The sequence below is a fragment of the Bradyrhizobium sp. STM 3561 genome (assembly GCF_045571455.1).
GTDB lineage: Bacteria > Pseudomonadota > Alphaproteobacteria > Rhizobiales > Xanthobacteraceae > Bradyrhizobium > Bradyrhizobium vignae.
In genome coordinates, this window is record NZ_CP120695.1 from 5,789,202 (window position 1) to 5,843,361 (window position 54,160).

Annotated in this window: 59 protein-coding genes (2 of these 59 only partly in view); 37 read left to right on the top strand and 22 right to left on the bottom strand. The window is 64.7% G+C overall.

The window, feature by feature from the left end; all coding sequences use genetic code 11:
• Nucleotides 1–20, top strand: partial view of a pyrroline-5-carboxylate reductase gene (gene proC, locus P6U28_RS27435; protein WP_129142561.1) — the end only. 805 nt of this gene lie to the left of the window's left edge; 20 of the gene's 825 nt are visible here — the last part of the coding sequence; its start codon lies off the left edge, out of view; the stop codon is at nt 18–20.
• Between the two features lie 90 nt (nt 21–110).
• On the opposite strand, the gene P6U28_RS27440 is transcribed toward proC, so the two are convergent.
• The 4 genes from P6U28_RS27440 to P6U28_RS27455 all read right to left on the bottom strand — a co-directional run bounded on the left by P6U28_RS27440 (nt 111) and on the right by P6U28_RS27455 (nt 3,815).
• Nucleotides 111–515: a thioesterase family protein gene (locus P6U28_RS27440; RefSeq protein ID WP_129142562.1), complete on the bottom strand. Its 405-nt coding sequence runs from the start codon at nt 513–515 to the stop codon at nt 111–113.
• Between the two features lie 198 nt (nt 516–713).
• Nucleotides 714–962, bottom strand: coding sequence for a tautomerase family protein (locus tag P6U28_RS27445; protein ID WP_122401001.1), 249 nt, complete (start codon nt 960–962; stop codon nt 714–716).
• A gap of 55 nt (nt 963–1,017) precedes the next feature.
• Complete coding sequence (hisS, locus tag P6U28_RS27450) at nt 1,018–2,532, bottom strand: histidine--tRNA ligase (protein ID WP_129142563.1); 1,515 nt, start codon at nt 2,530–2,532, stop codon at nt 1,018–1,020.
• A 200-nt stretch (nt 2,533–2,732) separates the two neighbouring features.
• The gene (locus P6U28_RS27455) at nt 2,733–3,815 is read right to left on the bottom strand and encodes a branched-chain amino acid aminotransferase (protein WP_129142564.1); all 1,083 of its coding nucleotides are present in this window, start codon (nt 3,813–3,815) and stop codon (nt 2,733–2,735) included.
• A 339-nt stretch (nt 3,816–4,154) separates the two neighbouring features.
• On the opposite strand from P6U28_RS27455, the gene P6U28_RS27460 reads away from it, so the two are divergent.
• From P6U28_RS27460 to P6U28_RS27470, 3 genes are read left to right on the top strand one after another with little or no spacing between them, the layout of a single operon-like run.
• Nucleotides 4,155–4,697: a MarR family winged helix-turn-helix transcriptional regulator gene (locus tag P6U28_RS27460; protein ID WP_129142565.1), complete on the top strand. Its 543-nt coding sequence runs from the start codon at nt 4,155–4,157 to the stop codon at nt 4,695–4,697.
• Nucleotides 4,694–5,422, top strand: coding sequence for a response regulator (locus P6U28_RS27465; RefSeq protein ID WP_122400997.1), 729 nt, complete (start codon nt 4,694–4,696; stop codon nt 5,420–5,422). The genes P6U28_RS27460 and P6U28_RS27465 overlap by 4 nt, the downstream gene beginning before the upstream one ends.
• Before the next feature lie 18 nt (nt 5,423–5,440).
• Complete coding sequence (locus tag P6U28_RS27470) at nt 5,441–6,829, top strand: ATP-binding protein (protein ID WP_407120268.1); 1,389 nt, start codon at nt 5,441–5,443, stop codon at nt 6,827–6,829.
• A gap of 30 nt (nt 6,830–6,859) precedes the next feature.
• Here P6U28_RS27470 and P6U28_RS27475 read toward each other — a convergent pair whose 3' ends face one another.
• Complete coding sequence (locus P6U28_RS27475) at nt 6,860–7,390, bottom strand: DUF3617 family protein (protein WP_129142567.1); 531 nt, start codon at nt 7,388–7,390, stop codon at nt 6,860–6,862.
• A 44-nt stretch (nt 7,391–7,434) separates the two neighbouring features.
• Nucleotides 7,435–7,728, bottom strand: coding sequence for a hypothetical protein (locus P6U28_RS27480; RefSeq protein WP_122400994.1), 294 nt, complete (start codon nt 7,726–7,728; stop codon nt 7,435–7,437).
• A 184-nt stretch (nt 7,729–7,912) separates the two neighbouring features.
• Between P6U28_RS27480 and P6U28_RS27485 the strand changes: the two genes are divergently transcribed.
• The 4 genes from P6U28_RS27485 to P6U28_RS27500 all read left to right on the top strand — a co-directional run bounded on the left by P6U28_RS27485 (nt 7,913) and on the right by P6U28_RS27500 (nt 10,703).
• Nucleotides 7,913–8,374 carry a hypothetical protein gene (locus P6U28_RS27485; protein WP_162500122.1) on the top strand — a complete coding sequence of 154 codons (462 nt, stop codon included), beginning with the start codon at nt 7,913–7,915 and terminating at the stop codon, nt 8,372–8,374.
• Nucleotides 8,375–8,493: 119 nt separating this feature from the next.
• Nucleotides 8,494–9,186, top strand: coding sequence for a ribonuclease T2 family protein (locus tag P6U28_RS27490; RefSeq protein ID WP_129142568.1), 693 nt, complete (start codon nt 8,494–8,496; stop codon nt 9,184–9,186).
• 188 nt (nt 9,187–9,374) lie between these two features.
• Nucleotides 9,375–10,235: a 23S rRNA (adenine(2030)-N(6))-methyltransferase RlmJ gene (locus P6U28_RS27495; RefSeq protein WP_129142569.1), complete on the top strand. Its 861-nt coding sequence runs from the start codon at nt 9,375–9,377 to the stop codon at nt 10,233–10,235.
• Nucleotides 10,236–10,487: 252 nt separating this feature from the next.
• A complete protein-coding gene (locus tag P6U28_RS27500) occupies nt 10,488–10,703 on the top strand; it encodes a cold-shock protein (RefSeq protein ID WP_008544396.1) in 216 nt (71 codons plus the stop codon).
• 171 nt (nt 10,704–10,874) lie between these two features.
• Here the strand turns inward: P6U28_RS27500 and P6U28_RS27505 are convergent, their stop codons facing one another.
• On the bottom strand, nt 10,875–11,498 hold the full coding sequence (locus P6U28_RS27505; RefSeq protein WP_164936754.1) for an outer membrane protein: 624 nt from the start codon (nt 11,496–11,498) through the stop codon (nt 10,875–10,877).
• A 249-nt stretch (nt 11,499–11,747) separates the two neighbouring features.
• Here P6U28_RS27505 and uvrC point away from each other — a divergent pair, with 249 nt between their 5' ends.
• The 9 genes from uvrC to P6U28_RS27550 all read left to right on the top strand — a co-directional run bounded on the left by uvrC (nt 11,748) and on the right by P6U28_RS27550 (nt 20,816).
• Entirely contained in the window at nt 11,748–13,820 is a 2,073-nt protein-coding gene (gene uvrC / locus P6U28_RS27510; protein ID WP_129142571.1) for an excinuclease ABC subunit UvrC, read from the top strand.
• Between the two features lie 97 nt (nt 13,821–13,917).
• The gene (gene pgsA, locus P6U28_RS27515; RefSeq protein ID WP_122400988.1) at nt 13,918–14,535 is read left to right on the top strand and encodes a CDP-diacylglycerol--glycerol-3-phosphate 3-phosphatidyltransferase; all 618 of its coding nucleotides are present in this window, start codon (nt 13,918–13,920) and stop codon (nt 14,533–14,535) included.
• Nucleotides 14,532–14,783, top strand: coding sequence for a molybdopterin converting factor subunit 1 (gene moaD, locus P6U28_RS27520; protein ID WP_122400987.1), 252 nt, complete (start codon nt 14,532–14,534; stop codon nt 14,781–14,783). Before pgsA ends, moaD begins: the two co-directional genes overlap by 4 nt.
• Nucleotides 14,784–14,981: 198 nt before the next feature.
• Complete coding sequence (locus tag P6U28_RS27525; RefSeq protein ID WP_129142572.1) at nt 14,982–15,449, top strand: molybdenum cofactor biosynthesis protein MoaE; 468 nt, start codon at nt 14,982–14,984, stop codon at nt 15,447–15,449.
• Nucleotides 15,449–16,408: a 50S ribosomal protein L3 N(5)-glutamine methyltransferase gene (gene prmB, locus P6U28_RS27530; protein WP_407120269.1), complete on the top strand. Its 960-nt coding sequence runs from the start codon at nt 15,449–15,451 to the stop codon at nt 16,406–16,408. The genes P6U28_RS27525 and prmB overlap by 1 nt, the downstream gene beginning before the upstream one ends.
• 87 nt (nt 16,409–16,495) lie before the next feature.
• Entirely contained in the window at nt 16,496–17,098 is a 603-nt protein-coding gene (locus P6U28_RS27535) for a phage holin family protein (protein ID WP_122400984.1), read from the top strand.
• The gene (locus tag P6U28_RS27540; protein ID WP_122400983.1) at nt 17,098–18,228 is read left to right on the top strand and encodes a YihY/virulence factor BrkB family protein; all 1,131 of its coding nucleotides are present in this window, start codon (nt 17,098–17,100) and stop codon (nt 18,226–18,228) included. Before P6U28_RS27535 ends, P6U28_RS27540 begins: the two co-directional genes overlap by 1 nt.
• A gap of 248 nt (nt 18,229–18,476) precedes the next feature.
• Nucleotides 18,477–19,946, top strand: coding sequence for an EAL domain-containing protein (locus P6U28_RS27545; RefSeq protein WP_129142574.1), 1,470 nt, complete (start codon nt 18,477–18,479; stop codon nt 19,944–19,946).
• A gap of 15 nt (nt 19,947–19,961) precedes the next feature.
• A complete protein-coding gene (locus tag P6U28_RS27550; protein WP_122400981.1) occupies nt 19,962–20,816 on the top strand; it encodes a TIGR01459 family HAD-type hydrolase in 855 nt (284 codons plus the stop codon).
• Between the two features lie 118 nt (nt 20,817–20,934).
• On the opposite strand, the gene P6U28_RS27555 is transcribed toward P6U28_RS27550, so the two are convergent.
• Nucleotides 20,935–21,330, bottom strand: coding sequence for a response regulator (locus tag P6U28_RS27555; RefSeq protein WP_122400980.1), 396 nt, complete (start codon nt 21,328–21,330; stop codon nt 20,935–20,937).
• 229 nt (nt 21,331–21,559) lie between these two features.
• Here P6U28_RS27555 and P6U28_RS27560 point away from each other — a divergent pair, with 229 nt between their 5' ends.
• From P6U28_RS27560 to arfB, 7 genes are all read left to right on the top strand, one after another.
• On the top strand, nt 21,560–22,531 hold the full coding sequence (locus P6U28_RS27560) for a bifunctional riboflavin kinase/FAD synthetase (protein ID WP_122400979.1): 972 nt from the start codon (nt 21,560–21,562) through the stop codon (nt 22,529–22,531).
• 207 nt (nt 22,532–22,738) lie between these two features.
• Complete coding sequence (gene ileS / locus P6U28_RS27565) at nt 22,739–25,783, top strand: isoleucine--tRNA ligase (RefSeq protein ID WP_129142575.1); 3,045 nt, start codon at nt 22,739–22,741, stop codon at nt 25,781–25,783.
• Nucleotides 25,784–25,793: 10 nt separating this feature from the next.
• Nucleotides 25,794–26,288 (top strand): signal peptidase II, encoded by a 495-nt coding sequence (gene lspA, locus P6U28_RS27570; protein ID WP_122400977.1) that lies wholly within the window; start codon nt 25,794–25,796, stop codon nt 26,286–26,288.
• Nucleotides 26,289–26,384: 96 nt separating this feature from the next.
• Nucleotides 26,385–27,107, top strand: a complete 723-nt coding sequence (locus tag P6U28_RS27575) for a hypothetical protein (RefSeq protein ID WP_162500545.1) — start codon at nt 26,385–26,387, stop codon at nt 27,105–27,107.
• A 203-nt stretch (nt 27,108–27,310) separates the two neighbouring features.
• Nucleotides 27,311–28,705 (top strand): M16 family metallopeptidase, encoded by a 1,395-nt coding sequence (locus tag P6U28_RS27580; RefSeq protein ID WP_407120270.1) that lies wholly within the window; start codon nt 27,311–27,313, stop codon nt 28,703–28,705.
• Nucleotides 28,624–30,090 (top strand): pitrilysin family protein, encoded by a 1,467-nt coding sequence (locus tag P6U28_RS27585; RefSeq protein WP_129142577.1) that lies wholly within the window; start codon nt 28,624–28,626, stop codon nt 30,088–30,090. Before P6U28_RS27580 ends, P6U28_RS27585 begins: the two co-directional genes overlap by 82 nt.
• A 119-nt stretch (nt 30,091–30,209) precedes the next feature.
• Nucleotides 30,210–30,626 carry an alternative ribosome rescue aminoacyl-tRNA hydrolase ArfB gene (gene arfB / locus P6U28_RS27590; protein WP_129142578.1) on the top strand — a complete coding sequence of 139 codons (417 nt, stop codon included), beginning with the start codon at nt 30,210–30,212 and terminating at the stop codon, nt 30,624–30,626.
• A 163-nt stretch (nt 30,627–30,789) separates the two neighbouring features.
• Here the strand turns inward: arfB and P6U28_RS27595 are convergent, their stop codons facing one another.
• On the bottom strand, nt 30,790–31,095 hold the full coding sequence (locus P6U28_RS27595) for a hypothetical protein (protein WP_122400972.1): 306 nt from the start codon (nt 31,093–31,095) through the stop codon (nt 30,790–30,792).
• Between the two features lie 304 nt (nt 31,096–31,399).
• Between P6U28_RS27595 and P6U28_RS27600 the strand changes: the two genes are divergently transcribed.
• The 4 genes from P6U28_RS27600 to P6U28_RS27615 are packed head-to-tail and all read left to right on the top strand — an operon-like array spanning nt 31,400 to nt 34,371.
• Complete coding sequence (locus P6U28_RS27600) at nt 31,400–31,786, top strand: cytochrome c family protein (RefSeq protein ID WP_164936755.1); 387 nt, start codon at nt 31,400–31,402, stop codon at nt 31,784–31,786.
• Complete coding sequence (locus tag P6U28_RS27605) at nt 31,787–32,182, top strand: VOC family protein (protein WP_122400971.1); 396 nt, start codon at nt 31,787–31,789, stop codon at nt 32,180–32,182. It abuts the gene before it with no gap.
• Nucleotides 32,183–32,226: 44 nt separating this feature from the next.
• On the top strand, nt 32,227–32,775 hold the full coding sequence (locus P6U28_RS27610; RefSeq protein ID WP_122400970.1) for a gluconate 2-dehydrogenase subunit 3 family protein: 549 nt from the start codon (nt 32,227–32,229) through the stop codon (nt 32,773–32,775).
• A gap of 27 nt (nt 32,776–32,802) precedes the next feature.
• On the top strand, nt 32,803–34,371 hold the full coding sequence (locus P6U28_RS27615) for a GMC family oxidoreductase (protein WP_209295927.1): 1,569 nt from the start codon (nt 32,803–32,805) through the stop codon (nt 34,369–34,371).
• Between the two features lie 216 nt (nt 34,372–34,587).
• On the opposite strand, the gene P6U28_RS27620 is transcribed toward P6U28_RS27615, so the two are convergent.
• Nucleotides 34,588–34,905, bottom strand: a complete 318-nt coding sequence (locus P6U28_RS27620; RefSeq protein WP_129142580.1) for a ribbon-helix-helix domain-containing protein — start codon at nt 34,903–34,905, stop codon at nt 34,588–34,590.
• Between the two features lie 306 nt (nt 34,906–35,211).
• Between P6U28_RS27620 and mutL the strand changes: the two genes are divergently transcribed.
• Nucleotides 35,212–37,023 (top strand): DNA mismatch repair endonuclease MutL, encoded by a 1,812-nt coding sequence (mutL, locus tag P6U28_RS27625; protein WP_407120271.1) that lies wholly within the window; start codon nt 35,212–35,214, stop codon nt 37,021–37,023.
• A gap of 1 nt (nt 37,024) precedes the next feature.
• Here mutL and rsmD read toward each other — a convergent pair whose 3' ends face one another.
• On the bottom strand, nt 37,025–37,582 hold the full coding sequence (rsmD, locus tag P6U28_RS27630; RefSeq protein ID WP_122400966.1) for a 16S rRNA (guanine(966)-N(2))-methyltransferase RsmD: 558 nt from the start codon (nt 37,580–37,582) through the stop codon (nt 37,025–37,027).
• Nucleotide 37,583: 1 nt separating this feature from the next.
• Nucleotides 37,584–39,539, bottom strand: a complete 1,956-nt coding sequence (locus P6U28_RS27635; protein WP_209295926.1) for a pseudouridine synthase — start codon at nt 39,537–39,539, stop codon at nt 37,584–37,586.
• Nucleotides 39,540–39,659: 120 nt separating this feature from the next.
• On the opposite strand from P6U28_RS27635, the gene P6U28_RS27640 reads away from it, so the two are divergent.
• Complete coding sequence (locus P6U28_RS27640; RefSeq protein ID WP_129142583.1) at nt 39,660–40,118, top strand: nucleoside deaminase; 459 nt, start codon at nt 39,660–39,662, stop codon at nt 40,116–40,118.
• 143 nt (nt 40,119–40,261) lie between these two features.
• On the opposite strand, the gene P6U28_RS27645 is transcribed toward P6U28_RS27640, so the two are convergent.
• Both P6U28_RS27645 and purD read right to left on the bottom strand, forming a co-directional pair.
• Nucleotides 40,262–41,164, bottom strand: coding sequence for an alpha/beta fold hydrolase (locus P6U28_RS27645; protein ID WP_129142584.1), 903 nt, complete (start codon nt 41,162–41,164; stop codon nt 40,262–40,264).
• A gap of 224 nt (nt 41,165–41,388) precedes the next feature.
• Nucleotides 41,389–42,672 carry a phosphoribosylamine--glycine ligase gene (gene purD, locus P6U28_RS27650; protein ID WP_129142585.1) on the bottom strand — a complete coding sequence of 428 codons (1,284 nt, stop codon included), beginning with the start codon at nt 42,670–42,672 and terminating at the stop codon, nt 41,389–41,391.
• 569 nt (nt 42,673–43,241) lie between these two features.
• Here purD and P6U28_RS27655 point away from each other — a divergent pair.
• The gene (locus tag P6U28_RS27655) at nt 43,242–43,757 is read left to right on the top strand and encodes a hypothetical protein (RefSeq protein WP_129142586.1); all 516 of its coding nucleotides are present in this window, start codon (nt 43,242–43,244) and stop codon (nt 43,755–43,757) included.
• 323 nt (nt 43,758–44,080) lie between these two features.
• Here the strand turns inward: P6U28_RS27655 and P6U28_RS27660 are convergent, their stop codons facing one another.
• The gene (locus tag P6U28_RS27660) at nt 44,081–44,380 is read right to left on the bottom strand and encodes a transcriptional regulator (RefSeq protein ID WP_209295941.1); all 300 of its coding nucleotides are present in this window, start codon (nt 44,378–44,380) and stop codon (nt 44,081–44,083) included.
• 414 nt (nt 44,381–44,794) lie between these two features.
• Here P6U28_RS27660 and P6U28_RS27665 point away from each other — a divergent pair, with 414 nt between their 5' ends.
• Nucleotides 44,795–45,370: a hypothetical protein gene (locus P6U28_RS27665; protein WP_129142587.1), complete on the top strand. Its 576-nt coding sequence runs from the start codon at nt 44,795–44,797 to the stop codon at nt 45,368–45,370.
• Nucleotides 45,371–45,654: 284 nt separating this feature from the next.
• Here the strand turns inward: P6U28_RS27665 and P6U28_RS27670 are convergent, their stop codons facing one another.
• From P6U28_RS27670 to P6U28_RS27685, 4 genes are read right to left on the bottom strand one after another with little or no spacing between them, the layout of a single operon-like run.
• The gene (locus P6U28_RS27670) at nt 45,655–45,954 is read right to left on the bottom strand and encodes a transcriptional regulator (RefSeq protein WP_129142588.1); all 300 of its coding nucleotides are present in this window, start codon (nt 45,952–45,954) and stop codon (nt 45,655–45,657) included.
• Between the two features lie 2 nt (nt 45,955–45,956).
• A complete protein-coding gene (locus P6U28_RS27675; protein WP_129142589.1) occupies nt 45,957–46,508 on the bottom strand; it encodes a hypothetical protein in 552 nt (183 codons plus the stop codon).
• The gene (locus tag P6U28_RS27680; RefSeq protein ID WP_129142590.1) at nt 46,505–47,026 is read right to left on the bottom strand and encodes a DUF2306 domain-containing protein; all 522 of its coding nucleotides are present in this window, start codon (nt 47,024–47,026) and stop codon (nt 46,505–46,507) included. The genes P6U28_RS27675 and P6U28_RS27680 overlap by 4 nt, the downstream gene beginning before the upstream one ends.
• Before the next feature lie 2 nt (nt 47,027–47,028).
• Nucleotides 47,029–48,039: an alpha/beta hydrolase gene (locus P6U28_RS27685; protein ID WP_164936757.1), complete on the bottom strand. Its 1,011-nt coding sequence runs from the start codon at nt 48,037–48,039 to the stop codon at nt 47,029–47,031.
• 137 nt (nt 48,040–48,176) lie between these two features.
• Between P6U28_RS27685 and xseA the strand changes: the two genes are divergently transcribed.
• The gene (xseA, locus tag P6U28_RS27690) at nt 48,177–49,799 is read left to right on the top strand and encodes an exodeoxyribonuclease VII large subunit (RefSeq protein WP_407120272.1); all 1,623 of its coding nucleotides are present in this window, start codon (nt 48,177–48,179) and stop codon (nt 49,797–49,799) included.
• Nucleotides 49,800–50,001: 202 nt separating this feature from the next.
• Here the strand turns inward: xseA and P6U28_RS27695 are convergent, their stop codons facing one another.
• The gene (locus P6U28_RS27695; RefSeq protein WP_122400957.1) at nt 50,002–50,151 is read right to left on the bottom strand and encodes a hypothetical protein; all 150 of its coding nucleotides are present in this window, start codon (nt 50,149–50,151) and stop codon (nt 50,002–50,004) included.
• A gap of 188 nt (nt 50,152–50,339) precedes the next feature.
• A complete protein-coding gene (locus tag P6U28_RS27700; RefSeq protein ID WP_162500117.1) occupies nt 50,340–51,161 on the bottom strand; it encodes a dienelactone hydrolase family protein in 822 nt (273 codons plus the stop codon).
• A 194-nt stretch (nt 51,162–51,355) separates the two neighbouring features.
• Here P6U28_RS27700 and P6U28_RS27705 point away from each other — a divergent pair, with 194 nt between their 5' ends.
• Nucleotides 51,356–51,583, top strand: a complete 228-nt coding sequence (locus P6U28_RS27705; RefSeq protein WP_014491939.1) for a DUF2093 domain-containing protein — start codon at nt 51,356–51,358, stop codon at nt 51,581–51,583.
• A 16-nt stretch (nt 51,584–51,599) separates the two neighbouring features.
• Here the strand turns inward: P6U28_RS27705 and P6U28_RS27710 are convergent, their stop codons facing one another.
• The gene (locus P6U28_RS27710) at nt 51,600–51,896 is read right to left on the bottom strand and encodes a hypothetical protein (RefSeq protein WP_122400955.1); all 297 of its coding nucleotides are present in this window, start codon (nt 51,894–51,896) and stop codon (nt 51,600–51,602) included.
• A gap of 248 nt (nt 51,897–52,144) precedes the next feature.
• On the opposite strand from P6U28_RS27710, the gene P6U28_RS27715 reads away from it, so the two are divergent.
• The 3 genes from P6U28_RS27715 to P6U28_RS27725 all read left to right on the top strand — a co-directional run.
• Nucleotides 52,145–53,470, top strand: coding sequence for a pilus assembly protein TadG-related protein (locus tag P6U28_RS27715; RefSeq protein WP_283811026.1), 1,326 nt, complete (start codon nt 52,145–52,147; stop codon nt 53,468–53,470).
• Nucleotides 53,471–53,544: 74 nt separating this feature from the next.
• A complete protein-coding gene (locus tag P6U28_RS27720; RefSeq protein WP_407120273.1) occupies nt 53,545–53,985 on the top strand; it encodes a TadE/TadG family type IV pilus assembly protein in 441 nt (146 codons plus the stop codon).
• A protein-coding gene (locus P6U28_RS27725; protein ID WP_244607860.1) for a TadE/TadG family type IV pilus assembly protein crosses the window boundary here: on the top strand, nt 53,982–54,160 show its start. Its footprint extends 199 nt past the window's final position; 179 of the gene's 378 nt are visible here — the first part of the coding sequence; the start codon lies at nt 53,982–53,984; its stop codon lies off the right edge, out of view. The genes P6U28_RS27720 and P6U28_RS27725 overlap by 4 nt, the downstream gene beginning before the upstream one ends.

The window sequence follows — 54,160 nt, forward strand, 5'->3', positions numbered from 1 at the left end:
CGAAGGAATTGGCCAAATAGAATAAGACGGGCAAAGCGAAAGCGTGCCCACCATTTCGATCGAGATTCGGGAAAGATGATGGGCACGGCGCTCCGCGCCTTTTGCCCGCCCTACGATTTCGAGCCTGCGGCTAGCCGCTTGTTGAACAGCTCGACATTCACGAGCCCGCGGGCGTGGCGGCCCTCGCCAAGCTTGCGCGTGCCCTCGAAGGCCTCGACATCGAAGCGGATGACGCGGCGCTCGACGGCGACCACCTTTGCGGTGGTCCGCACCGTCGCGCCGACGAGCGCAGCGGCAAGATGGCGGATGTCGACCTCGGTGCCGACGGTGACCCAGCCCGGCTGAAGCGCTGAGCGGATCGCATCGCCGGATGTCATCTCCATCTCCAGGATCATCATCGGCGTCGCGTAAACGAAAGGCATGCCGGGCACGAAGTGCCCGACGGTGCGCTCCACTGGCACCACCAGCGTGCGCTCGGCGCTCATGCCAACCTTGATGAAGTCGCGTGCGTCCATGGTGCCTCAAACAAGGTGTCGTCCCGGACAAGCGCGCCTTGAGCGCGCGCCGATCCGGGATCCATAACCACAGAACCTCGTGATTGCAGGGACTCGGAGTTACCGCTTCACCCCACAACCGTTCCCTGGGGCTTGCGTCCCGGATCCGCGCTGACGCTTGTCCGGGACGACCAGCGGAAAATGCCGCGCCAGCCGAAACTACTTCTTTGCGGCCGCCGCGCGCTCCACGAACGTCTTGCCGCCCTTCATCTTGTGGCGGAGCGGGGCTTCGTTGATCTGGATGACGACGGCATCGGCGTCGACGCCGAGATTCTTCACCAGCGCCTGGGTGATGTCGCGCATCATGCCGGCCTTCTGTTCGTCCGTGCGGCCTTCGGCCATGCTGATGGTGATCTCAGGCATTTTTTTCTCCCTTGCGGCCGAACACCGGCCATTGACGGTCGCCATCAAACAAGACGCGGATGCCCGGGACAAGCCCGCGCATGACGCTGCCTGCGAATAGCTAGCCCCAGCTCACGTCATGGCGCGCCAGGATCTCGCGCACCTTGGCGACGATATCCGCCTCGCTGCACGAGAACTGCGCCGGCCTGCTCTCGCGCCATTCCTGATTGGAGGCGATCGCGGCCGCCGCCTTGGCGCCCTCGACCAGATCCTTGATCTGCACCTCGCCACGCGCCTTCTCGTCCGAGCCCTGGATGATGACGCAAGGTGAGTTGCGGCGGTCGCCATATTTGAGCTGGTTGCCCATGTTCTTGGGATTGCCGAGATAGAGCTCGGCGCGGATGCCGGCGGTGCGCAAGCTTGCCACCATCTTCTGGTAGTCGGCGACACGGTCGCGGTCGAACACGGTGACGACGACGGGACCGAACTCGGGCCGCGTGTCGAGCTTGCCGAGCAGCGTCAGCGCCGCCTGCAGCCGCGACACGCCGATCGAGAAACCGGTCGCCGGCACCGGCTCGCCGCGGAAGCGCGAGACGAGGCCGTCATAGCGGCCACCGCCGCCGACCGAGCCGAAGCGTACCGGGCGGCCCTTCTCGTCCTTGGTGTCGAGCAGCAGTTCGACCTCGTAGACGGGACCGGTGTAATATTCGAGACCGCGCACGACGGAGGGATCGATCTTGATGCGATCTGCCCCGTAACCCGACGCCGTCACCAGCTTGGCGATCTCTTCCAGCTCGCTGACACCGGCCTGACCGACTTCGCTCTTGGCGAGATAAGCCTCTGCCGCCGCGATGGCGTCTTTCCAATCTTCGCGCGTCTTGGTGATGGCGAGAACAACGTCAGCCTCCGCCGCGCTCAAATTGGCGCCTTTCGTGAAGTCGCCCTTGCCTTCTTCGCCGCCATCCCATCGTCCAGGACCAAGCAGCTTGCGCACTTCGTCGGCGGAAAACTTGTCCAGCTTGTCGATCGCTCGCAGCACGGTCAGTCGGCGTGCCGCATTTTCCTCACCCGCCAGACCGATGGCTTCCAGAACGCCATCGAGCACCTTGCGATTGTTCACCTTCACCACATACTGGCCACGCGCAATGCCGAGCGCTTCCATCGTGTCCGCCGCCATCATGCAGATCTCGGCATCCGCCGCCGGCGTCGCCGAGCCGACGGTGTCGGCATCGAACTGCATGAACTGGCGGAAGCGGCCGGGGCCGGGCTTCTCGTTGCGGAACACGTAGCCGGCCCGATAGCTGCGATAGGGCTTTGGCAGTGTGTCGAAATTCTCGGCGACATAGCGGGCGAGCGGCGCGGTCAGATCGTAGCGCAGGCTGATCCACTGCTCGTCGTCGTCCTGGAACGAGAACACGCCCTCGTTCGGACGATCCTGATCGGGCAGGAATTTTCCGAGCGCGTCGGTGTACTCCATCGCCGGCGTCTCCACCGGCTCGAAACCGTAGAGCTCGTAGACGGCGCGGATCTTCTCGACCATCTCGCGCGTCGCCCGGATCGCGGCGGGATCGCGATCCTCGAGCCCGCGCGGCAGGCGCGCCTTCAGTTTCTGGGGTTTTTTGGGTTTCTCGGCCATGCGCGGCGTTTACCAGCCGACGCGGGAGGCGGCAACCGTCCTACGGCTGCTCGTGCCAGATGCCAGCCGGCGCTCCCCAGCGCGCCGCCTCTTGGCGGCGTGGTGCGCTGCTGATCCGGGGTCCATTGACGCTGGGATGGGTCCCGGCTCTGCGGCGCACCGCTGAAGAAGTGCTGCGCCGCGTCGGGGACACGAGAATCCTAGAAGACTTTCCGTATCCAGTTGTGCGGATCGTTGGTGCGGCCGTACTGGATGTCGACGAGCTGCTTGCGCAGACCCATGGCGACGGGGCCGGCGGCGCCGCCCGAGATCTCGAAATCGCCGCTCACCGAGCGCACCTTGCCGATCGGCGAGATGACGGCGGCAGTGCCGCAGGCAAACGCTTCCTTCAGCTTGCCTGAGGCCGCATCCTTGCGCCACTGCTCGAGCGAATACGGCTCCTCGCGCACGGTCTTGCCGGCATCGCGTGCCAGCGTGATGATGGAGTCGCGGGTGATGCCGGGCAGGATGGTGCCGAGCGGCGGCGTCGAGAGCGAGCCGTCGTCGAACACGAAGAAGATGTTCATCCCGCCGAGCTCCTCGATATAGCGGCGCTCGACCGCATCGAGAAACACCACCTGATCGCAGCCGTGCTGGATCGCTTCCGCCTGGGCGCGCAGGCTCGCGGCATAATTGCCACCGCACTTGACCGCGCCGGTGCCGCCGATCGCGGCGCGCGTGTAGTTCTCGGAGACCCAGATCGAGACCGGCGCAGGCCCGCCCTTGAAATAGGAGCCGACGGGCGACGCGATCACCGCAAAAATATACTCCGACGACGGCTTGACGCCGAGGAAGGTCTCGCTCGCGATCATGAAGGGGCGCAAATACAGGCTGCCCTCGCCGCCCGGCATCCAGGCGCGGTCGATGCGCACGACCTGCTCGACCGCCTCGATGAAGACATCCTCAGGCAACTGAGCCATTGCCATGCGGTCCGCCGAGTCCTTGAAGCGGCGCGCATTGGCGTCGGGGCGGAACAGGTTCACCCCGCCATCGTCGCGCTTGTAGGCCTTGAGGCCTTCAAAAATTTCCTGGGCGTAGTGCAGGACCGCGCCGGCCGGATCGAGCTGGAAGTTGGCGCGCGCCTCGATCCGCGCTTCGTACCAGCCGCTCTTGGCCTGATTGTAGCGGACGATCGCCATGTGATCGGTGAAAACCCGCCCGAAGCCGGGGTCCACCAGCTTGGCGATACGGTCCTTTTCGGACGTCGGATTGGATGCGGGCTGGATGTCGAATTTCATGCTCATGTCCTTGCCTCCCGCTGCCGGTTGCGGCGCTGTTCTGGCGCCCGCCTGCCCGTTTCGGGCCCGGCTGGCTTGATTGGGATCTTGGCCGGACCGCCGCCAGCCTTGTTACGGCCGGTTTCCGTGGCCAGCATGTCGCCGAGGACATGCTTTTGCGGAAGGCGGAAGTCCAGTATGTTTTGCCGAAATGCCGCTCGACAATCGCACGGTAGATCTGATCCGGCCGTCGTCGCCTGTCCGGCCCTTTTCGCCGTCCCTGCTTCGACACCGCCCGACGCGAAAACGATCTAAAATTTCGTCCGGGTCGATCGTTTTGTAACATTGAACCCAAGATACGTCAATATGCCTGACATAAATTTCGCAGCCTCTTCTCCTGACGTCGCCGAATCTCGGCCCGCCGCGTCTGATGGAGGCAATTTGCGCTGGGATATCATCGAGCTCTTGTTCTTCGCCTATCGCGACTTCGTCGGCGATCCCGACCAGGAGCTGGAGGCGTTCGGCTTCGGCCGCGCCCACCACCGCGTCATGCATTTCGTCTATCGCTATCCCGGCCTCAAGGTCGCCGACCTCCTCGACGTCCTGCGCATCACAAAGCAGTCGCTCGGCCGGGTGCTCAAGCAGCTCCTGGACGAGGGCTACATCGTGCAGAAGACCGGTGACAATGATCGCCGCCAGCGTCTGCTTTACGCGACACCGAAGGGCGAGGCGCTGGTGCAGAAGCTCGCCGGGCTCCAGACCACGCGGATCACCAGGGCGCTCGCGGAGTTGGCTCCGCAGGACGCCGAGATCGTGAAGCGCTTCCTACGCGCGATGATCGACCGCGACGATCCGGACAAGGTGCTCGAGACGATCTTCGCTTCCGTCAACCACGACGCCAAGGAGTGACCGTGCTCGCTGCCACGCTCGCCCGCCCGCCGGTGCAACCCGCCGACGATGCCCCGCATCTGCTGCTGGTCGATGACGATCGCCGCATCCGCGATCTGCTCTCGCGCTTTCTCGCCAGTGAGGGCTACCGCGTCACCACCGCGGCGAGCGCCGGCGATGCCCGCTCGAAACTGCTGGGCCTGCATTTCGATCTCCTGATCCTCGACGTCATGATGCCCGGCGAGACCGGCTTCGACCTTGCCCGCTTCATCCGGACCTCGTCCTCGGTGCCGATCGTGATGCTGACGGCGCGGCACGAGGCCGAAGCCCGTATCGAGGGCCTCCAGATCGGCGCCGACGATTACGTGGCAAAGCCTTTCGAGCCGCGCGAGCTTGCGCTGCGCATCAACAACATCCTCAAGCGCGCCGCGCCGCCGCCGCAGGCCACGACCGTCGAGAAGATCGCGTTCGGTCCCTACGTCTACCATCTCGATCGCGGCGAGTTGCGCCAGGGCGAGGAGGTCATCCACCTCACCGATCGCGAGCGCGAGATGCTGCGGATTCTCGCGGAGACGCCGGGCGAGACCGTGCCGCGCAGCGCACTGACCGGCAATGGCAGCGTCAACGAGCGCGCCGTCGACGTGCAGATCAACCGCCTCAGGCGCAAGATCGAGACCGATCCCGCCAATCCGCTGTTTTTGCAGGCGGTGCGCGGCATCGGCTACCGCCTGGTTGCCTCGCCATAAATCAGTGAAGCGCGCTAGATGAGCACGATCGATACCGGCCTGACGCTTCTGAAGAGCGCCGCCGGCCACGTTTCGGCGGCCAATGGCTGGATGGGCAATGCGTTCAAGGGCTGGATGCCGACCGGCCTCTATGCCCGCGCGCTCCTCATCATGATCGTGCCGATGGTGGTGCTGCAATCGGTCGTCGCCTTCGTGTTCATGGAGCGGCACTGGAACACGGTGACGCGCAGATTGTCCGCTGCCGTGGTGCAGGACATCGCCGCGCTGATCGACGTCTACAAGGGCTATCCGCAAGACAAGGACCGCGACCAGATCCGCCGCATCGCGCAACAGCGTCTCGGCCTCGTCGTCGACTTCCTGCCCGCCGGCGACATGCCGCCGCCAGGGCCGAAGCCGTTCTTCTCGCTGCTCGATCAGACGCTGTCGGTGCAGCTCGGCCGCCAGATCGGACGCTCGTTCTGGATCGACACGGTCGGCCGCTCCAACCTGGTCGAAATCCGCATCCAGCTCGACGACGCCGTGATGCGCGTGTTCGCGCAGCGCAGCGCCGCCTATGCCTCGAATTCGGAGATTTTCCTGTTCTGGATGGTCGGCACGTCCTCGATCCTCCTGATCGTCGCTGTGCTGTTCCTGCGCAACCAGATCAAGCCGATCCTGCGCCTTGCCGATGCCGCCGAAAGTTTTGGCAAGGGCCGCGAGGCGCCAAATTTCAGGCCGCGTGGTGCACGCGAGGTGCGGCGCGCGGCGGTCGCCTTCCTCGAGATGAAGTCGCGCATCGAGCGCACGATGGAGCAGCGCACCGCGATGCTCGCCGGCGTCAGCCACGATCTGCGCACCATCCTGACCCGCTTCAAGCTCGAGCTGGCGCTGATCGGCGACAGCCCCGAGCTCGAGGGCATGCGCAAGGATGTCGACGAGATGTCGATGATGCTCGAGGATTACCTCGCGTTTGCCCGCGGCGATTCCGGCGAGCAGTCGCAGCCGACCGACATGGCGCAAGCGCTCGAGGAGTTGCGCAGCGATGCCGAGCGCCATGGCCACACTGCAACCGTGGCCTTCCACGGGTTGCCGGTGGTGACGGTGAAGGCCGCCTCGTTCAAGCGCTGCCTCGCCAACCTCGTCACCAACGCGGCGCGCTACGGCAAGGCGATCGCCATCACAGGCCAGCGCGATCACCGTTATCTCACCGTCACGATCGACGACGACGGCCCAGGCATTCCCGCTCACTTGCGCGAAGAGGTGTTCAAGCCGTTCCTCCGGCTGGACAACGCCCGCAACCAGGACGAAGGCGGCACCGGCCTCGGCCTCGCCATCGCCCGCGACATCGCCCGCTCGCATGGCGGCGACATCACGCTGGGTGACAGCCCGATGGGCGGATTGAGGGCGAGCGTGAGGATTCCGGTGTAGCTCGGGCTACGGTCTCACGACCATCTCACCCTACTTCGGCAGCAGCGCCTTCAGCTTGTCCATGTCGCGCACGTTCATCTTGAAACCGCCTGGCATCACGATGTCGCCGGGCTTTTGCTCCGGCTTGCAGGCTCCCAGCCACTTGGCTTGCAGCGTCGTGGTGTTGTCGCGCCCCGCCGCGCCGGCGACGCCGCCTTGCGCATGCGAGGTCGTCTTCACCGTGTAGGCCGAGTTGAAATCGCCAGTGATCTCGGCATGCGAGGTCGTGCTGACGCCGGCGACGCTGCACTCGGAATCGCTGACATAGCCGGTCGCGGTCTTCCTGATCTCCTGCTTGGCGCAGATCTGCTTGGCCATCGGGGAGACGTTGTTGCTCATCTCCTTGTCGACGGTCTCGTCGGTGCAGTGCTGCATGGTCATCTCGGGCACGGGCGAGCCTGATGTGACCAGCTTCATCTCCCAAAGACCGGCCTTGCGCACCGGCAGGTCATCGGCACTGGCGCTACCTGCCGACAACGCGAGGCAAAGCGTCGAGCCGAGCAAAGCGAGTTTGCGCGTCATGTGGGAAGCTCCCGGCCAACAGATTGCGGCGTTTCGACAACGCCTCAGTAGAGCGTGCGGATCGGCCGATCGGCGGCGCCATAGGGCACCCAGCGGCAGGAGAACGAGATGTAACCGCCCTCATAGGCCTGCACGCCGAGGAATTTCGCGACCTTGCCGTAGCGTGCGCAGTGATCGACCGCGACCTGCCGCGCGTCGACCTGGGTCGCCATCGAATAGGCGATGATGCCGCCGGTGTCGTTGCCCTTGAACGGAGGCACCGGAAGGATATCGGCGCGCGCCGACTGGCTCGCCATCAACCCCAAGGCAAGAAGGCCCGCGGCCGCAATGATTCGCATTCCTGTCACTCCAATTTGTTAGCGGCAGTTTACGGTGCCGGGATGGAAGTGAAAAGAACCGAAGGCCAGTTGGCCGCGACGTCTTGGTCAACTCCTGGCGAAGTGTTGCCGCGCTGCACTTGACCTCCCCCGGCCTTCGCGGCACCGTCCGACCTTCGCAAGACCTCAGCTGTCTGGATTGATCATGCGCGCCCCCTCCTCGAAATCGCTCCGCTTCGCCGCCGTGCTCGGCCTCATGTTCGGGGCACTGTCGCTCGGCGAAGCCAAGGCCGCCAACGGACTTGAGCTGAATTTCTGGCTGAGCGGCCCGCGCTACGACGGCGCCGTTGCCGATTGCGACAAGGCGCTGCCGACGATCGCCACCCAGTTCTGGGAGAAAGAAAGCTCGTTCTGGAATTCCTCCTTGAAGATCACCGGCTTCTCGGCCGTTCGCGAGGTCGCGTTCCGCCCCTGGCAGTCCGATAACATTCCGCGCCGCTATTGCACCGCTGACGCCATGCTCAACGACGGCAAGGTGCGCAGGGTGCATTTCTCGCTCATCGAGGACGGCGGCTTTGCCGGCTACGGCAACGGCGTCGAGTGGTGCGTGGTCGGGCTCGATCGCAATTGGGCCTACAACCCGGCCTGCCGCGCCGCCAAACCCTGATCCGAAGAGCGCCTGATTCGGGCTGATCGGCCGGCGCACGAGAGCGGCTCCAAATTTTGTTCTTGAAATGTTCCAACCGCCTGCTAGGCTGCGTGCACAGTCTAGTTGAGGGCGTCGCCATGTTTCATTCCAGATTGCGTTCGTTGTCCCGTCTGATGATCTCGCTGACCCTTGCTGCCGGGTTGGCAACTCTCGCCGGCGGTGCGAAGGCCCAGGACAAGCGGCAGAACGCGCCCGGCGAATTCGACTTCTATGTGCTTTCGCTGTCATGGTCGCCATCGTTCTGCGAGGAAGCGGCAGAACGCGGCGGCCGGTCACAGATGCAATGCGGCGGACGGCCCTACGCTTTCGTGGTGCATGGGCTGTGGCCGCAATATGAGAACGGCTTTCCGGAATACTGCCAGCGGCCGGCGCCGCGGCTGAATCGCAGCATCGTCTCCTCGATGCTCGACCTGATGCCGGCGCCGGGCCTGATCTTCAACGAATGGGACAAACACGGCACCTGCTCCGGGCTCGAAGGCCGCAGCTATTTCGAGACGATCCGCAAGGCGCGCGCCGCGATCAAGATTCCGCCCGAATATCTCGATCTGTCGCAGGCCAAGACCGTGGCGCCGGCGGAGGTCGAGGAAGCCTTCATCAAGGCCAATCCCGGTCTCAGCAATGCCGCCATCTCGGTCACCTGCAACCGGACCCGGCTCTCCGAGGTCCGCATCTGCCTCAGCAAGGACCTGCAATTCCGCGCCTGCGACGAGATCGAGCGCCGCGCCTGCCGCCGCGACCAGGTGACGATGCCGCCGATCAGGGGCGGGTAGCCCCGCTCTTGTGGCCGGGATTCAGCGCACTACGCCGCGAACCGCGGCGTAGTGCGCTGCTGATCTGAGGCCCAATACGAGAAAGAGCTGGGTCCCGGCTCAGCGGCGCAGCGTTACGCGCTGCACCGCGTCCGGGACATGTGATCGTGCCTCTTTGCTGAAGCGATCACGTAGCGTAGTGCTGTTTCATGAACTACCGCCACGCCTTCCACGCCGGCAGCTTCGCCGATGTCATCAAGCACATCGTGCTGGCGCGCATCCTCACTTACTTGCAGGACAAGCCCGCGGCGTTCCGCGTCATCGACACCCATGCCGGCGCCGGGCTCTACGATCTCGACAGCGACGAGGCGCGCCGCGGCGGCGAATGGCTGACCGGCATTGCGCGGCTGCTGCAGGCGCGCCTGTCGAACGAGACCGCGGCGCTGATCAAGCCCTATCTCGACATCGTCCGCGCCTTCAATCCGAAGGGCGAGCTTAGGGCTTATCCAGGCTCGCCGCTGATTGCGCGCGGCCTGCTCAGACCGCAAGACCGCCTCGTCGCCTGCGAGCTCGAGCCGAAGGCGCGGAAAGCGCTGATCGACGTGCTGCGCCGCGACGAGCAGGCCCGCGTGGTCGATCTCGACGGCTGGGTGGCGCTGCCGGCCTTCGTGCCGCCGAAGGAGCGGCGCGGCCTCGTGCTGATCGACCCGCCGTTCGAAGCCAAGGACGAGTTCGAGCGGCTGGGCGAGGCCTTCGCGGCGGCCTTCGCAAAATGGCCGACCGGTATCTATGTTATTTGGTATCCGGCCAAGAATCGGCGGGCCACCGACACGCTGGCCCAAACGGTCGCGCGGCTCGCAGCTGCAGCAAAGCCGCCGGGGAAATGCCTGCGCCTCGAATTCAGCGTCGCGCCGCAAGCCGACGGCGCCGCCCTCACCTCCACCGGGCTCCTGATCGTCAATCCGCCCTATACGCTGCACGGCGAGCTCAAGACCATCCTGCCCGAGCTGGAAATGCCGCTCGGCCAGGGCGGGGCTGCCAGATTCCGATTGGAGGTGCCGAGACTGTAACACTCCGGCATTCTTGGGAAAAATATGCAGGACCCGTAGTCAATCTGCAAAGAACCGTATTATGCTGTTTCTGTGACTGGCTTTACGTTCCGCTTCCGCGAATGGTTGCGGCGGAGTGAAGGCCCTAAGAAAGATCCCGCCGGACCGATGAGGTCCGTCCAAGGATGGCCAGCTCCCGGGCTCCGTGAGGCCCGGTCATGTCGTGACGTGAGTCTGCGTCGCGGCGGAGGAGCAATGAGGGGGAGTTTCCCGATGGCCATGACGGGAACGGTCAAGTTCTTCAACGGCGAGCGCGGCTACGGCTTCATCAAGCCCGATGACGGCGGTCGCGATGTCTTCGTTCACATCACCGCTGTGGAGCGGGCGGGACTGAAAGACCTTGCCGAAGGACAGCGTATTACTTTCGAAGTCGAACCGGACAAGAAGGGGAAGGGACCGAAAGCGGTCAATTTGGTGATCCTCTCCTAAAGCGCAATGAGATTTGGATGAATCGTCATCGCGCTTTAGCTTGTTGTTTACGCATGATCTTTCCGGAAAACCGCTTCGCACTTTTCCGGATCATGCTTTAGCGAGCCCTGAGTAAAAAAATCCCGGCCGCGAGCGGCCGGGAGGCTGGTCCGGTATTTTCTTCTTTGGATGTCAGAAGTGATAGTTCACGCCTGCGCGGACAACGCTGGCGCTATAGCCGTTTGACACGCCCGTAATGGCGAACTGGCTCGTCGACAGATCGATGTAGAGATATTCGAGCTTGGCGCTCCAGTTCGGCGCGAGGCCGACTTCCGCGCCAGCACCGATGGTCCAGCCCGCGGTGGTGTGCGACTCCGTCCAGCCAAAGGTCTGCCCACGCAGCTCGCCGAAAACGAGACCGGCGGTGCCGTAGAACAGCACATTGCTGAACGCATAGCCGGCGCGGCCGCGCAGGGTGCCGAACCACGGATTGGAGAATTTCCACGGCGCAAAGGTATCGTCGGCACCGCTCGCCTGGATGTCGCCTTCGACACCGAACACCCACGGGCCGTTCTGGAAATTGTAGCCGGCTTGGACACCGCCGACGAAGCCCGACGGCTTCGTCGGGTTGTTGTCGACCGAGCCCCACTCATAGCCGATGTTGCCCCCGAGATAGGGACCTGCCCAGCTATAGGCATTGAGCGGCTGATTGACGGTATAGGGCGCACGCTGCCCGTAATTGAGATCGGCGGCCTCTGCCGAAGCTGTCCAGCCGGCGGCAACCAACGCGGCTGCGCCCACAACGAACCTCTTCATCACTCACTCCAACGCAACTGTCGCAACCCCTCGCGATGTCCGCGCCGCCGCGCCGACACCGTCGCATGGTTACGGAACCAAGAACTTTTCGCGCAGGATTTATCGAGAGTTTTAAGTTAAAGGGCTGTTAAGTCGGGTTACCGCCCGCTTAACAGACTTAAGGAAGCGTTACCGGGAACTGGCCGCCATCCTGTGCGTGCAGCAAGGCCGGAACTTCAAATCGGCCCCCCCAGCACCTAAATTCGCCCCATGGTTCACGATTCCTCCGACAATCCGGACGACCGCGCGCGTAAGTCGCCGCGCCCTGGTGCGACCGACGCGCCGCCCGAGCGCCTGGCAGCGCCGGACGTCGATCCCGCGGCAGCGGGCGGCGACGACGAGGACGATGCGCTGCTGCCGGATATCCTGGAAGAGAGCGGCGCGGTTGGCGAAGGCCCGCTGGCGACCGGTCATGAGGCGATCGAGCGCGCGGTTCGGCTCGCACCCACCTCGCCCGGCGTCTATCGCATGCTCAATGCGAACGCCGACGTGCTCTATGTCGGCAAGGCCAAGAACGTCAAAAAGCGACTGTCCAGCTATGCGCGCCAGAGTGCGCCGCTGCCGGCCCGCATCCTGCGCATGATCGCGGCCACCGTGACCGTGGAGATCGTCTCGACCAACACCGAGACCGAGGCCCTGCTGCTGGAAGCCAACCTCATCAAGCAGCTGCGGCCGCGCTTCAACGTGCAGCTGCGCGACGACAAGTCGTTCCCCTATATCCTGATCACCGGCGACCATTGGGCGCCGCAGATCCTGAAACATCGCGGCGCACAGACCCGGCCCGGCCGCTATTTCGGCCCGTTCGCCTCCGCCGGCGCGGTCAACCGCACCATCACGGCGCTGCAGCGCGCGTTCCTGATCCGCTCCTGCACCGATTCCTTCTTCGAGAGCCGCACCCGCCCCTGCCTGCTGTATCAGATCCGCCGCTGCGCCGGTCCGTGCACCCGCGAGATCGATTTCGGCGGTTATTCGACGCTGGTGCGCGAGGCCAGCGACTTTCTTTCCGGCAAGAGCCATGCGGTGAAGCAGGAGCTCGCCGGCGAGATGGAGAAGGCGGCCAGCGAGCTCGAATTCGAGCGCGCCGCACTCTACCGCGACCGCCTCGCCGCACTGTCGGCGATCCAGTCGCAGCAGGGCATCAATCCGCGCACGGTGGAGGAAGCCGACGTGTTCGCCATCCACCAGGAGGGCGGCTTCTCCTGCGTCGAGGTGTTCTTCTTCCGCACCGGCCAGAACTGGGGCAACCGCGCCTATTTTCCGCGCGCGGAAAAGAGCTTTACGCCGGAAGAGGTGCTCGGCTCGTTGCTCGCCCAGTTCTACGATGACAAGCCGCCGCCGAGGAACATCCTGCTCTCGCACGAGATCGAGGAATGCGAGCTGCTCGCCAATGCGCTCTCGATCAAGGCCGGCCACAAGGTCGAGATCACTGCGCCCAAGCGCGGCGAGAAGAAGGAGCTGGTCACTCACGCGCTGACCAATGCGCGCGAGGCGCTCGGCCGCAAGCTCGCGGACACCGCAACGCAAAGCCGCCTGCTCGAGGCCATGGCCGCGACGCTGAACCTGCCGCATGCGCCCAAGCGTATCGAGGTCTATGACAACAGCCATATCCAGGGCACCAATGCGGTCGGCGCCATGATCGTCGCCGGCCCCGACGGCTTCGTGAAGAACCAGTACCGCAAGTTCAACATCAAGTCGGAAGGGCTGACGCCCGGCGACGACTACGCCATGATGCGCGAGGTGCTCGAGCGCCGCTTCAAGCGCCTGATCAATCCCCCCGAGGACGGTGCAGCCAGGGAAAACGACAAGGCCAAGGACGACGATTTCCCGCAATGGCCCGACCTCGTCATCATCGACGGCGGCCGCGGCCAGCTCAACGCCGTTCGCGAGATCTTTGCAAATCTCGGCCTGACCCAGGTGTCGCTGATGTCCGTCGCCAAGGGGCCGGACCGGGATGCCGGCCGCGAGACCCTGTTCATGCCGGAACGCGAGGCCATCAAACTCGAGCCGCGCGATCCCGTGCTCTATTTCATCCAGCGCCTGCGCGACGAGGCCCACCGCTTCGTCATCGGTTCGCACCGCAAGCTGCGCAAGAAGGACATCCGCGAGGCCGGCTTGCAGGAGATTCCGGGCATCGGCCCGTCACGCAAACGTGCCTTGCTGCACCATTTCGGAACCCTGAAGGAGATCGAACGGGCCTCAATCGCCGATCTCGGCAAGGTTCCGGGGGTGAGCGCCGAGAGCGCCCGCAGGATTTTCGAATATTTCCATCCTCAGCCGGGATGAACTAAAGGGGGGCCGCGGTCATATGGTCGTTGCATCCCGCGCCCATCTGGGGAGCGGAACGGTTGACCTTGGGGCCCGAGCGGTATTGGTAGGACGGATGAACATCGCCACGACACGAGGGACGACCAGCCGCGCGATGTCCCTCCCCAACATCCTGACCTATGGCCGGATCGCCGCGATCCCGGTCGTGGTCGGATGCATCTATGCGCAGTCGATTCTGGATCAGCCGCTCTGGCTGCGCTGGCTCGCCGTCGCCCTTTTCATCGCGGCCGGGGTGACTGATTACCTCGACGGCTATTATGCGCGGATCTGGAATCAGCAATCGGCGTTCGGCCGGATGCTCGACCCGATCGCCGACAAGCTGCTGGTTGCCTCCTGCCTGCTGATGCTGGCCGCGGACGGCATCATCCACGGCTGGTCGCTGTGGGCCGCCATCGTGATCCTGTGCCGCGAGATCCTGGTCTCGGGCCTGCGCGAATACCTCGCCGCGCTGCGCGTCAGCGTGCCCGTGACCAAGCTCGCCAAATGGAAGACCACGGTCCAGCTCGTCGCCATCGGCTTCCTGCTCGCTGGTCCAGCCGGGGACGAGGTGGTGCCGGTCGTCTCGATGATCGGACTGGCGCTGCTGTGGGCTTCTGCGATCCTCACCATGTACACCGGCTACGACTATTTCCGCGCCGGCATCCATCACCTCATCAAGGAGGACGAGGGATGAAGGTGAAGTATTTCGCCTGGGTGCGCGAACGCGTCGGCAAGGCCGAAGAGACGATCGAGCCGCCGGGAAGCGTGCGCACCGTCGAGGAGCTGATCGCCTGGCTCTCCGGCCAAAGCGAGGCCCATGCGTATGCATTCGAGAAGCCGAAGGTGATCCGCGCCGCGATCGACCGCGCCCACGTCAAATCAGACGCCGTGATCGCCGGCGCCGGCGAGATCGCGTTCTTCCCGCCGATGACCGGCGGCTAGGCCGATGTCCTGGAACAGACCAGCGTGCGGCGCCGCCTCACCTCTCAACGGGGAGAGGTCGGATCGCTCGCGGCGATGCAAAGCATCGTCCGGCGCGATCCGGGTGATGGGACAGAGGTCTCACGAGAGGGCGTATCCCCTCACCCGCGCCTTCGGCGCGACCTCTCCCGATGGGAGAGGTGTCGAAGCGGCACGATCATGACCTGTCCCGTCACCATCCGCATCCAGGAGGACGATTTCGACATCGCGCGCGAGATCGCGGTCCTGACCAAGAGCCGCACCGACATCGGCGCGGTCGTGAGCTTCTCCGGCATTTGCCGCGCCGACGAGGAGAGCGCGAAGATCGCCGCGCTCACGCTCGAACATTATCCGGGCATGGCGGAAGAGGAGATCAAGCGCCATGTCGAGGAGGCGACCTCGCGTTGGCCGCTGAATGGCGTCACGGTGATTCACCGCGTCGGCCGCCTTATGCCCGGCCAGAACATCGTGCTGGTGCTGACCGCCTCGCAGCACCGCCAGGCCGCATTCCAGGCGGCCGAGTTCCTGATGGACTATCTCAAGACCAGTGCACCGTTCTGGAAGAAAGAAGAGAGCGCCACCGGCACCGGCTGGGTCGAGGCCCACGCCCGTGACGACGAGGCCGCCGCGCGCTGGACGAAATCCTGATGGCAAAAACTGCAAGAAAGACCGCGCGCGGCCGCGCGGCGCCGAAGTTTGCAAAGGCGGGGCCCGGCGAGCTTGTCACGCTGCTCGACTTCGTCCGCTATGCGGTGAGCCGCTTCGTCGAAGCCAGGCTCGCCTTTGCCCACGGCACCATCGACCCGGTCGCGGAAGCCGCCTTCCTGATCTGCGAGGCGCTGCATCTCAATCCCGAACAATTCGATATCTTCGCCAACGCGCGCGTCACCGCAGCGGAAGGCAAGGCCATCATCGATCTGATTCATAAGCGCGTCACAACGCGCAAACCGGCCGCCTATCTCGTCAACAAGATCTATATGCGCGGCCTGCCCTTCTATGTCGACGAGCGCGTCATCGTTCCGCGCTCGTTCATCGGCGAGCTGCTGGATTCGCATTTCGGCGGCGACGGCGATGCCGGCTCGTTGATCGATGATCCAACGGCCGTGGCGCGCGTGCTCGATCTCTGCACGGGATCGGGATGCCTTGCGATCCTCGCCGCGCATCATTTCCCGAACGCCACCGTCGATGCCGTCGATATCTCCAAGGGTGCGCTTGAAGTCGCCGCCCGCAATGTCGGCGAATACGGGCTGGCGGACCGGATCAGCCTCCATCGCGGCGACCTTTTCGCCCCGCTCGGCGGCAACAGATACGACCTGATCATCACCAACCCGCCTTACGTCGATGCCGAGGGCATGGCGGCGCTGCCGCCCGAGTGCCGGGCCGAACCAAAGCTCGCCTTCGACGGCGGCGCCGACGGTCTCGACGTGGTGCGCCGCATCCTGCGCGATGCGCCCGATCACCTGACGCCGGACGGCGGGCTGATCTGCGAGATCGGGCGCGGCCGCGAGCTGGTCGACGAGGCCTTTCCGGACTTGCCGCTGCTCTGGCTCGACACCGAAGATTCCGAGGGCGAGGTGTTCTGGATCGCAGCCGCCGATCTCGGCTGAGCCTTTGCGACGCGCGCGCTTCGGAACAAGTCAAATAGCGCCACGTTCATCCTCCGATGCATTTTTTCGCTCTCGGAGGATGTCCGCATGCTCGCGCCATCGGGCGAATTGCTGCGCGCCGGCGTGGCGCTCAAGCTCAACCACCTCAAACGCGCCGCTCAATCCTATCTGCGTGACCAGACCAGCCAGGCAACGGGCAAGGTGACATCTTACGCCGTGGCCGGCGGACTGTTCGCAGCCGCGGGCCTGTTCGTTGTCGCGGCACTTTTCGTCGGGCTGATCGCCCTGTACCGCTGGATCGCCATCAGTTACGGGCAATTCTGGGGTTTTGGCGCGGTCGGCGCAGTGCTGCTGGTGTTGGCTGCGGTCTGTGCCGGGGTGGCGATGGCGCAGATGAGGCGCAAGCCCAAGCCGATCGTGCCGCTTGCGAGCCGCCTGCGCGTGGCGGTCGCGACGCCGCGGATCCCGCGCGGAACGGTCAAGCAGGCGGTGAAGGAGGTCGCAACGACAATTCCCCTCGCACCGCTCGCGCCGGGCGAACGCGGTCACGGCGGCAAACATTACGGCAACAGCACCTGGCCGGTCCGCGCCAACCGCCCCGTGCAACTTGGCCTGATGCTCGCGGCCGTCGGTCTGGTCGGACTGACGGCCGCCCGGAGGCGGCGCCACAGGCACAGTCTGGGGGCATGATGCTGGCGCGGCGCTCCGAACCGATCGACTCCTGGCTGCTGGTGGCGGCGACGGCGGTCTTCGTGCTGACGGCGGAGCGCTACTTTCAGGATTCTGGCCTGATCCGGTTGGGGCCTCCGCAGGACCACCGCAAAGCCGAAGCGAACTCACCGGAAACGAGCCCGGCGAGCGCCGCCGTGCAGCCCGGCCGTGGCCGCCGGGCGAAAAGTCCATTCGACATCCCTTGGTCGGGCTGGAAGGACATTTTCTGGCGGACCTATCAGCGTATCGACGAGGATCGCCTGCTCGCGACGGCGGGCGGCGTCGTCTTCTTCGGGCTGCTCGCGATCTTCCCCGCAGTCACGGCGGTCGTCTCTTCCTATGGCCTGTTCGCCGATCCCGCCACGATCAGCGCCAACCTCCAGAAGCTGGCGATGATGCTGCCCCAGGGCACGTTCGAGATCGTCGAGGAGCAGGTCGGGCGCGTGGTCTCGAAGGGCAACACGGCGCTGGGGGCCACATTCCTGTTCGGCTTTGTGCTTGCGATCTGGAGCGCCAATGCCGGGGTCAAGGCGATCTTCGACGCCCTCAATGTCGCCTATGAGGAACGCGAGAAGCGCAGCTTCATCCGCCTGAACATGGTCTCGCTGGCCTTCACCGTCGGCGGCATCGTGGCACTGCTGCTGATGGTGGGGGCCGTCGTCGCCTTCCCGCTAGCGCTCAATCATCTCGGCATGGCGCCCGAAAGCAAATTGATCGTGGCGTTGGCCCGATGGCCGCTGCTGTTCCTGATCCTGCTCGTGGCGCTCGCCATCCTCTACCGCTTCGCCCCGAGCCGCGACGCCCCGCGATGGCAATGGCTCAGCCTTGGGGCGGTGACGGCGGCCATCCTCTGGATCGCCGGCTCGGCCCTGCTCTCCTGGTACCTCTCGGAATTCGCCAATTACAATGCGACCTACGGCTCTCTGGGCGCTGCGATCGGCCTGATGATGTGGATGTGGATGTCGGCGATCGTCATCATGTTCGGCGCCGAGTTGAACTCGGAGATCGAACGGCAGACGCTGCGCGACACCACCACCGGACGGCCGAAGCCGCTCGGCAGCCGCGAAGCCGTCTCGGCCGACACGGTCGGCGCCCCCGCGCCATTTTGAGCGGGGGCGATCAGCCCGGAGCTTGGCCCGACCGCGTCTCGGGCGCGATGAGCGTGATCGCGGGTCCAGATATACCGATAGAAGCCTTTCGGCGGCGGACCGACCGGACTGTGAGACGGTCGCTATCCCCTCGAATCAACAATGATGTTAGCTTCATGCGTGCTTCGGGGAGCATGAGGCGTGACGGGTTCGGACGCGGCCCGTGTTTTCCCGGGTGAAGCAGTCAGCTCTTGAGGCGAACGCGCGGCATGATTCGCATTTCGACGATCTTCATCGCCATCTGCATGGTCCTGGTCGCGGCCTCGCTCGGGCTCGTGCTCTATTCGGTCGCCGGCATCAGCGGAACGGAATCGGCGATCGTGGCGCTGACCGCGCTGACCTTCCTGATCCTCTACAACGCGGTGTCGATGCGGCTGCGCGACCGCAGCGACGTCGGCGGCCAGATTGCCGACCTCTCGCGGGGCACTGCCGACCTCGCCCGGCAGGTGGCCGAGTTCGGCCGCCGGCTTGCAGCGCTCGAGGGCCGCATCGCCTCGTCCAATTCGACCAATTCCGACCGCGTCCAGTCGGTCATCGGCGAGATCAACGAACTGGGCGGATTGGTCAGGCAGCTCGCCACCACCGTGGCTGCCCATGAGGATCTGCTGGCCGGCAACGCGCCGGCTCCCGCCCCGGTCACGAGGCCCGAGCCGGAGATGCCGGTCGATTTGGCCGCTCCCCACGAGGAGGAGAAGCCGGTCGCCCCTCCTCCGCTTTCCGTGCCGCCGCGGCCGGCGCCGGCGATTCAGGCCCAAACCGCCAACCCGGTTCAGAGCGGCAATGGACGCAATCAGACCCAGTTGTTGGCGACGCTGCGCAATGCGATCGACGAGAACCGCATCGACATCTTCCTGCAGCCGATGGTAACGCTGCCGCAGCGCAAGGTGCGGTTCTACGAGGCGGTGACGCGCCTGCGCGACGAGCGCGACCAGCTGATCGCCGCCGAGGAGTTCATCAGCATCGCCGAAGCCTCCGGGCTGATCGGGCGCATCGACAACATGGTGATGCTGCGCTGCGTGCAGGTGCTGCGGCGCCTGATGGTGCGCAACAAGGACGTCGGCGTGTTCTGTAACGTGGCGGCCTCCACGCTCGGCAATTCCACCACCTTCACGCAATGCCTCGACTTCCTCGAAGCCAACCGCGCGCTCGCGCCCTCACTGGTGCTGGAGTTCAAGCAGTCGACGTTCCGCCATCTCGGCCCGGCCGAGACCGAGAACCTCGCCGCGCTCGCTCAGCGCGGCTTCCGCTTCTCGATCGACCATGTCACGGATCTCAGGATCGAGCCGCGCGAGCTGGCCGATCGCGGGGTACGCTTCATCAAGGTGCCGGCCGCGCTGCTGCTCGATCCCAGGCAGGCCTCGACCTCCGACATCCATCCGTCCGACCTCTCGGACCTGCTCGGCCGCTTCGGCATCGACCTGATCGCCGAGCGGATCGAGGGCGAGCGCGCCGTGGTCGATCTGCTCGACTACGACGTGCGGTTCGGCCAGGGCTTCCTGTTCGCGCCGCCCCGGCCATTGCGGCCGGAGGGGGCATCTGCTACCGCCGGGGCGCCGCCGAACCAGGCGAAAGACATTCAGGGACCTCATGGCTCCGGCACACAAAGCTCAGGCGCAACGTCTTCTGCGCCTCCACCACAACGCATCACCGGCAACGCGGCGCTCGCGCGCCGCATCTGATCGGCCGCGCGCATCATGACCACGCTGCATTTTGCCGAAGGCCTGCGCGAGCTCGTGGGCGGCGTTGACGTTGTGCTCAGCGACATCTGGGGCGTGGTCCATAACGGGCTGGAATCCTTCCCCGAAGCCTGCGAGGCGCTGCACACCTGTCGCAGCCGCGGCGGTACGGTGATCCTGATCACCAACGCGCCGCGCCCGGCCGATTCCGTGCAGCGGCAATTGCGCAAGCTCGGCGTCCCGGATGAGACCTATGACGCGATCGTATCTTCAGGCGACCTGACCCGGCTCTATGTGGCCGAGCATCCCGGCCGCAAGATGTTCTGGCTCGGTCCCGAGCGCGACAATTCGATCTATCGCGGCCTCGATGCGATGACCGCGCCGCTCGAGGAAGCCGATTACATCGTCTGCACCGGTCTCTATGACGACGAGACCGAAACGGCGGAAGACTATCGCGGCATGATGCTGAAGGCGCGCGAGCGCAAGCTGACGCTGGTCTGCGCCAACCCCGACATCGTGGTGGAACGCGGCGACCGGCTGATCTATTGCGCCGGCGCCATCGCGGAGCTCTACCGCGAGCTCGGCGGCGAGGTGATCTTCTACGGCAAGCCGCACCGCCCGATCTACGAGCGCGCCATGGCGCTCGCCGGCGAGCGGCAGGGCCATCAGATCGATCGCAAAAAGGTGCTGGCGATCGGCGATTCCGTCCGCACCGATCTCACCGGCGCGCGCGAATTCGGCATCGACTGCCTGTTCGTGACCCGCGGCATCCATGCCGAGGAGTTCGAGGGTCTCGACCAGCTCGACCCGAATTCGGTGATGGAATTGTTCGGCCACCCGCCGAAGGCGCTGATGCGCGAATTGAAGTGGTAGAAAATATCGTGCCCCGGACGCAGCTCGAAGCGCTGCAGAGCCGGGGCCAGAAGCCGCAACCGATGTCGTGAATGGACGGGGTCCCGGCGCAGCGCCGCGTCCGGGACACGAAAGCGCCTTACGCGCTCGCCATGTCCGGGAAGACCGCCTCGATCTTCGTCTTCAGCGTCGCCGCGTTGAACGGCTTCACGATGTAGTTGTTCACGCCGGCCTTCTTCGCCGCGATCACGTTCTCGGTCTTGGATTCGGCCGTGATCATGATGAACGGCGTAGTGGCGAGGTTCGGATCCGCGCGAACTTCGCGCAGGAGGTCGTAACCCGTCATCGGCTCCATGTTCCAATCGGAGATCACGAGCCCGTACTTCTTGCCGCGCATCTTGTTCAGCGCCGCCGAACCGTCGCTGGCATCATCGATATTCTCGAAGCCAAGCTGCTTCAGCAGATTCCGGATGATACGGATCATGGTGCTGTAGTCATCCACCACCAGAACCGGCATCGTCAAATCAACCGCCATCTCGACTCCCCCAACGCAAACCCAGGAATATTACGATCGGACTGCCAGGCCGGCGCCCGGCAGTTCCACGCCTCAAGCACTAGCATCGAGGCCTTAAACAGCCCGTTAACTGGGGGCCGCTCCGAAGGATTGAAATCGTGTTCAATGTCTGCCCGCCCCGCCGCTTGACTTCGCAGGGCCGGTCGCGCCACGGTCCGGGCCGGTCCTGCCCGGTTCGAGAATTCCCCTGATGGCTCCGCCTTTTACCGTTATCCGCGACACAACGCCGGATTCCGCCATTCCGAGGGGCGCCGTGGTCGCCATGGGCAATTTCGATGGCGTTCATCTCGGCCATCGCGCCGTGATTGCGGCTGCCCTGGAGATGGGCCGAGCGCATGGCCGCCCTGCGCTGGCATTGACCTTCGAGCCGCATCCGCGGCGGTTTTTCAGCCCCAACACCCCGCAATTCCGCCTGACGGACGAGCGGGCCAAGCTGCGGCTTTTGGCCGGTACCGGGCTCGCCGGCGCCGTTGTCATGACCTTCGACAAGGCGCGTGCCGGAACCAGCGCGCAAGATTTCATTCGCCATGACCTGATCGGGCGTCTCGGGGTCAGCGGCATCGCGGTCGGCTACGACTTCCATTTCGGCAAGGGACGGGTCGGCTCGCCGAGCCTTCTCGTCAACGAAGCGCCCCGGCTCGGCATCGAGGTCGACGTGCAACCGCATGTCGATATCGACGAACGGCCGGTTTCCTCCAGTGCCATCCGGATCGCCCTCGCCGAGGGCCAGCTCGACCAAGCCACCACCATGCTGGGCGCGCCCTGGTTCATCACCGGCGAAGTCATCCATGGCGAGAAGCGCGGCCGCGACCTCGGTTATCCCACCGCCAACATCCGCCTGGATGCCAATTGCGGCCTCAAGCACGGCATCTACGCGGTGCGGGTCGGCCGGGGGACCGAGCGCCTGGATGGGGTGGCGAGCTTCGGCCGCCGCCCGACCTTCGACAACGGCGCCCCGCTGCTGGAAATCTTCCTGTTCGACTTCAAGGGCGACCTTTACGGGCAGGCGCTCGACTGCGCCTTCATCGGCTTCATCCGCGAGGAGCTGAAATTCGACAGCCTGGAGGCCCTGATCCGCCAGATGGACGACGATTCCGGCCGCGCCCGCGCCATCCTGGCCGCTGCCCCGGACGCGTTTCCGAGGCTGGGCGTGATCGATTAAGGGCCGAAACCGGGCCAGCCGAACCTTTGCGCTTCCTCCGCCCCCCTGCTATGGAGAGCCCATGTTTGCGCGGCGCATCATAGGGATTAGCGGCCCGGCTTCCGCCTGAGCCTCAAGGCTCGGCGCAAGACCGGGATTTCGTCGTTTCACCCCGCGATTCCGCATCGCCCAGCCGTTCCCCGCGCCACCTCCGAGCCAGTCAGCCTCATGTCCGAAAAGCCGCAAAAGTCGCAAAAGTCTGAAGCCAAAGACTATTCGAAAACCCTGTTCCTGCCGCAGACCGAATTCCCGATGCGCGCCGGCCTGCCGCAGCGCGAGCCGGAGATCCTCAAGCGCTGGTACGAGATCGGCCTTTACGAAAAGCTGCGCGAGAGTGCGAAGGGCCGCGCCAAGTTCGTGCTGCACGATGGGCCGCCCTACGCCAACGGCAACATCCATATCGGCACGGCGCTGAACAAGATCCTGAAGGATCTCGTCACCAAGAGCCAGCAGATGCTCGGCTTCGATTCCAACTACGTGCCGGGCTGGGATTGCCACGGCCTGCCGATCGAGTGGAAGGTCGAGGAGGAGCACTATCGCAAGAAGGGCAAGCAGAAGCCCGACTTCCGCGACAGTGCCGCCATGATCGATTTCCGGAGAGAGTGCCGCGCCTATGCCACGCACTGGCTCGGCGTGCAGCGCGAGGAATTCAAGCGCCTGGGGGTGATCGGCGACTGGGACCATCCCTACGCCACCATGAGCTATCCCGCCGAAGCCCAGATCGCGCGCGAGCTGATGAAGTTCGCCGCCAACGGCACGCTTTATCGCGGCTCCAAGCCGGTGATGTGGAGCGTGGTCGAGAAGACCGCGCTGGCCGAAGCCGAAGTGGAGTACGAGGACTACACCTCCGACATGGTCTGGGTGAAATTCCCGGTGACCTCGCCAGCGCACGGTGCGCTTGCCTCCGCGAGCGTCGTCATCTGGACCACCACGCCTTGGACCCTCCCCGGCAACCGCGCCATCTCGTTCTCGCCGAAGATCGCTTATGGCCTCTACAAGGTCTCGGACGCGCCCGCGGACAATTGGGCCAAGACCGGCGACCTTCTGATCCTCGCTGACGCACTCGCTGAAGAGGTGTTCAAGCAAGCGCGTGTGACCGCCTATGAGAAGGTGCGCGACGTCCCCGGCGACACCATGGACGCGATCGAATGCGCTCATCCGCTCAAGGGCCTTGCCGGCGGCTACGAATTCACCGTGCCGCTGCTGCCCGGCGATCACGTCACCGACGATACTGGCACCGGCTTCGTGCACACGGCGCCGGGCCATGGCCGGGAGGATTTTGACGCCTGGATGGCGCAGGCGCGCGATCTCGATGCGCGCGGCATCAACACCGCGATCCCCTACACTGTCGATGAGAACGGCGCCTACACCGATCATGCGCCCGGCTTTACCGGCAAGCGTGTCATCAACGACAGGGGCGAGAAGGGCGATGCCAACGAGGCCGTGATCAAGGCGCTCGTCGACAGAGGCATGCTGCTCGCGCGCGGCCGGCTCAAGCATCAATATCCGCACTCCTGGCGCTCCAAGAAGCCGGTGATCTTCCGCAACACGCCGCAATGGTTCATCGCGATGGACAAACCTGTTGTGGACGCACCGGGCAAGCCCGGCGCTATGGACGTGGCGCAGGGCGGCAAGGCGAAGAGCGGCGACACGCTGCGCGCCCGCGCGCTGCACGCGATCTCGGTAACGCAATGGGTGCCGCCATCGGGCGAGAACCGCATCAATGGCATGATCGAGGCGCGCCCGGACTGGGTGATCTCGCGCCAGCGCGCCTGGGGCGTGCCGATCGCCGTGTTCGTGCGCGAGAAGGGCGACGGCTCCGCCGAGATCCTCCAGGACGAGGCGGTGAACGCGCGCATCGGCGAAGCCTTCGAGAAGGAAGGCGCCGACGCCTGGTATGCGACGGGCGCGCGCGAGCGCTTCCTCGGGCCCCGCGCGAGCGAGGACTGGCAGAAGGTCGACGACATTCTCGACGTCTGGTTCGATTCAGGCTCGACCCACGCCTTCGTGCTGGAAGACCCCGTGCATTTCCCGGGGCTGTCAGGCATCAAGCGCAAGGTCGACGGCGGCACCGACACGGTGATGTATCTGGAAGGCTCGGACCAGCACCGCGGCTGGTTCCACTCCTCGCTGCTGGAGAGCTGCGGCACGCGCGGCCGCGCGCCTTACGACATCGTTCTGACTCACGGCTTCACGCAGGCCGAGGACGGCCGCAAGATGTCGAAGTCGCTCGGCAACACCATCGAGCCGCAGGCCGTCATCAAGGAATCCGGTGCCGACATCTTGAGACTCTGGGTCGCGTCCTGCGACTACACCGACGATCAGCGCATCGGGCCCGAGATCCTGAAGAACACCGTCGAGACCTATCGCAAGCTGCGCAACACCGTGCGCTGGATGCTGGGCACGCTGCATCACTACAAGCCTGCCGACGCGGTCGCGCCCGCCGACATGCCCGAGCTCGAGCGCTTCATGCTGCACGAGCTCGCGGTGCGCGCCGCCGCGATCGGCAAGGCCTATCGGGAGTTCGACTACAAGACCGTGGTCGCGATCCTGTCCGCCTTCCTCAACAGCGAGCTCTCCGCGTTCTACTTCGACATCCGCAAGGACACGCTTTATTGCGATCCGCCGTCGTCACTGACGCGCAAAGCGGCGCTGACGACCATCGACCTGCTGTGCGCCTCGATCCTGAAATGGCTGGCCCCGATCCTCAGCTTCACCGCGGAGGAAGCCTGGCGCATGTACCGGCCCGACGCGGAGCCGTCCGTGCATCTGACGCTGTTCCCGACCGATCTCGAAGCCTTTCGCGACGACAAACTCGCCGCGAAATGGGAGATGATCCGCAACGTCCGTCGCGTCGTCACCGGCGCGCTCGAGTTGGAACGGGCCGCCAAGAACATCGGCTCCTCGCTGGAGGCTTCGCCGGTGATCTATGTCGCCGATCGCGCCATGCTGGCGACCTTGTTCGACGTCGATCTCGCTGAAGTCTGCATCACCTCGAACTACGAGGTGCGAGAGGACGAGGCGCCGGCAGGTGTATTCCGTCTCGATGCTGTCCCCGGCGTCGCGGTCGTGGTGGAGAAGGCGGTCGGCACCAAATGCGCCCGCTCCTGGAAGATTTCGCCGACGGTCGGCGAGGACCCTGAATACCCCGACGTCACCCCGCGCGACGCGAAGGCGCTGCGCGAATGGAAGGCGCTGGGGGTGAGCGTCTGATCGATCGGCCATGACCCCGCTCCGCGCCGGCATCCTCTCGGCCGTGGTCACGCTCGTGGCCGACCAGGCCTCGAAACTCTGGCTCCTGAACGTGTTCGACCTCGCCCGTCGCGGCGCAGTGCGGGTGACGCCGTTCTTCGACCTGGTGCTGGCCAAGAACGTCGGGATCAGCTTCGGTTGGCTCCAGAACGACGATCAGGCGGCGCAGCTCGCGCTGATGGCTGTGAAGGTCATCGCTGTGGTCGCCCTGACGATCTGGATGGTCCGATCGCACACCCGGCTTGCGACCGTCGCCCTGGGGTTGATCATCGGCGGTGCCGTCGGCAATGGCATAGACCGCTTCGTCCACGGGGCAGTGATCGATTTCGCTCTGTTCCACATCGAGATCGCCGGAAATACCTATAATTGGTATGTGTTTAACCTCGCGGATGTGGCCATCGTTGCTGGGGTGGCGGCGCTATTGTATGATTCCATCCTGGGGGTACCCGCCGCAAAAGCGCCCTGATCCCGGCCGATACGGACCGGCCGGTGGAACCCCGCTTTTGCGAGGTTGGAGCCGCGCGCGAGCGGCAATCTGCCACAATATGGAACAGGTAAAGTGATGCGCAGCGCGATGACCAGCGGTTCGATGGTGCGAGACCCCCGGTGGGGGCTTTGGCGGGCATTGAAATTGTCTGCTGTCGCACTCGGCATCGGTCTCGTCATGTCGACCGGCGCGGCCCGCGCCGGTGACGACGACGAGGAAGACGATATGACCTTCGAAGAGAGGCTTATCGACAATCTGATGTCCGGCCTCGGCGCCAAGAGCATGGAGAAGAAGGGCATCGAATACCGCGAGCGCTCGCCGCTGGTCGTGCCGCCCAACCTCGATCTGCCGCCGCCTGCGACTGAAGCCAAGGCTGCGCCGAACTGGCCGAAGGATCCCGACGAGAAGCGCCGCAAGGAGGCCATCGCCGCGCGCAAGAAGGCCACCAAAGCAACGGAGAACTGGCAAGCCGCCCAGCCCCTCACGCCCGCCGAGATGAAGGCCGGCCAGGTCGCGGCAGCGCCCCGGACAAGCAATGACCCGATCCAGCCGGGTACCAATGGCAATCCGTCACTCAGCCCCGCCGAACTCGGCTACTCTGGCGGCCTGTGGAACATGATGAAGGGTGGCAACGCCACCGAAGAGAAGAAATTCGTCAGCGAGCCGCCGCGCCAGTCGCTGGTCGAGCCGCCGCCGGGCTACCAGACGCCCTCGCCGAACTATGCCTATGGCGCCGGGCCGGACAAGTCGCGGCGGATGTACTACGACATCATGTCCGGCAAGGAGAAGGAACAATAGCGTTCCTGTCCCGTCGCTGCATTCTGAGCGACGCGAATCGAGCGTCGGCGGCTCATGTCCGCCCGACGCCATCCAAGATTGCCTATCAGTAACTTGCCTACGCGTTGAGTTCTCTGCTTCGTGACGCGAAGCCTCAGCCGCACGGTGTACCATGCCGTGCCTTCCGAGCCGGAAGATCCGGGCTCGACCTTTCACCAGGGTTCATGATGTCCTCTTACCGATCGGCTGCCTGCCTTCTTGCCGCGCTGCTTTCGACCAGTGTCCTTTCGGCCGGCGCCGCCCTTGCCCAGACCACGGTCACATCGGCCCCACCCGCCAGCTTCACGCTCGATAACGGCATGCAGGTCGTGGTGATCCCGGATCACCGCACCCCCGTGGTCACCGAGATGATCTGGTACAAGGTCGGCTCGGCCGACGAGACCCCAGGCAAGTCCGGCCTCGCCCATTTCCTCGAGCACCTGATGTTCAAGGGCACCTCGAATCATCCAGTCGGCGAATTCTCCCAGACCGTGCTCCGTGTCGGCGGCAACGAGAACGCCTCCACCTCGGTCGACTACACCAATTATTACCAGCGCGTGCCGAAAGAGCAGCTGCCGACCATGATGGAGTTCGAGGCCGACCGCATGACAGGCCTCGTCCTCAAGGACGAGAACGTGCTGCCCGAGCGAGACGTCGTGCTCGAAGAGTACAACATGCGCGTCGCCAACAATCCGGACGCGCGGCTCAACGAGCAGATCATGGCGGCGCTCTACCTCAATCATCCCTATGGCCGGCCGGTGATCGGCTGGCACCAGGAGATCGAGAAGCTCGATCGCGAGGATGCGCTCGCCTTCTATCGTCGCTTCTATGCGCCGAACAACGCGATCCTGGTGATCGCCGGCGACGTCGACGCCGCCGAAATCCGCACGCTGGTCGAGCGCAATTTCGGCGCCATTCCCGCCCAGCCCGCAATCCCGGCGCGACGTATCCGTCCGCAGGAGCCGGAGCCCGCCGCCCCACGCACCGTCACGCTGGCCGATCCGCGCGTCGAGCAGCCGAACATGCGGCGCTACTATCTGGTGCCATCGGCCACCACGGCCGCGGCCGGCGAGAGCGCGGCCCTCGACGTGCTGGCGCAGCTGATGGGCAGCGGCAGCAATTCCTATCTCTACCGCGCCCTCGTCGTCGACAAGTCGCTCGCGGTCTCCGCCAGCGCCAGTTATTCGAGCATCTCGCTCGACCCGACTCAATTCGCGATCTCGGCTGCGCCGAAACCCGGCGTCAGCTTCGCAGACGTGGAACAGGCGGTCGACGGCGTCATCGCCGACGTCGCGCAGAACCCGATCCGCGCCGAGGATCTGGAACGGGTCAAGACCCAGCTGATTGCCGAGGCGATCTATGCCCAGGACAACCAGGCCGTACTGGCACGCTGGTACGGCGGCGCGCTGAGCACGGGCCTGTCGATCGAGGACATCAGGAGCTGGCCCGATCGCATCCGCGCCGTCACCGCCGAGCAGGTGCGCGCCGCTGCGCAGAAATGGCTCGAGAAGAAGCGTTCCGTGACGGGCTATCTGATCAAGGACACCGCCACCGCCAAGCGCGAGGAGAAGCGTTCGTGACCTATTCCTTCCTTCGCGCATCACACTTCCCGCGCACGAGACATTTCGCGCTGTCCTTCGTCACCGGCGCCGCGCTTGCGCTGGCGGCGGTCTCGCCTTCGCAGGCGGCCGCAAAGATCCAGCACCTGATCTCGCCGGGCGGCATCGAAGCCTGGTTCGTGCAGGACGCGACGGTGCCGCTGATCGCGATGGAATATTCCTTCGCGGGCGGCTCGGCGCAGGATCCCAAGGACAAGCCGGGCGTCGCCAATCTGGTCGGCGACCTCCTCGACGAAGGCTCCGGTGATCTCGATTCCAAGATGTTCCATGAACGGCTCGACCGCCGCGCCATCGAGCTCTCCTTCAGCGCCACGCGCGACACCTTCCGCGGCAGCCTGCGCATGCTCCGCGACAACAAGGACGAGGCCTTCGACCTGCTCAGGATGGCGCTGACCTCGCCACATTTCGACAGTGCCGACGTCGAGCGTATCCGTTCGCAAGTCATCTCGGGCCTGCGCCGCGAGACCACCAATCCGACCTCGCTGGCGAGCCGCAAGTTCCTCGAGGTCGCCTTCGGCGATCATCCCTACAGCCGGCAAAGCAACGGCAATCTCGACAGCGTGCCGACCATCACGGTCGCCGACTTGAAGGATTATGTCGGCCGCGTTCTCGCCAAGGATGGGCTCAAGATCGCGGTCGTCGGCGACGTCGATCCGGCGACCTTGGGCAAGCTGCTCGACCACACCTTCGGTGGCCTGCCCGCAAAGGCTAATCTGACGCCAGTCCCGGACGTCGAGGCTGCAAAGCCGCCGCAACGCGCTTTCGTGCCGCTCGACGTGCCGCAGACCGTGATCACCTTCGGCGGCCCCGGCGTGAAGCGCAGCGACCCGAACTTCATGGCCGCCTATGTCGTCAACCACATCCTCGGCGGCGGCGGCTTGTCCTCGCGGCTCTATCGCGAGGTGCGCGAGAAGCGCGGCCTCGCCTATTCCGTGTTCGAATCGCTGCTCTGGATGGAGCATTCGGCGGTCTTTATCGGCAACACCGGCACCCGCGCCGACCGCGCCGGCGACACCATCGATGCCATCGAGAAGGAGGTGCGCCGCATTGCCGAGGAGGGCCCGACGCAGAAGGAGCTGGACGAGGCCAAGTCCTACCTCAAGGGCTCGCAGATGCTGGCGCTCGACACCTCGTCCAAGCTCGCCCAGGCACTGCTGCAATATCAGCAGGACAAACTGCCGATCGACTACATCGAGAAGCGCAATGCCATCGTCGATGCGGTGACGCTGGACGATGCCAAGGCGGCCGCCAAGCGGCTCTGGGGCCAGGGGCTGCTGACCGTCGTCGTCGGCCGCACCCCGCAGGCCGCCGCACAGCCGGCAGCCACGGCGCCGAAATCGAACTGACCTCCTCTCCATACGCTTCCTGAAATGGCCGGGCTCGCCCGGCCATTTGCGTTTCGCGGCAGCGCCATTGCTGAGGGCCGGCGTCCGCGGTATGTCCGGACATCACGAATGGTGCCATCATGCTGCGGATATCCCGCGATCTCGTCATCGACGAGGACGACATCGAGATCGGCTTTGTCCGCGCCTCCGGCCCGGGTGGGCAGAACGTCAACAAGGTCGCGACCTCCGCGCAACTGCGCTTCGACACCCGCAAGCTGACCTTGCCCGAGGATGCCGCGCTGCGCCTCGCCCGCATCGCCGGCCAGCGCATGACCAAGGACGGCATCATCGTGATCCACGCCCAGCGCTTCCGTACCCAGGAGCGCAACCGCCAGGACGCCATCGACCGCCTCGTCGAGATCCTCAAGGAGGCCATGGTGCGGCCGACGCCGCGCCGCGCGACGCGGCCGACCTACGCCTCCAAGCAACGCCGGCTCGAAGGCAAGAAGCGCCGCAGCGACATCAAGGCCGGACGCGGCGGCCGCTTCGACGACTAACCGGCGCGGCAGGAAACTCCGGCCGCAACGCGACCGGAGTTGTGCCGGTTGCGCCGGCGAGCCCAAAGCGCGATGAGATTTGGACGAATCGTCATCGCGCTTCAGGCTGTTGTTTTGCGCATGATCTTCCGGAAAACCGCTTCGCACTTTTCCGGATCATGCTTTAGTAACGCTTCGACGGGGCTGCGCCGCCTGTGGTGGAATCGTCGGCTGTTCCCTTGTGCGCAGCGCTCCCCGTGGTGCCGACCGTGCCCCTGGTGCCCTTGGTTGATTTCATGCCGGTCTTCTCGCCCGCTGCGCCCGGCTGAGCGTTCATCTCCTCGTCACCGCTGCCCATGGTGCCGCCTTGCATGGGTTTGCTTTGCACCGTGCCGCCTGTCTTGGCGGGTGGCGCGCCTTGCGCGAGAACAGGCGTCGCAACGAGAGCCGACAGAGCGCATGCGATCATCGAGGTCTTCACCAACTTCATCCATTTCTCCTGGATTTTTTCGCAATGAATGGCTCGGCGGCTCCCTGCGCCGCCTCGTCTGCACCGGACCATTGCATCGCGTAGAGAGTTCAAGCGGCGCGACCGTCATGCAATGCGCATCATGTGGTGAACGTTTAGGGATTTGACGGCGCTTTCGCGGAATTGTGCTCCGCATATAAGGCAGCGCGGAGCACCACACGCCACAAGCATCGACGCGCGTAGCGACACAGCCCGCTACTACCACCGCATGTTTGGCCGCGCCTAGTGTTTGCGCACGTCGATGCAGTTGGGCGGATTCTTGACGATGCGCGTGGTCGTGCTGGGATTGTGCACCGCGATGGTGCTGTTGGTCAGGGTTGCCGACGCGCAGATGCCGTTGCCGGCCACAAGGCCGCCGGACGGTGCCACACTGTTCAAGCAGCAATGCGCGGTGTGTCACACCTTGAGCCTGTCGGAGCCGATGCGGCAAGGCCCCCCTTTGGTCAAGGTCCTGGGCCGTCCCGCCGGCAAGGTCGAGGGCTTCCATTATTCGGACGGCCTCGCCAAGGCTGATTTCACCTGGGACGAGACCCGGCTCGATGCGTGGCTGGCCAATCCGCAAGCCGTCATTCCCGGCGTGGTGATGGTCTACCGGCAGGCCAAGCCCGAGACGCGCGCCGCCATCATCGCCTTTCTCAAGGAGCAGAACTGAATGGCAAAGCCGATCCATTCCATGATCCGCGTGCGCGACGAGGCGCGCTCACTCGACTTCTACAGGCGCGCCTTCGGCCTGGAGGTCGCCGACCACCTGAAATTCGCGGATTTCGCCCTGATCTATCTGCGTCACCCCTCCTCACCTTTCGAGGTGGAGCTGACGGTGAATTTCGATCGCAAGGAGCCGTACGTGCTCGGCGATGGCTACGGCCATCTCGCCGTGGTGGTCGAGGATCTCGATGCCGAGCATGCTCGCTTCGAGCGCGAGAGCCTCGCACCGGGGCCGCTGCGCGACTTCAAGCACGGCGGCAAGACGCTGGCGCGCTTCTTCTTCGTCAGCGATCCCGATGGCTACAAGATAGAGGTGATCCAGCGAGGCGGACGCTTCGGCTGATCAAATCACAAGAACCAAATCACAAAAATCCACGGAGGAATGCCATGAGAGAAATCGATCGTCGAAGCAAGCAAAGCCGCCGCGTCTTTCTCAAGGGCGCGGCGACCGCTGTGCCGGTCGTCGCTGTCGCGACCAGTATCGCCACCAGCATCGGGGATGCCTGGGCCGATGATGCCACCACGCTCTCGCCCGCGACGATGAAGACGCTGCTGAAGGTCGCGCGCGACATCTATCCGCACGATGTGCTCGGCGACAGCTATTACATCACCGCAATCAAGCCCTGGGACGGCAAGGCGGCGAAGGATCCCGCCGTCAAATCGCTGATCAGCGACGGCATTGCGCGGCTCGATCAGAACGCGCGCGACCGCCACAAGGTGCCTTATGTCGAAGTGCCCTGGGAGGCCGACCGCGTGGTGCTGCTGAAGGAGATCGAGCAGAGCGACTTCTTCCAGAAGGTGCGCGGCGATCTCGTCGTCTCGCTCTACAACCAGAAGGAGGTCTGGCCGCGCTTCGGCTACGAGGGCTCCTCCGCCGAGCACGGCGGCTACATCAATCGTGGCTTCGCCGACATCGATTGGCTGCCGAAGGCTTAACGCACCCAACGGTTCAGGAGAACGCATATGGCCAAATTCGATCTGAACGACTCCAGCGTTGTGGTGATCGTCGGTTCCGGAGCCGGCGGCGGCACGCTGGGCAACGAGCTCGCGCAAAAGGGCGTCAAGGTTGTCATCCTGGAAGCAGGTCCGCGCATCGAGAACCAGGATTTCGTCAACGACGAGTGGGAGAGCTTTTCCCAGCTCGCCTGGTCGGACGCGCGCACCACGTCGGGGACGTGGCGCGTCGCCAAGGACTTTCCCAATCTTCCTGCCTGGATCGTCAAGGCGGTCGGCGGCTCCACGGTGCATTGGGCCGGCGCCTCGCTGCGCTTCGATGAGCACGAGTTCAGGGTCAAGAGCACCTACGGCAACATTCCTAGCGCGAACCTCCTGGACTGGCCGATCACGCTTGCCGAGATGGAGCCATGGTACGCCAAGGCCGAGAACAAGATGGGCGTGACCCGCACCAACGGCATTCCCGGACTTCCCGGCAACAATAACTTCAAGGTGCTGGAGGCCGGCGCAAAGAAGCTCGGCTACAAGACCGTGCACACCGGCAACATGGCGATCAACAGCCAACCGCGCGACGGACGCGGCTCCTGCCAGCAGATCGGCTTCTGCTTCCAGGGCTGCAAGTCCGGCGCGAAATGGTCGACGCTCTACACCGAGATCCCCAAGGGCGAGGCGACCGGCAATCTCGAAGTGCGGCCGAGCAGCATGGCGGTCAAGATCGAGCATGATTCCAGCGGTAAGGTGACCGGCGTCGTCTACGCTGACGAGAGCGGCGCCATGCAGCGCCAGAAGGCGCGCATCGTCGCAGTCGCCGGCAATTCGATCGAGAGCCCGCGGCTGCTGCTCAACAGTGCCTCGACCATGTTCCCGGACGGTCTCGCCAATTCATCGGGACAGGTCGGCCGCAACTACATGCGCCATATGACCGGCAGTGTCTATGCCGTGTTCGAGAAGTCGGTGCACATGTATCGCGGCACCACCATGGCCGGCATCATCCGCGATGAAGCGGCCAACAACCCGAAACGCGGCTTCGTCGGCGGCTACGAGATGGAGACGCTGTCGATCGGCCTGCCCTTCATGGCGGCGTTCCTCAATCCCGGCGCCTGGGGACGTTCGTTCACGTCAGCGCTCGACGGTTATCCCAGGATGGCCGGCATGTGGCTGGTCGGCGAGGACATGCCGCAGGAGACCAACCGCATCACGCTCGACCCTGTCGTCAAGGACAAGTTCGGCCAGCCGGTCGCGAGCGTGCATTTCGACGATCATCCCAACGACGTCGCGATGCGCGCGCATGCCTACAAGCAGGGCGCTGCGGTCTACGACGCCGTCGGCGCCACCGTGACCTATCCGACGCCGCCCTATCCAAGCACGCACAATCTCGGCACCAACAGGATGAGCGAGAAGCCGCGCGACGGCGTCGTCAACAAGTTCGGGCAGAGCCACGATATCAAGAACTTGTTCGTCTCCGACGGCAGCCAGTTCACCAGCGGCGCGGCCTGCAATCCGACGCTGACCATCGTCGCGCTGGCGATCCGGCAGGCGGATTACATTGCCGGGGCGATGCAGAAGAAGGAAATTTGAGGCCTGATAGACGAACCGCTCTCCTCCGTCATTGCGAGCGAAGCGAAGCAATCCAGCGGAAAGATTCTGGATTGCTTCGTCGCAATTGCTCCTCGCAATGACGATGTGGAGGGAGAAGCCCGGATGGAGCGCAGCAATCCGGGACCACCGCCGCTGGTGGCACGAATCCCGGATTGCGCTGCGCTCCATCCGGGATACGCGCCTTTGTTGGGATAGCTATTCGGCCGCGTCGAGGATGGGCGCAACGGTTGCCTTGAAATCCTGGACTGGTGTGATGCTCCGGGAGCGGTAGATCAGGCAGGAGCACCGCAGCAGCGATGCGAAATTATTGACCTCGCCGTGATGGTCGAGCACCTCGTTGTAGAGCGTGGTCAGGAACTTGCCGAGGCTCATGCCCTCCTTGGCTGCGATCTCCTCCAGAGTGTCCCAGAACGCCATCTCCAGCCGAATCGACGTGCAGTGCCCACCGATTCTAAGCGAGCGGGTCTGGGATTCGTAGTCGCGTTGAGGCTGGTGCGCGAAGAGATGGCACATGGCGTCCTCCCGTCCTGTTGCCATTTTTTCACGATGCTACACCGCGGCCCGGCACCCCACAATCACGACAGTAGCCCGCAAGTGGCTTCATCCGGACTGCGCGATTTTCTCGAACGCCCAATGTCTTCAATGTGATAGGCATCCCTCTTCCCCAGGCCGCCACGCGGCTGTTGCCCAACGCATGCTTTTGACGCAACACGGCCTAGAATGGCGCCGACAGCGAATCCAAGTCAGAGCCCAAGTCAGAGCCCCAAGTCAGAGCCCCCAAGTCAGAGCCCCCAAGTCAGAGCCCCCAAGTCAGATTCCATGCCCGTCCGCCAATTGCCAGAACAGCTCGTCAACCGTATCGCCGCCGGCGAGGTGGTGGAGCGTCCGGCGAGCGTGGTGAAGGAACTCGTCGAGAATGCCATCGATGCCGGCGCGAGCCGGATCGACGTCTTCACCGATGGCGGCGGGCGGCGGCGGATCGGCATCACCGACGATGGCAGCGGCATGACCGCGAAGGACCTCGCACTCGCCGTGGAGCGCCACGCGACGTCCAAGCTCGATGACGAGGACTTGCTGCAGATTCGCACCCTCGGCTTCCGTGGCGAGGCCCTGCCTTCGATCGGCTCGGTGGCGCGGCTGTCGATCACGACACGCCATGCCACCGAGCCGCATGCCTGGGCGCTGTCGGTCGAGGGCGGCGAGAAGTCCGAGATCATGCCGGCGGCGCTGGCGCATGGCACCCGCGTCGAGGTTGGCGACCTCTTCTATGCAACACCGGCACGGCTGAAATTCTTGAAGACCGACCGCACCGAGGCGGAAGCGATCCGCGAGGTGGTGCGGCGCCTTGCCATGGCGCGGCCCGACATCGCCTTCACGCTCGCGGGCGAGGAGCGCGCGCCGGTGGCCTGGGCGGCCGCCCTGCCCGGCGCCGCCGGGCGGCTGACGCGGCTCGGCGATATTCTCGGCGCTGAATTCCGCAGCCGCGCCATCGAGGTCCATGCCGAGCGCGAGGGCATCGTGGTTGCCGGCTATGCCGCGGCTCCCGCGCTGACCAAGGCCAACGCGCTCGGCCAATATCTCTTCGTCAACGGCCGACCGGTGCGCGACAAGCTGATCCTGGGCGCCGTGCGCGCCGCCTATTCCGACTATCTGCCGCGCGACCGCCATCCGGTGCTGGCGCTGTTCGTCACGCTCGATCCGCGCGAGGTCGACGCCAACGTGCATCCGGCCAAGACCGAGGTGCGTTTCCGCAACGCCGGCCTCGTCCGCGCGCTGATCGTGCACGGGCTGAAGGAAGCACTCGCGCGCGAGGGCCGCCGCACCGCCGCCAACAGCGGCGAGAGCGCGCTGTCCTCATTCCGGCCCGCGTTCACGCCGCCGCGCCCGGCGAGTTGGGACTGGCGGACCTCGCCATCCGCCCCGGTCGCGCCGATGCCTTTCGAAGGCTCGGCTGCGCCGGCTTTCGCGGAGCGCGCGCAGGCGGCGTTCGATGTCGGTGCACCCAGCGCGGACGTGCGGATCGAGGCGCAGCCGGTGGCCGACCTCGTCGACCGCCCGCTCGGCGCGGCGCGCACCCAGATCCACGAGACCTACATCGTCTCGCAGACCCGGGACGGCCTGATCATCGTCGACCAGCACGCTGCGCATGAGCGCATCGTCTACGAACGGCTCAAGGCTTCGCTCGCCGCAAACGGCGTGCAGCGGCAGATCCTGTTGATCCCCGAGATCGTCGAGATGGACGAGGCGACTGTCGAGCGCCTGCTCGAACGCAGCGAGGAGCTGGCCTCGTTCGGCCTTGCCATCGAATCCTTCGGCCCCGGCGCGGTTGCGGTCCGCGAGACGCCGTCGCTGCTCGGCAAGACCAATGCCGTCGGGCTGCTTCGCGATCTCTCCGAGCACATGGCCGAATGGGACGAGGCTCTTCCTCTCGAACGCCGCCTGATGCACGTCGCCGCCACCATGGCCTGCCACGGCTCGGTGCGCGCCGGCCGCAGGCTGCGGCCCGAGGAGATGAATGCCCTGCTTCGCGAGATGGAGGAGACGCCGAACTCCGGCCAGTGCAATCACGGCCGCCCGACTTATGTCGAGCTGAAGCTGAGCGACGTGGAGAAGCTGTTCGGACGGAGGTGAGTTAAGCGTCTCGCTTCAAAAACACGAACTCCGTATCGTCGTACGCGCGCCGCTCCAATTCCTCAAAACCCTCCGGCGTCACGAATTGCGCGGCCTTGGCCTCCTCCACCACGAGCAACGCGCCCGGGGTGAGCCAGCCGCCGTCGCGCAAGGACGCAAGCGCCTTCTCCGCAAAGCCCTTGCCATAGGGCGGATCGAGGAACACCAGCGAGAACGGCTCGACGGGATGCGCGGGCCCGAGATCGGTCGCGTCGCGACGATAGACTTTGGTGACGCCGCCAAGGCCCAGCGACTCGACATTGTTGCGCAACAGCGCGCGCGCCTCGGCGCCATTGTCGACGAACAGCGTGAACTTGGCACCGCGCGAGGCCGCCTCGATGCCGAGCGCGCCGGTGCCGGCGAAGAGATCGAGCACGCGCGCATCCGCAATCGGATCGTCATAGGCGTGCACGAGGATGTTGAACACGGATTCTCGCAGCCGATCCGCCGTGGGACGGATGTCGCGCGAAGACGGTGAGGCGAGATTGCGCCCCTTCAGGCGACCGCCGACCACGCGCATGCTATTCATCCCGCGGCGTCAGGTCGCGCTTGCCGTGATAGCCGCGCTTGGGACGGCGCGGCGGGCCATAGCCGCTCGCTTCCATCTCGTTGCGCTCGCGCGCCTCCTCGCTGCCGGTGCGCTGCACCAGCACGCGGCGGCCCTTGCGGTCGCTGATGACCGCGCGCTTGCTGGCGGGCTTGTTCTCGCGAGGCGCATCGCCGCCGCCCGCAGAGGATTTTTGCGGTACGTCGAACTGCGCGCCCGACTTCTCGATCACCTTCTCGCCGAGCTGCTCGCGCAGCACGCGCGAGCGGATCTCCTCGACCTGGCCTTCCGGAATCTCCCCGAGCTGGAACGGGCCATAGGAGACGCGGATCAGCCGGTTCACCTCGAGGCCGAGATGGGCGCAGACATTGCGCACCTCGCGGTTCTTGCCTTCGCGGATCGCGAACACCAGCCAGACATTGGCGCCCTGGTCGCGTTCAAGCGTCGCCTCGATCGGACCGTATTTGACGCCCTCGACCTCGATGCCGTTCTTGAGCGCGTCGAGCTGCGCCTGGGTGACGTCGCCATGGGCGCGGACACGGTAGCGGCGCAGCCAGCCGGTGTCCGGCAGCTCGAGCGTGCGCGCGAGGCCGCCGTCATTTGTGAGCAGGAGCAGGCCTTCGGTGTTGAAGTCGAGCCGGCCGACGCTGATCAGCCGCGGCAGGCCTTCGGGCAGATTGTCGAATACGGTCGGGCGCCCCTCGGGGTCGTCATGCGTCGTCATCAACCCGCGCGGCTTGTGGTAGAGGAACAACCGCGTGCGCTCGCGCTCCGGCAACGGCTTGCCGTCGACCATGACGACGTCGTTCCGGGTGACGTCGAGCGCCGGCGAGTTGATCACCCTTCCGTTGACGGTGACGCGGCCCTGCGTGACCATTTCCTCGGCGTCGCGGCGCGAGGCAAGGCCCGCGCGCGCCAATACCTTGGCGATGCGCTCGCCGGCCTTCTTCGGCTTCGGCGCGTCATCGCGGCGTGGCCGGCCCTCGAAATCACGATCGCGCTCGCGATAGGCGCCGCGACCGCCGAAGGCCGGGCGCTTCTCGAAAATCCTGCTGTCGTCCTCATTGTCGCGGCGCGGACGATCGCGGAAACGGCCCTCGCTGCGCGGATGCTCCTGCCAGTCCATGCGGCCTTCCGGCCGCTTCTCGCGCGAGCGATTGAAGCGCGGACGATCGTCACCGGACCGCTCCTCGCGCGGGCGCGAGAAACGCGGGCGATCATCACCCTCTTCCCGGCGCCGGGAGAAACGCGGACGCTCATCGCCATGGCTACCTTCACGCCGATCGTCGCGCTGACGCCAGGGCTTCTCGTCGCTGCGATCGCGGCCGCCGAAATCCTTGTCGAAGGACTTGCGCGGACGGTCACCACCCGGGCCCGCCTCGCGCTTCTGCCACGGCTTGGAATCGTCCCGCTCGCGCGGACGATCGCCAAAGCTGCGCTTGCGGTCGCCGCCCTCGAAGTCGCGCTTGCGATCTCCCGGGTCGCCCTTGCGATCCCGGAAGTCGCGGCCGCGGCCAAAATCCTTGCGCGGCCGATCCGAACCGCCACGCGAGAACTTGCGATCCTCGACACGCCGCTCGCTTCGCTCGCCACGTGGCGCGCGCTCGTCACGGTCGAAATTCGGACGATCGCCGCGCGGCTTGAACGGCCGGTCGCCACGCGGCTTGAAGCTGCGCTCCTCGCCGCCGCGGTCCTCGCGCTTGAAGCGGGGACGATCACTGAACTCGCGACGCGGGGCATCGCCCTCATCGCGACGACGGAACGGGCGGCTGTCGCGGTCGCCGCGGGACGGGCGGCTGTCGCGAGCGCCCTTGCCTTCGAACCCGCGCTTGGCGAATTTCTTCTCGGGGCCGCGCGGCTTGCCGCTGCGGCCTTTGGCCGGGCCTCGCCGGCCGCGGGAATCGTTGTCTTTGTCGCTGTCGCGAGGCATGAATGATCTCACTTAGGGGGTCGCGCGAGGAGCATTGCGCGCGCTCGTTCGGAGCCGCATGCTCAGGCAAAACCGGTATCCACTCTTGCTGAAGGCGGAGCTAGTAGCAGGTTTCTGGCGATGATACGAGGCATGAAAGCCCCTTCTTTCATGGATTTGGCGCTTCTGGCGGCCGAAAATGCCGGAAAATCGGGCGAAGTTCCGATCGGATGCGTGGTGGTCCGCAAGTCCGAGGTCGTCGCCACCGCAGCCAACCGGACGCTGACCGACCACGACCCCACCGCCCATGCCGAGATCATCGCGCTGCGCGAGGCAGCGAGCAAGATCGGGAGCGAGCGCCTCGTCGACTGCGACCTCTACGTGACGCTGGAGCCCTGCACCATGTGTGCGGGCGCGATCTCCTTTGCAAGGGTCCGCCGGCTCTATTACGGCGCCGCCGATCCCAAGGGCGGCGCGGTGGAGTCGGGCGTGCGGTTCTTTGCCTCGCCGACCTGCCACCACGCGCCGGACGTCTACTCCGGCGTCGGCGAGAGCGAGGCGGCGCGGCTGCTCAAGGAGTTTTTCCGGGAGCGAAGGTAAGGGGTCTCTCCCCGCCATTGCGAGCCACCGGGTCCGTGCGAAGCGCGGCCCGATGACAGGCTCAGCGAAGCAAATCCAGGGTCTTTCCGCGGAGACGGACTGGATTGCTTCGTCGCAAGGGCTCCTCGCAATGACGGTGTGGCTCAAGCCGAGAAAAACTCGCGCAACGCCTTCGCGGTGACGTCCGGGTTCTCCTCGGTGAGGAAGTGCCCCGAGTCCACCGGCATGCCGTCCACGTTGGTCGCCCATTGCTTCCACGTCTCCAGCGGCGTGGCGGCGGCTTGCGCGACGCCGGCATTGCCCCACAGCGTCAGCATCGGGACCGTGATCTTCTTGCCGGAATCGAAATCGGCCTTGTCGAGGTCGTAGTCGAAATAGGCGCCGGCGCGGTAGTCCTCGCACATCGCGTGCACCCGGGCGGGATCACGGAACGGGGCGATGTAGTGTTCGAGCGCGCGCGGGTCGATCGCGTCCAGCGTCTTCGACTTGGTCTGGCTCGCCATCTTGAAGCGCAGGAAGAACTCGCCATTGCCAGAGATCAGCGTCTCCGGCAGCGGATAGGGCTGGGCCAGGAAGGTCCAGTGATAGATCTTCAAGGCATAGGCGCGGTTCATCCGCTCCCAGTAATTATAGGTCGGCAGGATATCGAGCACGGCGAGCTTCGAGAGCCGGCCGGGATGGTCGAGCGCAAGGCGATAGGAGACGCGGCCGCCGCGGTCGTGGCCGGCGAGCGCGAAGTGCACGTGACCGAGACGCTCCATCGCCTCGACCATGGCTTTCGCCATCGCGCGCTTGCTGTACGGGATGTGCAGCGCATCGCTTTCGGGCATGTCGGACCAGCCGTAGCCCGGCAGATCGGCGATGATCAGCGTGAAATTGTCGGCAAGCTCCGGTGCCACGCGGTGCCACATCACATGCGTTTCGGAGAAGCCGTGCAGGAGCAGGAGGGGCGGCCCGCTGCCGCCGACGCGGGCGAAGATGCGGCCGAAGGAGGTGTCGATCCATTCGGCGGCAAAGCCCGGATAGAGGTCGGCGAGATCGGACATCTTCTTGCATCCTTATCTGGTCAGTCGCGGAGCCGGCCCGACAAACAAAAATGTCGAAAACGACCCCATGCACAGTAGCGGTATTATATGCGGGGCTGCTAACCCCAACAGGCAATTGGATATTTCTGGCGTGTCGATGTGGCGGCGCGGTGGCGAAAATGTCGAGATTCCGGATCGGCGCGTTCGGCACGCCGTCCGGAATGACACCTCAAGTCTTGGCCTTCTCAAGTCTTGGCCTTCTCCGCATCGACCGCCTGCCAGCCGATGTCGCGGCGGCAGAAGCCTTCCGGCCAGTCGATGCGGTCGACGGCCTGGTAGGCGCGGGCCTGCGCTTCCGTCACGGTCGCACCGAGCGCGCAGACATTGAGCACGCGGCCGCCATTGGCGAGGATCGCGCCGTCCTTGGCAACCGTGCCGGCGTGGAAGATCTCGACGCTCTCGACCTTGGCGGCCTCCTCCAGCCCCTGGATGCGCGTGCCCTTCTGGTAGTCGCCGGGATAGCCCTTGGCGGCCATCACCACCGTGAGCGCGGATTCCGGATACCAGCGCAGATCGAAATGCTTCAACTCGCCGTCGCAGGCGGCGAGCAGCGCCGGCACGATGTCGCTCATCATGCGCAGCATCAAGACCTGGCACTCGGGATCGCCGAAGCGGACGTTGAACTCGAACAGTTTCGGGCCCTGCGTCGTCAGCATGATCCCGGCATAGAGCACGCCGCGGAACGGCGTGCCGCGCTGCTTCATGCCTGATACCGTCGGCAGGATGATCTTGGCCATGATCGCGTCGTGGATCCCTGGCGTCACCAGCGGCGTCGGCGAATAGGCGCCCATGCCGCCGGTGTTGGGGCCGACGTCATGGTCGAACACGCGCTTGTGGTCCTGGGCAGAGGCCAGCGGGATGGCAGTCTCGCCGTCGCAGAGCGCGAAGAAGCTGATCTCGCGGCCCGGCAGAAACTCCTCGATCACGACCTCGGTGCCGGCCTCGCCAAAGGCGCCCTCGAACATCATGGCGATGGCATCCTCGGCCTCGCGCAAGGTCTTGGCGACGACGACGCCCTTGCCGGCGGCAAGGCCGTCGGCCTTGATCACGATCGGCGCGCCCTGGCTCTGCACATAGGCGCGCGCGTCCTGTGCGTTGGTGAATCGCTCATAGGCACCGGTCGGAATGCCGAACTCGGTGCAAAGCGCCTTGGTAAAGCCCTTGGAGCTCTCGAGCTGCGCCGCCGCCTTGCTCGGGCCGAACGCCTTGATGCCGGCCGCAGTGAGATCGTCGACGATGCCGGCCGCCAGCGGCGTCTCCGGCCCGACCACGACGAGTTCGACCGCGTTCTTCTTGCAGAAGTCGATCACGGCGGCATGGTCGGCGACATCGAGCGCCACGCATTCCGCCTCGCGCGCGATGCCGGCATTGCCGGGCGCGCACCAGAATTTGGTCACCAGGGGAGAGGCCGCGATCTTCCACGCCAGAGCATGTTCGCGGCCGCCGGAACCGAGCAGGAGAATGTGCATCGAAGGCTCAGAAATGAGGGGTTTTGCTGGGGGCGGAGGTCGCACGAATCGGGGCGGGTGTGAAGGGGGGAGGCGCTCCGGATTCGATCTCCGCTTTCGGCTGAGTAACGGACATTGCTGAAAGCTCGACGCCGTAACGAACGTTAGGTCAATTTTGTACAAGTCGAGCGCGCTTTATGATTGCGCTTTCAGGAGCACTCATCGATAGATAGTCGGGAAGAATGCAAGAGGTCTTGCCGGGCTCTTAAGAGGGACGGAATGTAGGAATGCCGACAGCCACTGGAGACGGGATTATCTTCGGACCCGATGATGACGGGGTCTCCTATATTTCCCTGTATTATCATCGAGGTCTTCCCACAGCTCAAAAGAGCACGTGGCTGGATGACGTACCTCCACCCGAAGAATATGGCATCTTCTGCGGCTGCTTTGCTCCCTTATGGAGGGATAAGGGCAATTCGCTCAACGATGTACGACTGGCGTCATTGCTGTTTGGGGAAAGGTGCGAAGCTTGAAGTTGCGCTGCACACACGTTGCGGCAACTGGTATGCGGACTTGAAGGAGGACGACTGATGGCTCTGAGTGAACGAATGAAGATCCTGCAAGACGCAATGTCCGAATACAGCGACATGACGGTTAAGAGCTTCCGGACCATCGAAGCGCTTGGAGATGCAATCGTGCAGCACTTGCCAATCTATCTAGGTGAAGGGTCTGAAGCACGGGGCGTGCCGCCTGAAGGCGAGTTTCAAGAGGAGGCGGGCGACTACCGAGGTGCAAAGTTCAGTACCCACGTCAAAGGGACCTTGACGTTAGCTCCTATCCAGATGGGTGTTGCAGTGGGCATTCCGCGTACAAGCGGTAACGGTAAGTTCTGGCCGCGCGTGGTGCTAGAATTTGAGATGATAGGCGATGCCATAACAATCAGAATTGGCGATAGCCCGCGAGCGCTGCGAGGCATTCCCCTCGATTTCGGCGAACAGGACGTCGAACGGGTCTGTGAGGAGATTCACGAGTACATAAGAGCGGTATTGGAGAGCCCCGTCAAAGTCGCAACTGCGGTGACCAAAGGGAAACTTGGTTTCATCTAGTCGCACGCGCGGGAGAACGGCACTCATGGAAGTCACCTTCGGTGGCAGCGAATTGACGGACCAATGACTCCCGACTTCGATGCGATGAACGAAACTGACGTGCGAGAAATCATCGTGGAATTACGGTGACAGTGCACACAATACATAAGGCTTGGATGCTCGATAGCAGTCGATCATTGAGAGCATTGTCACTGCAATTCCGAAATCCCTCAGGGGAAACGGTCCGAACTCTCCACATTCAATTCGCCCGTCGTTCCGGGGCTCGCGCCCAAGGGGCGCGCCCCGGAATGACGAGAGGAAACGCCACGGAATAGCGAGGCTGGCTAAACCTGCTTCCCCGCAATGATCTCCTGCGACGTCGCCACATGCCGCGCGAACGCCCCGCGCCCCGCCGCCGTGGCTGCCACCGTGGTCTGCGGCTTCTTGCCGACGAACGCCTCCTCCACGGACGCATAGCCCGCCTTCGCTAGCGTCTCTATATGCGCGCCGAAATTGCCGTCGGTGGCGCCGGTGAGCTTTTTCAGGCGCGCGAACTCCAAACCGGCCGACACGAGCAGTGCGTTCAGCGCCGCCATGATCTTGAGCCGCAGCGGCTGGTGGATGATGTCGTCGAGCTCGGCCATCAGACGCCGCATCCAGAGGCCGCCGAGGACCAGGTCGCCGCCGTTGACGAAGGCCATCCAGAGCGGGAAGGCGTCGCCGATGTACAAGAACCCAATCAGGGTCAGCGCGGCGATGCCGAGGCCGATTGCCAGGAAGGCAGCCTAGCGAAACCCATCACACGTGTTCCTCGAAGCATCCGTAAAGCTAATCGACCGGGCGCCACCCGCGGTTTGTCGTCACTTGCACGGATGACAGCCGCGATGACGGAGCAGGAATAGGAAAGCAATGGGTTTCTCATGAGCTCAACTCATCCTACGAGCTACACGTTCCGGGCCAACCCCGTCACCCAGCAGTTTGAGATGTGCCGGCCGGAGGTTGACAAACCTCGAGCCTATCACTTCATTTGCTGAGCCGGAAACCACCTAGGAGCCTCGATGGCATCCATCTACGCTCTCTATTCCTGCCGCGACGGGCGGGTACGATACGTCGGGATGACGACCGGCACCATCGATCGCCGTTTTGTGCAGCACCGGCGGGGTCCTTATGACGGGATAGGTGTCGTGCGAGGCTGGATGCGTGACGAGTGGAATGACGCCTTTCCGGTTCGGACCGCATTGCTCGAATGGTGCGACATAAGTCAGGTCAGCGATCGTGAAACATACTGGATTAATCTCTTCGACAATCTCCTGAATACGCGGAAGTATTATCGCCCTCAGCAGGCTCCGCAATGCCGTGCGCGGACTCCCAGGATTGCCGTCATTGCAGAATACATGCGCAACCACACCTTCAACTTTGAAGGCAGACAGGGCATCCATTATCGGCATAGCCTTGATATGTATTTTGTGCTCGTTCCCGACAGGGATGAGGGGCTTCGCCCATTGATCGGCGATGAGCTTCCTGGAGGAAGCAGGCCGATGTGGTTTTCCGACCTTGCCCGCGCCATTGATGCGCGCGACAGGTATCGTGGCCTCTTCCCAAAGATGCAGTGGCCGCGTGACAAGGTGATTTGATCAGCCCGTAGGATGGGTTGAGCCCTTGCGAAAGCCATCACACGTGTTGCCCGAAGCGCCTGTAAAGTTAAATGATCGGGCGCCATCCGCGCTTCGGATGACAGCGGCCATAACTGAGAGCCTGAAGAGGAAAGCGATGGTTTCGCAAGGGCTCAACCCATCCTACGAACCGTTATTCCGGGGCGCGCGCAGCGCGAACCCGGAATCCATTGAGCGGCGGCGTCGGCGGTGGAATGGATTCCGGGTTCGTGCCCAAGAGGGCGCGCCCCGGAAGACGGCGGAGCCTAACCCTGCTTCCCCGCAATAATCTCCTGCAACGTCGCCACATGCCGCGCGAACGCGCCGCGGCCGGCGGCGGTGGCGGTCACCGTGGTCTGCGGCTTCTTGCCTACAAACGCCTTGTCCACCTGGACATAGCCGGCCTTGGCCAGGGTCTCGATATGCGCACCGAGATTGCCGTCGGTGGCGCCGGTGAGCTTCTTCAGGCGGGCGAATTCCAGCCCGACCCCTGCAGGCAGGGCGTTCAGCGCCGCCATGATCTTCAGGCGCAGCGGCTGATGGATGATGTCGTCGAGCTCGGCCAATGCTAGCTCCGCCGCATCCAGAGGCCGCCGAGGGTCAGCCCGCCACCGTTGACGACTGCCATCCACAGCAACAGCGATATGCCCGGGATGTAGAAATAACCAATCAGCGTCAGTGCAATGATGGTGGCGCCGATCACGAGGAAAGCGTAGCCGAACCACACCCCCGCCATCATGTAGAACAGCATGATGTAGATCGGCCAGAACGCCGTCTGTTGGCGCGGGGTGAAATGGCCGAAATAGCAGACGAAGATGCCGAAGGCGACGATCAGCAGAAATGTCAAGAGATAGCGGATGTCGAACACGCGAATGCGGTTTCGGGACCGGTGATAGGCGCCGATGGCAAGGAAGCCGACGATCGAAACCGTGTAGATGCTGATCCAGAAATAGAGTCCATAGCGCGGCCAGAGCCAGCCTGCGATGTTGCCGACGAACGCCAGCACGCCCCACATCAACAAAGCCAGGCTCGAAACTTGATAGATCAGCGACTGGCGCACGCGGCGAACGGTGTCGTCGATATCCGCCATCGCGTCCGCGGCTTGCTTGCTGTCGATCATGACGGCGCTCCAGCCTGCCCGGCCAATCCGGTGGATGGCGCCGCCACATCTGATGGAGGCCGGTACTTGCGGATCACGAGATGGGCGATCGTCATCGTCGCGACCGACACGATCAGTGCGGTCAAGCCGCACTGGTTCCGCATCGTCAGCGGCAACAGCCGCAACGCCGTGTTGATTGCCGCGGCCGACATCAGCGCTACATAGGACCAGGCGATGAAGTGGTAGTGGATGGATCTCCAGTTCGACGGCCTCGGCATGCGCAACAGCGGGACGACCGCCAGCACGATGCAGGCGAAATTCACGATCGCGGCGACATGGAAGACGTTGAAATGCCCCGTGAACCGGTGGATCAGCAAGGTCGTGCCGTCAGAGACCAGCATGGCATAGACGTAGAAGTAACCGCGCGCACGGTGGCCGGCACCGCGCTTGGGACGCAGGAACTGGATGAGCCCGACGGTACTGCAGAGCAGCGCCAGCACCAGATGGATCGTACCTGCGAGGGTCAAATGCGCCATCATGGTCAGCTCCCCGCTGCACCGCGCGTCGCCACGTCCTCGGCGATCGCGGAGACGGCTTTCGGATTGGTGACGATGCCCATGTGGTTGATGCCGTCGATGATCTTGACGTCGACCGACGGCTTCACCGCTCGCACGACTTCCGCATATTTGTCCGAGATCATCATCTCGTCCTCGGCGGCGCCGAAGATCGTGACTGGACGTGTCGTCGCCGGAAGATCGATGCGATAGCCGCGCGTCCCGAAGTTGCGCATCAGGCGGTCCGAATAGGTGGAGACGAGGTACTTTGCCGAGCTCGGCGGCACGGCCAAGGCGAGCACCGGCAGCTGCGAACAGCAGTCGATGCCGAGCCTGCGCAATGCCGTCAGGCCGAGGAAGCGCGGGAGATCGATGTTGGCCCAGCCGCCGGCCTTCGGCCTGTTGGTCGGCGCGTCATAGCCGAGATAGGGCGCGAGCAGCACGGTGCGGACGAACATGTCCTGCATGATCGGTGTCGCGGCGACGCGCAGCGAGAAGCCGGCGCCGGCGGAATGGCCGATCAGGGTCAGCGGCAGATCGGGCGCGCTCTTGCGGACATGAGCGACGAAATCGATCAGGTCATCCTCGAGCTGGCCGACATAGAAGATGTCGCCGCGCGTGCCGGAGCCGCCATGGCCGCGGATGTCCAGCGCCCAGGTCTCCACCCCGTGCGCGGCGATCGCATGGGTCAGCGCGTGATTGACGGTGCCGCTGGAGCCGGAAGAGCCATGGATGAAGATCGCGCCGCGGCCTGTCTCCGGGCCGGTCGGCGCATAATGGCGATAGCCGATCCAGGTGCCGTCACGGGCCTGAAAGCGCTCGAGCGGCGGCAGTGTGGACCAGTCGATGCCCTTGGCGGAATCCGAGACCGATCGCATCTCGGGCGGCCGCTCCAGCGGCATTGCGATCATGGCGCCCAGAATCAACGCCACACCGCCGATTGCACACAGGACCCATTTCAGGCCGTTCAAAACGCCGCGCAGGAGCCGGATCGCCATGCCATCGCCCTCAAACCCATTAATCAACAGAGAACTCTATAGTACAGAGTACTCTTTCGATCAACCCGGGGATTGGCGCCGCGCGGCGAAAATCCTTAACGTCGGGTCTGACCCCAAAATGCCGAATCGTTTTTGAGATGCCGCCTGCGGAACAACTGCTCAACGCGCCCGAATTCACCGTCTCCGAGTTGTCCCTGTCCCTGAAGCGGACGGTCGAGGACGCCTTCGGCCATGTCCGCGTCCGCGGCGAGATCTCCGGCTTTCGCGGGCCGCATTCCTCCGGCCATTGCTATTTCGCGCTCAAGGACGAGAGCGCCAAGATCGAGGCGGTGATCTGGAAGGGCGTGCACGGCCGCATGCGCTTCAAGCCGCAGGAAGGCCTCGAGGTCATCGCCACCGGCAAGTTGACCACTTACCCCGGCTCCTCAAAGTACCAGATCGTGATCGAGGCGCTGGAGCCGGCCGGGATCGGCGCGCTGATGGCGCTGATGGAGGAGCGGAAGAAGAAGCTCGCCGCCGAAGGCCTGTTCGACGAGGCGCGCAAGCAGCTCTTGCCCTGGCTGCCGGAGGTGATCGGCGTCGTGACCTCGCCGACCGGTGCCGTCATTCGCGACATCCTGCACCGGCTGGAGGATCGCTTTCCCCGCCGCGTGCTGGTGTGGCCGGTCAAGGTGCAGGGCGACGGCTCGGCCGAGCAGGTCGCGGCGGCGATCCGCGGCTTCAACGCGATCCCTGAGGGCGGCAAGATTCCCCGTCCCGACGTGCTCATCGTCGCGCGCGGCGGCGGCTCGCTGGAGGATCTCTGGTCGTTCAACGAGGAGATCGTGGTCCGCGCAGCCAGCGACAGCATGATCCCGCTGATCTCGGCGGTGGGGCATGAGACCGACATCACGCTGATCGATTTCGTCGCCGACAAGCGCGCCCCGACGCCGACGGCGGCGGCGGAGATGGCGGTGCCGGTGCGCAGCGACCTGTTCGTCGAGGTCGCCGATCTCGCGCGGCGCACCCGTGCCTGCTGGCAGCGCGGCCACGAGAATCGCCGTAACGAGCTGCGCGCCGTCGCGCGCGCGCTGCCGGCGGCCGGCGATCTCCTGGCGATCCCGCGGCAACGGCTGGATGCGGCGGGCGCCTCCCTGCCCCGCTGCCTCAAGGCCAACACGCACGCGCATTTCCGCAGATTCACCGCCGCAAGTTCAAAACTGACGCTGCGGGTGCTGCACGGCCAGATCGCGCAGGCCGATCACCGCCTCACCGTGTGCGGCGAGCGGCTCGGCCTGTCCGCACGCTCGCTGCTGCGGCAGCGGCGCGATCGCTTTGCCGGGTTGGAGGTGCGCCTGCGTGCCTCAAGACTTTCGAATGCGCAGGCGCAGCGCAACGCGATTGCGCGCCAGCGCGAGCGCACGCATCGACTGGCCGAGCGCGCGGGCCGCGCGCTCGTCACGCTGCTGCACCGGCTCGATGCCCGTGTCGAGAACAGCGGCAAGCTGCTCTCCGCGCTGTCCTATCGCAGCGTGCTCGCGCGTGGCTTTGCGCTGGTGCGCGATGAGGCCGGCCATCCCCTGCATGCGGCCGAGTCGATCGGTCCCGGCGCACGCGTCGAGATCGAGTTCGCGGATGGCCGCGTCGGCGCAACGGCGGATACGGATCGCCCGCCCCCCGCGGTAAAGCGCGCGCCATCGCAGGCAAAGCCGGCCACGCAGGACACAAAGCCGGCACCGAAGCGGGTGGTCAAGCCGGTGGATCAGGGCAGCTTGTTCTGAGGCGCGAGGAGCGAGCGCTCCGCCCTCGGCGTCATTCCCCGCCTTGTGCGCAATTGCGCACTGGAGCGGGGAATCCAGTACGCCGCAGCTTCTCTGTGAATCACTGACGTCTCGGCGTACTGGATCGCGCGGTCCCGGCTCCGCCAAGGCTTCGGCGGACAAGTCGCTGCACTCGCAATGACGAGGTGGAACCAGCCTAGCTCTACCGGCAGGACAATCCCGCGTCGATCGTGGTCCAGAAGCCGCAATGTTCCGGCGCAAGCTGTGGGGCGCCGGCATGGGCCTCGAACAGGAGGATCACGACGGTGAAGACGATCAGCGCGGAGGCGAAGAGCGTGATGCGGTTGCGCATGTGAAATGCGTTTAATCGACATCATGGTCGAATGATGGCGCCGCCACAGGCTGAAACCGCATCAAGGCGCGATCCGTTTCCGTGCACGGCGGTGGTCGATGCGGGGCTGTCCGCCTGATGTTGTTCCCGGATGGCCCCGCTTCCGCCTTCGCTCTACGAGCTACGGCGCGGCAAGTCCGCTCATCCGGTTACCGCGCCAGCCATTGCGCGACGTCCTTCTGCGAGGCCGCGCGCGCCTCGGCGTCCGTGCCGAAATGGCCGTGCTCGGGCGCGGCAGCGTCGCTGTCGGCAGCACCGTGCAGAGGTATGTTGGCGCGGTCGAAATCATGGTCGGCGCCGGGATAGACCACGATGCGCGCGAGCGCGCTGCGGCCGCGCGCGCCGTCCACCATCTGCCGGCAGGCCGGCGGCGACGACACGTCGTCATCGGCGCCGATCAGCACCAGCGTCGGCACCCGCGTGCTCCACCCCAAACCCGCCGAGATCCGGCAATCCGGATAGAACGCGATCGCGGCGCGGAAATCCGGACCGAGATCGCGCCCCGCGCTCTGCGGGCGCACGGCCCAGAGCAGCGCGCTCGCCCCATTTGCCCAGCCGATCAGGCTGACGCGGTCGCGCGCCACCCAGGCCTGCTTCATCAGCCAGGCGCGCGAGGCCGCGATATCGGCGACACGCTCGCGCCGCGCCTTGACATGCATCTCCTTGACGCGGCATTGCGGCCCGAGCTCGCGCGAGCCGTAGCTGTCGGGCAGCAGCACGGCATTGCCGGCCTCGAGCAGGCGCTCGGCCCAATCGCGATAGCGCGGCAGCACGGGATCGGAATGGCCACCCAGGCCACCGCAGCCATGCAGCGCGATCACGGTCGGAAACGGGCCCGCGCCCTCGGGCTTGTAGAGCTGCGCATGAAGGACCCCGGACGCGAGCGGGATGTCGACCGGCTGCGGCGCGGGCGAGGCGGGCGCGGCCGATATCAGCAGCGTCATGAACAGGGCGGTCAGTCGAAGGCGCATCGGACTCTGCCGCAGGAGGTGCCGGAACCAGCGACCCTTCAGTTCAAGCATTATCACGCGGAAACGGCGGCAAAACATCACAAACCGGTGGGTTTAACGGGCGGACAAGCCACCCCATCTATGCTACATCTCATCCAACACATCGTGCCCTCCAAGGTCTTCCATGGAGAGGCGTTCCGTGGAGACTTTCGACCGTGCTGAACAAGTTCGGCCCCTCGGGCCATGGCGAAGCGCAGGTGCAGTATCTCGACGGCGATTTCCGCGTGATCTCGCCGGGGACCTTCGTGCGCTGCGCGATCACCGACACGCGAATCCCGCTCGACGAGCTGAAGTACTGGAGCGTGGATTTGCAGGAGGCCTACGCCACGCCCGCCGCGGTGCTGCAGCGGCACTTTCCCGGAGCACTGAAGCCGCAGCCGTGAGGCCGCGCCCGCGCGCCTATTGTTGTTCAGCGCCATCCGTGCCGACGCAGGTCTTGATGAAGGCCTTCCTGGGCTCGCCGACGACCTTCTGATCAATCGCCTGCTTCAGGCAATCCACCCGCGCCTGCGCCATGCAGAGCTGGAGTTGGTCGCGCTTGTCCTGTCCTTTCAGGTTTGCCGTCGTGGCGAGACACGTCACGCGCTTGGTCGCGGGAACCGGCACGGTGGTGGGAGCAGCGGACGGCGTTTGTGCCAGCGCGGGCGCGATGATCAGACACACAAGGCTGGCGGCGGCCGCGGTCGGCAGTTTCATCGAATTCTCCTGATCGTCCGAAGTGGATAGGAGTCTCGTGATGAATGTGGCCTGAATGTCAGGCATGTCGCGGCGAAGGGTGTGCCACCGTCCACTTCGAGGTGGGTCTCTCTCGCGCGCGAAACCGGCCCTTCGCACAAACCCCCGAGAATCAACCGATGTCTAAAATTGTCGCTGTCCGATTGGGCTACGTTTAATCCGTTGGCCTCACAGTTCTCGGGAAAAAGTGGCAATGTGCGGGGAAGCAGATGGCGCGCCGGAGACTTTGCAGCCGCTCGGCTAATGCACCATGGAGCCGGTCATGTGGCTCCGTTCGTGAGCACGAACAGAGGGCCAGCCTGGTTCAACAATTCGTCCGCGACCAGTCGGGCAGCTATGTCGTCATTTCGGCGCTGCTTATGCCGGTCCTGGTCGGCACCGCAGGTCTCGGGACTGAAGTGGGATGGTGGTACTACAAACATAAGAACATGCAGAGCGCGGCCGATTCCGGCGCCGTCAGCGCTGCAACAGCGGCGGCTTCCGGCGCTGACCCCTTGTCCGAAGCGAAGGCAGTTGCGGCAAACTACGGTTACGCAGACGCGGCGAACAACGTCACGGTTACGTTGAATCAGCCGCCGAAAACAGGCAGTCATACGTCAGATCTGCAGGCAATCGAAGTCATCGTGAGTCAGCCGCAACAACGGCTGCTCTCGTCCTTGTTCGGCTCGGGTCCTGTCCTCATCACCGCGCGCGCGGTCGCCCTGCCCAACTCGGGGACAGGGTGCGTCCTTGCGCTCAACTCGAGCGCCAGCCCCGCGGTCAACGTGAGCGGCGGCAACCAGCTCAACCTGATCAAGTGCAACCTCTACAGCAACTCAGGCGCAAGCCCATCGCTCAATGTTGCAGGCAGTGCGTCGGTCTCCGCAAATCAGGTCGGAGTCGTTGGCGACGTCTCCGGCGCCAGCAGCATCACCGCGACCAATGGCGTCAAGACGCACATCATGCCGGTCGCCGACCCCTATGCGAATGTTTCTCCCCCTCTAGAGCCGAGCTGCACGAACGCCAAGATCACGGTCAACGCCAACGGAAAAACCAATTCCCTCGCTCCCGGCTGTTACACAGGCAGCATTACGGTCAATGCCGGCGCAACCCTGAATCTTAGTCCGGGCATTTATTATCTCGACGGGGCCAGCCTGAGCGTCGCGGGAAACGCCACGATCACGGGCAGCGGCGTGACCCTGGTTTTTACGGGTTCGGGAAGCGATTGGGGGACCGCTTCAATCGGCAGCAATGCGATCATCGATTTGACGGCCCCAACCAGCGGCGCGACGAAAGGCATCGTCATGTACGGTGACCGCAATATGCCGGCCGGGACCTCCTTCAATCTGACGGGCGGCGGCACCCAGAACTTCGGCGGCGCCATCTACCTGCCAAAGGCCAACCTCAGCTTCAGCGGCGGCAACGGCACGAGCACGTCCTGCACCAAGATCATCGCCGATACGCTGACGTTTACCGGCACGTCGAACCTTCAGGTCAATTGTTCCTCGCTCGGCACCGCGACGATAGGGTCGCAAACCGCGCAACTCGTCGAATGAGATTGGGTCCGATGCAAATCCAGAGGTCCGTATCCGCGAGCCGTGATCGCCTGCTCAACGCTCTCAGGGGGCACTTGCGCGCTGCCGCCGCCGACAGGCGCGGCGTCGCGGCCGTCGAATTCGGCATCATGATCCCGTTGCTGTCGTTGATGGTCGTTTCGCTGACCGACATTGGACTCGCGCTCTATCGCAAGATGCAGGTTGAAGAGGCCGCACAGGCGGGGGCGCAGTATGCGATCGTGCGCGGCTACGATGCGAGCGGCATCTCCGATGCCGTGACAAACGCCACCAATTCCACAGCCATTACCGCTTCACCTGCGCCGACCCAATTCTGCGGATGTCCAACGAGTGCGGGAATTAGCGCCGTCAGTTGCGGGACGGTCTGCACCGGTGGCGCGCAGGCCGGAACATATACGACAGTCTCGGCGCGCGCGACGTACTATACGCTCATCAACTATCAGATCGTGGCGACGACATACTCCTTTAGCGCCCAGTCCACCGCGAGGCTACAGTGAAACTCACAGCGCTATGGCACGACGATCGGGGCGCGTCGGCGCTGGAATTTGCCCTGACCGCTCCCGCGTTCTTCCTGTTCATCTTTGGGATCATCGAATTCGGATTGTTGTTCTGGACTCAGCTCGGGCTTCAGCACGGGGCCGAAATGGCGGCGCGCTGCGCAACGGTCAACAG

What these genes read in the sequence shown, in the direction of transcription:
- P6U28_RS27440 (WP_129142562.1), bottom strand. Translation starts at nt 515, where the DNA reads ATGGACGCACGCGACTTCATCAAGGTTGGCATGAGCGCCGAGCGCACG.
- P6U28_RS27445 (WP_122401001.1), bottom strand. Translation starts at nt 962, where the DNA reads ATGGCGACCGTCAATGGCCGGTGTTCGGCCGCAAGGGAGAAAAAAATG.
- hisS (WP_129142563.1), bottom strand. Translation starts at nt 2,532, where the DNA reads ATGGCCGAGAAACCCAAAAAACCCCAGAAACTGAAGGCGCGCCTGCCG.
- P6U28_RS27455 (WP_129142564.1), bottom strand. Translation starts at nt 3,815, where the DNA reads ATGAGCATGAAATTCGACATCCAGCCCGCATCCAATCCGACGTCCGAA.
- P6U28_RS27460 (WP_129142565.1), top strand. Translation starts at nt 4,155, where the DNA reads ATGCCTGACATAAATTTCGCAGCCTCTTCTCCTGACGTCGCCGAATCT.
- P6U28_RS27470 (WP_407120268.1), top strand. Translation starts at nt 5,441, where the DNA reads ATGAGCACGATCGATACCGGCCTGACGCTTCTGAAGAGCGCCGCCGGC.
- P6U28_RS27475 (WP_129142567.1), bottom strand. Translation starts at nt 7,390, where the DNA reads ATGACGCGCAAACTCGCTTTGCTCGGCTCGACGCTTTGCCTCGCGTTG.
- P6U28_RS27480 (WP_122400994.1), bottom strand. Translation starts at nt 7,728, where the DNA reads ATGCGAATCATTGCGGCCGCGGGCCTTCTTGCCTTGGGGTTGATGGCG.
- P6U28_RS27485 (WP_162500122.1), top strand. Translation starts at nt 7,913, where the DNA reads ATGCGCGCCCCCTCCTCGAAATCGCTCCGCTTCGCCGCCGTGCTCGGC.
- P6U28_RS27490 (WP_129142568.1), top strand. Translation starts at nt 8,494, where the DNA reads ATGTTTCATTCCAGATTGCGTTCGTTGTCCCGTCTGATGATCTCGCTG.
- P6U28_RS27495 (WP_129142569.1), top strand. Translation starts at nt 9,375, where the DNA reads ATGAACTACCGCCACGCCTTCCACGCCGGCAGCTTCGCCGATGTCATC.
- P6U28_RS27500 (WP_008544396.1), top strand. Translation starts at nt 10,488, where the DNA reads ATGGCCATGACGGGAACGGTCAAGTTCTTCAACGGCGAGCGCGGCTAC.
- P6U28_RS27505 (WP_164936754.1), bottom strand. Translation starts at nt 11,498, where the DNA reads ATGAAGAGGTTCGTTGTGGGCGCAGCCGCGTTGGTTGCCGCCGGCTGG.
- uvrC (WP_129142571.1), top strand. Translation starts at nt 11,748, where the DNA reads ATGGTTCACGATTCCTCCGACAATCCGGACGACCGCGCGCGTAAGTCG.
- pgsA (WP_122400988.1), top strand. Translation starts at nt 13,918, where the DNA reads ATGAACATCGCCACGACACGAGGGACGACCAGCCGCGCGATGTCCCTC.
- moaD (WP_122400987.1), top strand. Translation starts at nt 14,532, where the DNA reads ATGAAGGTGAAGTATTTCGCCTGGGTGCGCGAACGCGTCGGCAAGGCC.
- P6U28_RS27525 (WP_129142572.1), top strand. Translation starts at nt 14,982, where the DNA reads ATGACCTGTCCCGTCACCATCCGCATCCAGGAGGACGATTTCGACATC.
- prmB (WP_407120269.1), top strand. Translation starts at nt 15,449, where the DNA reads ATGGCAAAAACTGCAAGAAAGACCGCGCGCGGCCGCGCGGCGCCGAAG.
- P6U28_RS27535 (WP_122400984.1), top strand. Translation starts at nt 16,496, where the DNA reads ATGCTCGCGCCATCGGGCGAATTGCTGCGCGCCGGCGTGGCGCTCAAG.
- P6U28_RS27540 (WP_122400983.1), top strand. Translation starts at nt 17,098, where the DNA reads ATGCTGGCGCGGCGCTCCGAACCGATCGACTCCTGGCTGCTGGTGGCG.
- P6U28_RS27545 (WP_129142574.1), top strand. Translation starts at nt 18,477, where the DNA reads ATGATTCGCATTTCGACGATCTTCATCGCCATCTGCATGGTCCTGGTC.
- P6U28_RS27550 (WP_122400981.1), top strand. Translation starts at nt 19,962, where the DNA reads ATGACCACGCTGCATTTTGCCGAAGGCCTGCGCGAGCTCGTGGGCGGC.
- P6U28_RS27555 (WP_122400980.1), bottom strand. Translation starts at nt 21,330, where the DNA reads ATGGCGGTTGATTTGACGATGCCGGTTCTGGTGGTGGATGACTACAGC.
- P6U28_RS27560 (WP_122400979.1), top strand. Translation starts at nt 21,560, where the DNA reads ATGGCTCCGCCTTTTACCGTTATCCGCGACACAACGCCGGATTCCGCC.
- ileS (WP_129142575.1), top strand. Translation starts at nt 22,739, where the DNA reads ATGTCCGAAAAGCCGCAAAAGTCGCAAAAGTCTGAAGCCAAAGACTAT.
- lspA (WP_122400977.1), top strand. Translation starts at nt 25,794, where the DNA reads ATGACCCCGCTCCGCGCCGGCATCCTCTCGGCCGTGGTCACGCTCGTG.
- P6U28_RS27575 (WP_162500545.1), top strand. Translation starts at nt 26,385, where the DNA reads ATGCGCAGCGCGATGACCAGCGGTTCGATGGTGCGAGACCCCCGGTGG.
- P6U28_RS27580 (WP_407120270.1), top strand. Translation starts at nt 27,311, where the DNA reads ATGATGTCCTCTTACCGATCGGCTGCCTGCCTTCTTGCCGCGCTGCTT.
- P6U28_RS27585 (WP_129142577.1), top strand. Translation starts at nt 28,624, where the DNA reads ATGGCTCGAGAAGAAGCGTTCCGTGACGGGCTATCTGATCAAGGACAC.
- arfB (WP_129142578.1), top strand. Translation starts at nt 30,210, where the DNA reads ATGCTGCGGATATCCCGCGATCTCGTCATCGACGAGGACGACATCGAG.
- P6U28_RS27595 (WP_122400972.1), bottom strand. Translation starts at nt 31,095, where the DNA reads ATGAAGTTGGTGAAGACCTCGATGATCGCATGCGCTCTGTCGGCTCTC.
- P6U28_RS27600 (WP_164936755.1), top strand. Translation starts at nt 31,400, where the DNA reads ATGCGCGTGGTCGTGCTGGGATTGTGCACCGCGATGGTGCTGTTGGTC.
- P6U28_RS27605 (WP_122400971.1), top strand. Translation starts at nt 31,787, where the DNA reads ATGGCAAAGCCGATCCATTCCATGATCCGCGTGCGCGACGAGGCGCGC.
- P6U28_RS27610 (WP_122400970.1), top strand. Translation starts at nt 32,227, where the DNA reads ATGAGAGAAATCGATCGTCGAAGCAAGCAAAGCCGCCGCGTCTTTCTC.
- P6U28_RS27615 (WP_209295927.1), top strand. Translation starts at nt 32,803, where the DNA reads ATGGCCAAATTCGATCTGAACGACTCCAGCGTTGTGGTGATCGTCGGT.
- P6U28_RS27620 (WP_129142580.1), bottom strand. Translation starts at nt 34,905, where the DNA reads ATGTGCCATCTCTTCGCGCACCAGCCTCAACGCGACTACGAATCCCAG.
- mutL (WP_407120271.1), top strand. Translation starts at nt 35,212, where the DNA reads ATGCCCGTCCGCCAATTGCCAGAACAGCTCGTCAACCGTATCGCCGCC.
- rsmD (WP_122400966.1), bottom strand. Translation starts at nt 37,582, where the DNA reads ATGCGCGTGGTCGGCGGTCGCCTGAAGGGGCGCAATCTCGCCTCACCG.
- P6U28_RS27635 (WP_209295926.1), bottom strand. Translation starts at nt 39,539, where the DNA reads ATGCCTCGCGACAGCGACAAAGACAACGATTCCCGCGGCCGGCGAGGC.
- P6U28_RS27640 (WP_129142583.1), top strand. Translation starts at nt 39,660, where the DNA reads ATGATACGAGGCATGAAAGCCCCTTCTTTCATGGATTTGGCGCTTCTG.
- P6U28_RS27645 (WP_129142584.1), bottom strand. Translation starts at nt 41,164, where the DNA reads ATGTCCGATCTCGCCGACCTCTATCCGGGCTTTGCCGCCGAATGGATC.
- purD (WP_129142585.1), bottom strand. Translation starts at nt 42,672, where the DNA reads ATGCACATTCTCCTGCTCGGTTCCGGCGGCCGCGAACATGCTCTGGCG.
- P6U28_RS27655 (WP_129142586.1), top strand. Translation starts at nt 43,242, where the DNA reads ATGGCTCTGAGTGAACGAATGAAGATCCTGCAAGACGCAATGTCCGAA.
- P6U28_RS27660 (WP_209295941.1), bottom strand. Translation starts at nt 44,380, where the DNA reads ATGGCCGAGCTCGACGACATCATCCACCAGCCGCTGCGGCTCAAGATC.
- P6U28_RS27665 (WP_129142587.1), top strand. Translation starts at nt 44,795, where the DNA reads ATGGCATCCATCTACGCTCTCTATTCCTGCCGCGACGGGCGGGTACGA.
- P6U28_RS27675 (WP_129142589.1), bottom strand. Translation starts at nt 46,508, where the DNA reads ATGATCGACAGCAAGCAAGCCGCGGACGCGATGGCGGATATCGACGAC.
- P6U28_RS27680 (WP_129142590.1), bottom strand. Translation starts at nt 47,026, where the DNA reads ATGATGGCGCATTTGACCCTCGCAGGTACGATCCATCTGGTGCTGGCG.
- P6U28_RS27685 (WP_164936757.1), bottom strand. Translation starts at nt 48,039, where the DNA reads ATGGCGATCCGGCTCCTGCGCGGCGTTTTGAACGGCCTGAAATGGGTC.
- xseA (WP_407120272.1), top strand. Translation starts at nt 48,177, where the DNA reads ATGCCGCCTGCGGAACAACTGCTCAACGCGCCCGAATTCACCGTCTCC.
- P6U28_RS27695 (WP_122400957.1), bottom strand. Translation starts at nt 50,151, where the DNA reads ATGCGCAACCGCATCACGCTCTTCGCCTCCGCGCTGATCGTCTTCACC.
- P6U28_RS27700 (WP_162500117.1), bottom strand. Translation starts at nt 51,161, where the DNA reads ATGCGCCTTCGACTGACCGCCCTGTTCATGACGCTGCTGATATCGGCC.
- P6U28_RS27710 (WP_122400955.1), bottom strand. Translation starts at nt 51,896, where the DNA reads ATGAAACTGCCGACCGCGGCCGCCGCCAGCCTTGTGTGTCTGATCATC.
- P6U28_RS27715 (WP_283811026.1), top strand. Translation starts at nt 52,145, where the DNA reads ATGGCGCGCCGGAGACTTTGCAGCCGCTCGGCTAATGCACCATGGAGC.